The 55,137-nt window shown below is 63.1% G+C and carries 56 protein-coding genes and 1 tRNA gene (2 of these 57 only partly in view); 28 read left to right on the forward strand and 29 right to left on the reverse strand.

Going from position 1 to position 55,137, the window contains the following annotated elements; translation table 11 throughout:
• Positions 1-434, reverse strand: the 5' end (the start) of a protein-coding gene (locus NKH80_RS13770) for a sugar-binding protein (protein WP_352991983.1). The gene continues 529 nt to the left of window position 1, outside the view; 434 of the gene's 963 nt are visible here — the first part of the coding sequence; its start codon is at positions 432-434; its stop codon lies off the left edge, out of view.
• A gap of 541 nt (positions 435-975) precedes the next feature.
• Here NKH80_RS13770 and NKH80_RS13775 point away from each other — a divergent pair.
• The gene (locus NKH80_RS13775; RefSeq protein ID WP_502900950.1) at positions 976-2,004 is read left to right on the forward strand and encodes a LacI family DNA-binding transcriptional regulator; all 1,029 of its coding nucleotides are present in this window, start codon (positions 976-978) and stop codon (positions 2,002-2,004) included.
• Positions 2,005-2,066: 62 nt separating this feature from the next.
• Positions 2,067-3,209 (forward strand): alpha-hydroxy acid oxidase, encoded by a 1,143-nt coding sequence (locus tag NKH80_RS13780; RefSeq protein ID WP_352991987.1) that lies wholly within the window; start codon positions 2,067-2,069, stop codon positions 3,207-3,209.
• 564 nt (positions 3,210-3,773) lie between these two features.
• Here the strand turns inward: NKH80_RS13780 and NKH80_RS13785 are convergent.
• Positions 3,774-3,850, reverse strand: a tRNA-Arg gene (locus tag NKH80_RS13785).
• 324 nt (positions 3,851-4,174) lie between these two features.
• Positions 4,175-5,662, reverse strand: a complete 1,488-nt coding sequence (locus tag NKH80_RS13790; protein ID WP_352700990.1) for an ATP-binding protein — start codon at positions 5,660-5,662, stop codon at positions 4,175-4,177.
• A gap of 334 nt (positions 5,663-5,996) precedes the next feature.
• On the opposite strand from NKH80_RS13790, the gene rpmH reads away from it, so the two are divergent.
• From rpmH to yihA, 5 genes are all read left to right on the forward strand, one after another.
• Positions 5,997-6,131 carry a 50S ribosomal protein L34 gene (gene rpmH, locus NKH80_RS13795; RefSeq protein ID WP_008833937.1) on the forward strand — a complete coding sequence of 45 codons (135 nt, stop codon included), beginning with the start codon at positions 5,997-5,999 and terminating at the stop codon, positions 6,129-6,131.
• A gap of 23 nt (positions 6,132-6,154) precedes the next feature.
• Positions 6,155-6,508: a ribonuclease P protein component gene (gene rnpA, locus NKH80_RS13800; protein WP_352452998.1), complete on the forward strand. Its 354-nt coding sequence runs from the start codon at positions 6,155-6,157 to the stop codon at positions 6,506-6,508.
• A gap of 13 nt (positions 6,509-6,521) precedes the next feature.
• On the forward strand, positions 6,522-8,345 hold the full coding sequence (yidC, locus tag NKH80_RS13805) for a membrane protein insertase YidC (RefSeq protein ID WP_352991990.1): 1,824 nt from the start codon (positions 6,522-6,524) through the stop codon (positions 8,343-8,345).
• A 144-nt stretch (positions 8,346-8,489) separates the two neighbouring features.
• Positions 8,490-9,128 (forward strand): CatB-related O-acetyltransferase, encoded by a 639-nt coding sequence (locus NKH80_RS13810; protein WP_254815894.1) that lies wholly within the window; start codon positions 8,490-8,492, stop codon positions 9,126-9,128.
• A complete protein-coding gene (gene yihA / locus NKH80_RS13815; protein ID WP_352472343.1) occupies positions 9,125-9,784 on the forward strand; it encodes a ribosome biogenesis GTP-binding protein YihA/YsxC in 660 nt (219 codons plus the stop codon). Before NKH80_RS13810 ends, yihA begins: the two co-directional genes overlap by 4 nt.
• Before the next feature lie 21 nt (positions 9,785-9,805).
• On the opposite strand, the gene NKH80_RS13820 is transcribed toward yihA, so the two are convergent.
• Positions 9,806-10,555: a TetR/AcrR family transcriptional regulator gene (locus NKH80_RS13820; protein ID WP_352991992.1), complete on the reverse strand. Its 750-nt coding sequence runs from the start codon at positions 10,553-10,555 to the stop codon at positions 9,806-9,808.
• A 143-nt stretch (positions 10,556-10,698) separates the two neighbouring features.
• On the opposite strand from NKH80_RS13820, the gene NKH80_RS13825 reads away from it, so the two are divergent.
• A complete protein-coding gene (locus tag NKH80_RS13825) occupies positions 10,699-11,877 on the forward strand; it encodes an HlyD family secretion protein (RefSeq protein ID WP_254815892.1) in 1,179 nt (392 codons plus the stop codon).
• 22 nt (positions 11,878-11,899) lie between these two features.
• Complete coding sequence (locus NKH80_RS13830) at positions 11,900-13,492, forward strand: DHA2 family efflux MFS transporter permease subunit (protein WP_502900948.1); 1,593 nt, start codon at positions 11,900-11,902, stop codon at positions 13,490-13,492.
• A gap of 213 nt (positions 13,493-13,705) precedes the next feature.
• Here the strand turns inward: NKH80_RS13830 and msrB are convergent, their stop codons facing one another.
• The 4 genes from msrB to NKH80_RS13850 form a co-directional block, all read right to left on the reverse strand.
• A complete protein-coding gene (msrB, locus tag NKH80_RS13835; protein WP_352477048.1) occupies positions 13,706-14,206 on the reverse strand; it encodes a peptide-methionine (R)-S-oxide reductase MsrB in 501 nt (166 codons plus the stop codon).
• 172 nt (positions 14,207-14,378) lie between these two features.
• The gene (locus NKH80_RS13840) at positions 14,379-14,936 is read right to left on the reverse strand and encodes a fasciclin domain-containing protein (RefSeq protein WP_352800835.1); all 558 of its coding nucleotides are present in this window, start codon (positions 14,934-14,936) and stop codon (positions 14,379-14,381) included.
• A 205-nt stretch (positions 14,937-15,141) separates the two neighbouring features.
• Positions 15,142-15,846 (reverse strand): anti-sigma factor, encoded by a 705-nt coding sequence (locus NKH80_RS13845; RefSeq protein WP_352992068.1) that lies wholly within the window; start codon positions 15,844-15,846, stop codon positions 15,142-15,144.
• Positions 15,843-16,382, reverse strand: coding sequence for a sigma-70 family RNA polymerase sigma factor (locus NKH80_RS13850; RefSeq protein WP_352991995.1), 540 nt, complete (start codon positions 16,380-16,382; stop codon positions 15,843-15,845). Before NKH80_RS13850 ends, NKH80_RS13845 begins: the two co-directional genes overlap by 4 nt.
• Positions 16,383-16,508: 126 nt before the next feature.
• Between NKH80_RS13850 and NKH80_RS13855 the strand changes: the two genes are divergently transcribed.
• Together NKH80_RS13855 and argB are read left to right on the forward strand one after the other, a co-directional pair.
• Positions 16,509-18,005 (forward strand): amidase, encoded by a 1,497-nt coding sequence (locus NKH80_RS13855; protein ID WP_352991997.1) that lies wholly within the window; start codon positions 16,509-16,511, stop codon positions 18,003-18,005.
• Positions 18,006-18,101: 96 nt separating this feature from the next.
• Positions 18,102-18,995, forward strand: a complete 894-nt coding sequence (argB, locus tag NKH80_RS13860; protein ID WP_352472350.1) for an acetylglutamate kinase — start codon at positions 18,102-18,104, stop codon at positions 18,993-18,995.
• A gap of 19 nt (positions 18,996-19,014) precedes the next feature.
• On the opposite strand, the gene bchE is transcribed toward argB, so the two are convergent.
• Positions 19,015-20,553 (reverse strand): magnesium-protoporphyrin IX monomethyl ester anaerobic oxidative cyclase, encoded by a 1,539-nt coding sequence (gene bchE / locus NKH80_RS13865; RefSeq protein ID WP_352992000.1) that lies wholly within the window; start codon positions 20,551-20,553, stop codon positions 19,015-19,017.
• A 102-nt stretch (positions 20,554-20,655) separates the two neighbouring features.
• Complete coding sequence (locus NKH80_RS13870) at positions 20,656-21,132, reverse strand: Lrp/AsnC family transcriptional regulator (protein ID WP_352615012.1); 477 nt, start codon at positions 21,130-21,132, stop codon at positions 20,656-20,658.
• A gap of 140 nt (positions 21,133-21,272) precedes the next feature.
• Between NKH80_RS13870 and phhA the strand changes: the two genes are divergently transcribed.
• Positions 21,273-22,106, forward strand: a complete 834-nt coding sequence (gene phhA, locus NKH80_RS13875; protein ID WP_352992003.1) for a phenylalanine 4-monooxygenase — start codon at positions 21,273-21,275, stop codon at positions 22,104-22,106.
• On the opposite strand, the gene NKH80_RS13880 is transcribed toward phhA, so the two are convergent.
• Positions 22,101-22,601: a MarR family winged helix-turn-helix transcriptional regulator gene (locus NKH80_RS13880; protein WP_352992005.1), complete on the reverse strand. Its 501-nt coding sequence runs from the start codon at positions 22,599-22,601 to the stop codon at positions 22,101-22,103. The genes phhA and NKH80_RS13880 overlap by 6 nt on opposite strands.
• Positions 22,602-22,694: 93 nt before the next feature.
• On the opposite strand from NKH80_RS13880, the gene NKH80_RS13885 reads away from it, so the two are divergent.
• Entirely contained in the window at positions 22,695-22,862 is a 168-nt protein-coding gene (locus NKH80_RS13885; protein WP_352472352.1) for a hypothetical protein, read from the forward strand.
• Between the two features lie 49 nt (positions 22,863-22,911).
• Here the strand turns inward: NKH80_RS13885 and NKH80_RS13890 are convergent, their stop codons facing one another.
• Positions 22,912-23,673, reverse strand: coding sequence for a GGDEF domain-containing protein (locus NKH80_RS13890; protein WP_352992007.1), 762 nt, complete (start codon positions 23,671-23,673; stop codon positions 22,912-22,914).
• A gap of 161 nt (positions 23,674-23,834) precedes the next feature.
• Between NKH80_RS13890 and NKH80_RS13895 the strand changes: the two genes are divergently transcribed.
• Positions 23,835-24,542 (forward strand): pyrimidine 5'-nucleotidase, encoded by a 708-nt coding sequence (locus NKH80_RS13895; RefSeq protein ID WP_352477037.1) that lies wholly within the window; start codon positions 23,835-23,837, stop codon positions 24,540-24,542.
• Between the two features lie 33 nt (positions 24,543-24,575).
• Here NKH80_RS13895 and NKH80_RS13900 read toward each other — a convergent pair whose 3' ends face one another.
• Positions 24,576-25,415 carry an LOG family protein gene (locus NKH80_RS13900; RefSeq protein WP_352506025.1) on the reverse strand — a complete coding sequence of 280 codons (840 nt, stop codon included), beginning with the start codon at positions 25,413-25,415 and terminating at the stop codon, positions 24,576-24,578.
• A gap of 146 nt (positions 25,416-25,561) precedes the next feature.
• On the opposite strand from NKH80_RS13900, the gene dapD reads away from it, so the two are divergent.
• The 4 genes from dapD (at position 25,562) to NKH80_RS13920 (ending at position 29,070) form a co-directional block, all read left to right on the forward strand.
• Complete coding sequence (gene dapD / locus NKH80_RS13905; RefSeq protein ID WP_352506026.1) at positions 25,562-26,416, forward strand: 2,3,4,5-tetrahydropyridine-2,6-dicarboxylate N-succinyltransferase; 855 nt, start codon at positions 25,562-25,564, stop codon at positions 26,414-26,416.
• Between the two features lie 30 nt (positions 26,417-26,446).
• Entirely contained in the window at positions 26,447-26,824 is a 378-nt protein-coding gene (locus NKH80_RS13910) for a DUF805 domain-containing protein (RefSeq protein ID WP_352455974.1), read from the forward strand.
• Between the two features lie 21 nt (positions 26,825-26,845).
• On the forward strand, positions 26,846-27,634 hold the full coding sequence (locus NKH80_RS13915) for a hypothetical protein (protein ID WP_352992009.1): 789 nt from the start codon (positions 26,846-26,848) through the stop codon (positions 27,632-27,634).
• A gap of 335 nt (positions 27,635-27,969) precedes the next feature.
• Complete coding sequence (locus NKH80_RS13920; protein WP_352539949.1) at positions 27,970-29,070, forward strand: diguanylate cyclase domain-containing protein; 1,101 nt, start codon at positions 27,970-27,972, stop codon at positions 29,068-29,070.
• Here the strand turns inward: NKH80_RS13920 and NKH80_RS13925 are convergent.
• Positions 29,060-30,091 (reverse strand): 2-dehydropantoate 2-reductase, encoded by a 1,032-nt coding sequence (locus NKH80_RS13925; RefSeq protein WP_352992011.1) that lies wholly within the window; start codon positions 30,089-30,091, stop codon positions 29,060-29,062. The two genes, NKH80_RS13920 and NKH80_RS13925, sit on opposite strands and share 11 nt — an antisense overlap.
• A gap of 128 nt (positions 30,092-30,219) precedes the next feature.
• On the opposite strand from NKH80_RS13925, the gene dapE reads away from it, so the two are divergent.
• Positions 30,220-31,419, forward strand: coding sequence for a succinyl-diaminopimelate desuccinylase (gene dapE, locus NKH80_RS13930; RefSeq protein ID WP_352686422.1), 1,200 nt, complete (start codon positions 30,220-30,222; stop codon positions 31,417-31,419).
• 2 nt (positions 31,420-31,421) lie between these two features.
• Positions 31,422-32,030 (forward strand): transporter, encoded by a 609-nt coding sequence (locus NKH80_RS13935; protein WP_254815875.1) that lies wholly within the window; start codon positions 31,422-31,424, stop codon positions 32,028-32,030.
• Here NKH80_RS13935 and truA read toward each other — a convergent pair.
• From truA to def, 4 genes are read right to left on the reverse strand one after another with little or no spacing between them, the layout of a single operon-like run.
• Entirely contained in the window at positions 32,012-32,767 is a 756-nt protein-coding gene (gene truA, locus NKH80_RS13940; protein ID WP_352477029.1) for a tRNA pseudouridine(38-40) synthase TruA, read from the reverse strand. The two genes, NKH80_RS13935 and truA, sit on opposite strands and share 19 nt — an antisense overlap.
• An 18-nt stretch (positions 32,768-32,785) precedes the next feature.
• On the reverse strand, positions 32,786-33,295 hold the full coding sequence (locus tag NKH80_RS13945) for a GNAT family N-acetyltransferase (RefSeq protein WP_254815873.1): 510 nt from the start codon (positions 33,293-33,295) through the stop codon (positions 32,786-32,788).
• Complete coding sequence (gene fmt / locus NKH80_RS13950; RefSeq protein ID WP_352506063.1) at positions 33,292-34,221, reverse strand: methionyl-tRNA formyltransferase; 930 nt, start codon at positions 34,219-34,221, stop codon at positions 33,292-33,294. Before fmt ends, NKH80_RS13945 begins: the two co-directional genes overlap by 4 nt.
• A gap of 16 nt (positions 34,222-34,237) precedes the next feature.
• Positions 34,238-34,768: a peptide deformylase gene (def, locus tag NKH80_RS13955; RefSeq protein ID WP_352477028.1), complete on the reverse strand. Its 531-nt coding sequence runs from the start codon at positions 34,766-34,768 to the stop codon at positions 34,238-34,240.
• A 103-nt stretch (positions 34,769-34,871) separates the two neighbouring features.
• Here def and NKH80_RS13960 point away from each other — a divergent pair, with 103 nt between their 5' ends.
• The gene (locus NKH80_RS13960; protein ID WP_352992013.1) at positions 34,872-36,134 is read left to right on the forward strand and encodes a DNA recombination protein RmuC; all 1,263 of its coding nucleotides are present in this window, start codon (positions 34,872-34,874) and stop codon (positions 36,132-36,134) included.
• 39 nt (positions 36,135-36,173) lie between these two features.
• Here NKH80_RS13960 and NKH80_RS13965 read toward each other — a convergent pair whose 3' ends face one another.
• From NKH80_RS13965 to NKH80_RS13975, 3 genes are all read right to left on the reverse strand, one after another.
• Complete coding sequence (locus NKH80_RS13965) at positions 36,174-36,578, reverse strand: GFA family protein (protein ID WP_352506031.1); 405 nt, start codon at positions 36,576-36,578, stop codon at positions 36,174-36,176.
• A gap of 79 nt (positions 36,579-36,657) precedes the next feature.
• Entirely contained in the window at positions 36,658-37,623 is a 966-nt protein-coding gene (locus tag NKH80_RS13970; RefSeq protein WP_352477025.1) for a cation diffusion facilitator family transporter, read from the reverse strand.
• A 122-nt stretch (positions 37,624-37,745) separates the two neighbouring features.
• The gene (locus tag NKH80_RS13975) at positions 37,746-38,555 is read right to left on the reverse strand and encodes a transglutaminase-like domain-containing protein (protein WP_254815869.1); all 810 of its coding nucleotides are present in this window, start codon (positions 38,553-38,555) and stop codon (positions 37,746-37,748) included.
• A gap of 215 nt (positions 38,556-38,770) precedes the next feature.
• On the opposite strand from NKH80_RS13975, the gene NKH80_RS13980 reads away from it, so the two are divergent.
• Positions 38,771-38,896: a hypothetical protein gene (locus tag NKH80_RS13980; protein WP_013528464.1), complete on the forward strand. Its 126-nt coding sequence runs from the start codon at positions 38,771-38,773 to the stop codon at positions 38,894-38,896.
• Positions 38,897-39,075: 179 nt separating this feature from the next.
• Here NKH80_RS13980 and NKH80_RS13985 read toward each other — a convergent pair whose 3' ends face one another.
• Entirely contained in the window at positions 39,076-39,504 is a 429-nt protein-coding gene (locus tag NKH80_RS13985) for a DUF6481 family protein (protein WP_023718183.1), read from the reverse strand.
• A gap of 229 nt (positions 39,505-39,733) precedes the next feature.
• Between NKH80_RS13985 and NKH80_RS13990 the strand changes: the two genes are divergently transcribed.
• From NKH80_RS13990 to NKH80_RS14000, 3 genes are all read left to right on the forward strand, one after another.
• Positions 39,734-40,795: an LLM class flavin-dependent oxidoreductase gene (locus NKH80_RS13990; RefSeq protein ID WP_352992016.1), complete on the forward strand. Its 1,062-nt coding sequence runs from the start codon at positions 39,734-39,736 to the stop codon at positions 40,793-40,795.
• A gap of 133 nt (positions 40,796-40,928) precedes the next feature.
• Positions 40,929-42,089, forward strand: a complete 1,161-nt coding sequence (locus NKH80_RS13995; protein WP_352477022.1) for an AI-2E family transporter — start codon at positions 40,929-40,931, stop codon at positions 42,087-42,089.
• Between the two features lie 150 nt (positions 42,090-42,239).
• Entirely contained in the window at positions 42,240-43,241 is a 1,002-nt protein-coding gene (locus NKH80_RS14000; RefSeq protein ID WP_352506034.1) for an LLM class flavin-dependent oxidoreductase, read from the forward strand.
• Positions 43,242-43,396: 155 nt separating this feature from the next.
• On the opposite strand, the gene NKH80_RS14005 is transcribed toward NKH80_RS14000, so the two are convergent.
• The gene (locus NKH80_RS14005) at positions 43,397-44,020 is read right to left on the reverse strand and encodes a L,D-transpeptidase (RefSeq protein WP_352506035.1); all 624 of its coding nucleotides are present in this window, start codon (positions 44,018-44,020) and stop codon (positions 43,397-43,399) included.
• Between the two features lie 249 nt (positions 44,021-44,269).
• Positions 44,270-45,289: a LacI family DNA-binding transcriptional regulator gene (locus tag NKH80_RS14010; RefSeq protein ID WP_352751758.1), complete on the reverse strand. Its 1,020-nt coding sequence runs from the start codon at positions 45,287-45,289 to the stop codon at positions 44,270-44,272.
• 217 nt (positions 45,290-45,506) lie between these two features.
• Between NKH80_RS14010 and NKH80_RS14015 the strand changes: the two genes are divergently transcribed.
• The 3 genes from NKH80_RS14015 to NKH80_RS14025 are packed head-to-tail and all read left to right on the forward strand — an operon-like array spanning position 45,507 to position 49,362.
• Positions 45,507-47,090, forward strand: a complete 1,584-nt coding sequence (locus tag NKH80_RS14015; protein ID WP_352992019.1) for a sugar ABC transporter ATP-binding protein — start codon at positions 45,507-45,509, stop codon at positions 47,088-47,090.
• Positions 47,087-48,400 (forward strand): ABC transporter permease, encoded by a 1,314-nt coding sequence (locus NKH80_RS14020; protein ID WP_352992021.1) that lies wholly within the window; start codon positions 47,087-47,089, stop codon positions 48,398-48,400. The genes NKH80_RS14015 and NKH80_RS14020 overlap by 4 nt, the downstream gene beginning before the upstream one ends.
• The gene (locus tag NKH80_RS14025) at positions 48,397-49,362 is read left to right on the forward strand and encodes a substrate-binding domain-containing protein (protein WP_352992023.1); all 966 of its coding nucleotides are present in this window, start codon (positions 48,397-48,399) and stop codon (positions 49,360-49,362) included. The genes NKH80_RS14020 and NKH80_RS14025 overlap by 4 nt, the downstream gene beginning before the upstream one ends.
• A gap of 68 nt (positions 49,363-49,430) precedes the next feature.
• Here NKH80_RS14025 and NKH80_RS14030 read toward each other — a convergent pair whose 3' ends face one another.
• The 5 genes in view from NKH80_RS14030 to NKH80_RS14050 are tightly spaced (each overlapping or abutting the next) and all read right to left on the reverse strand, a layout consistent with a single transcriptional unit that may run on beyond the window.
• Positions 49,431-49,892, reverse strand: coding sequence for a MarR family winged helix-turn-helix transcriptional regulator (locus NKH80_RS14030; protein ID WP_352992070.1), 462 nt, complete (start codon positions 49,890-49,892; stop codon positions 49,431-49,433).
• Entirely contained in the window at positions 49,889-50,473 is a 585-nt protein-coding gene (locus NKH80_RS14035; RefSeq protein ID WP_023676966.1) for an amino acid synthesis family protein, read from the reverse strand. The genes NKH80_RS14030 and NKH80_RS14035 overlap by 4 nt, the downstream gene beginning before the upstream one ends.
• Positions 50,466-51,341, reverse strand: coding sequence for a UPF0280 family protein (locus NKH80_RS14040; RefSeq protein WP_352992025.1), 876 nt, complete (start codon positions 51,339-51,341; stop codon positions 50,466-50,468). The genes NKH80_RS14035 and NKH80_RS14040 overlap by 8 nt, the downstream gene beginning before the upstream one ends.
• Positions 51,338-52,882 (reverse strand): 6-hydroxynicotinate reductase, encoded by a 1,545-nt coding sequence (locus NKH80_RS14045; protein WP_352992027.1) that lies wholly within the window; start codon positions 52,880-52,882, stop codon positions 51,338-51,340. Before NKH80_RS14045 ends, NKH80_RS14040 begins: the two co-directional genes overlap by 4 nt.
• Positions 52,879-55,137: the 3' portion of a molybdopterin-dependent oxidoreductase gene (locus NKH80_RS14050; RefSeq protein ID WP_352992029.1), read on the reverse strand. The gene runs 495 nt beyond the window's last position; only the last 2,259 of its 2,754 coding nucleotides appear in the window; its start codon lies beyond the right edge, outside the window; the stop codon is at positions 52,879-52,881. The genes NKH80_RS14045 and NKH80_RS14050 overlap by 4 nt, the downstream gene beginning before the upstream one ends.

Here is a 55,137-nt window from a genome sequence, read left to right on the forward strand (position 1 = left end):
GCGATCTCTGCCGCCTGCTTGCCGGCATCGACATTGGACGAGCCGATATAGGCGACACGCTTGGTCTGCGGCGCGTCGCTGTCGGTGGTGAACAACGCCGTTTCCGAGGCGATCTTGTTCAGCCCGTCGGTCGACGTCTTGGGATCGACGGCCGAGACCATGATCGCCTTCACGCCGGCCGTCACCAGATCGTCCATCAGGCGCTGCTGGATGGCGACCGAGGACTGCTCCGGATATTTGAGTTCCAGTTTGTAGCTGGGCAGTTCGCCTTGAGCCTTCTTGACGCCGGCTTCCGCCGCCTTCCAGAAATCGGAAGCGCCGTTGACGACGAAGGCCAGTGTCGGCTTGTCGTCGGCCCGCGCAATTGCGCTGGCGGACAGGCCGAGCAGCAGGGCCGCGGCGGCGACGGACGCATTTCGTATCACAGATTTCATATTCAACCTCCCATTTGACTCAGTAATTTTCGCTGATGATGAACGTGCCGGCACGGCTTGGACGCCCTCCTCCTCAAGGGTTTCCGGCAGCGAAGAACGACGCCATTCCAGCCGCGATCGTCGACTTTAGAGACTCATTCGCCGTTCGTAAATAGTCCGATTTGTCTGACATTTCCCGGAGCAGCAGGCAAGCTTCGGCCGACGGGAACCGTCCGATACCAGGCTGGCTTGCGTTCCGAACATGCGCGGTCCGACATCGTCCGGGCATGATGGATTGACGTTATAGGGATGCCGGATATTAGTAAAGAGTATTAGTTTGGTCGAGATTCTCGCAACAAAGGAGAGAGGCCTCCCCAGTCGCAACCGTTTTGACCCGGGGACTACATCGCCTAAGAGGTCGATTATATCTATTAGTAGCGCTTCGCCCTATAAATGCGAGATTCGAGGGACCAATGACATGAACGAACCACTGCGTGATCCCGTCCTTGAGGGTACCAGGCGGCGCAAGCCGTCCGGGAAAAACCCCAAGGGCCGCGTCACCATGACCGACATCGCCAGGGTCGCCGGCTGTTCGCAGGCGACGGTTTCGTTCGTGCTCAACAACACGCCAGGCATCAGGCTGTCGCAGCAAACCCGAGAGCGGGTGATCGAGACCGCGCGAACGCTGGGCTATTCGCCGCCGGTGTTTTCTGCCTTGCGAGCCCCGGTTGCCGCATTCGACGGGCTGGATGGCGTGATCGGCTTCGCCGTCGACCAGTTGGCGACCAGCCCGGAGGCGGTCGTCGCCATTGAAGGGGCGCGGCAAGCCTCGTGGAACGCCGGCAATGTAGTGTTGGTGGCGCAGACCATGGGCGACGAGGTGATGGAGCCCCGGGCCATCGCGGCACTGACCAAGCGGGGCATTTCGGCGCTGATCTACATGACCATCTTCACCCGCGAGATCGTCGCGCCGGACTATCTCTACGGCCTCGACATTCCGGTCATCCTGCTCAACTGCTACACCGCCGACTATGCCTTCCCCGCCGTGGTGCCGAGCGAGATCGCCGGCGGCCAGAGCTCGACCCGGCACCTGATCAGCTATGGCCATCGCCGTATCGCCACCATCACCGGCGAGCCCTGGATGCAGGCGGCACAGCACCGGCTGAAAGGTTACCGCCGGGCGCTGGCGACGGCCGACATCCCGTTCGACCCGGCGCTGGTCGTCGAAGGCGATTGGTCAGCGAGCGCCGGCTATGCCGCGACCGTCAAGCTCTTGGCGCTGAAGGACCGGCCGACCGCCATCTTCTGCCAGAACGACCGGACCGCGATCGGCTGCTACGAGGCGCTGAAGGAGGCCGGCCTGCACATCCCCGGAGATATTTCGGTGGTCGGCTATGACGACGAGGAGATCGCGCGGCATCTGTTCCCGCCGCTGACGACGTCGATCCTGCCGCATATGGCGATGGGACAATGGGCGATCGAGCAGTTGGAAGTCCCCGCTGCTCCCGGTCGCGGCCGGAGCCGCTATCCCGTAACCAAGCTCGAATGCCCGCTGGTGGAGCGGGAGTCGGCTGGCGCTGTGGCGGGCTGAGCGCCGGCGATCGACAATGGCACAGGCTTGACATCAGGCCCGGCATATACCCGATTGATTTCATGCGATTGCAAAACTGCTACAATTTTCAGGACTTCCGCCGGCTGGCAAAACAGCGCCTGCCAGGCCCGATCTTCAACTATATCGATAGCGGCGCGGACGACGAGACGACGCTGCGGCGCAACACGGCGGCTTTCGAGGACTGCGATCTCGTCCCCAACGTCCTTGCCGGCGTTGGACAGGTCGACATGTCGGTCACCGTCATGGGCCAGAAGCTGGCGATGCCGGTCTATTGTTCGCCGACGGCTCTCCAGCGGCTGTTTCACCATAGCGGCGAGCGCGCCGTCGCCGCGGCGGCGGAGAAGTTCGGCACGATGTTCGGCGTCTCGTCGCTCGGCACGGTCAGCCTGGAGGAAGTGCGCCAGCACAGGACGCCACAGGTCTATCAGTTCTATTTCCACAGGGATCGCGGCCTGAACCGCGCCATGATGGAGCGCGCCAAGGCGTCCGGCGTCGAGGTGATGATGCTGACGGTCGACAGCGTCACCGGCGGCAACCGCGAGCGTGACCTGCGGACCGGCTTTTCCATCCCCTTTCGGCTTACGCTCGGCGGCATGATGCAGTTCGCGATCAAGCCGAGATGGGCTATCGACTATATGACCCACGAAAAGTTCAGCCTGGCGCAGTTGGACGGCCATATCGATCTCGGTGGCGGAGCGCTTTCCATCAGCCGCTATTTCACGGAGATCCTCGACCCGTCGCTGGATTGGAAGGACGTCGAAGACATGGTCCGCTTCTGGAACGGCCAGTTCTGCCTGAAGGGGATCATGAGCGTCGCCGATGCCAGAAAGGCCGTCGAAATCGGCTGCACCGGCATCGTTCTGTCAAATCATGGCGGCAGGCAGTTGGACGGCTCGCGCAGCCCCTTCGACCAGCTGTCCGAGATCGTCGACGCGGTGGGCGACAAGATAGACGTGATCATCGACAGCGGCGTCCAGCGCGGCACACATGTGCTGAAAGCCCTGTCGGTGGGCGCCAAGGCCGTCGGCGTCGGGCGGTATTATCTGTTCCCGTTGGCAGCCGCCGGACAGGCCGGTGTCGAACGGGCGCTCGGCTTGATGCGAACCGAGATCGAACGCGGCATGCGGCTGATGGGATGCAGGTCGGTGGCAGAGCTTTCCAGGGAAAATGTGCGGTTTAGGTGAGGGAGCCGGGAAGCACGGCATTTCGAAGTGCAGACCTATACCGATCTGGCGCCCGTTTCGAAGACGGCTCGCCGGAAACAGCACCCGTATGTCCGCCCTCAAGCTGCCGCTGCGTGTAACGCGCTGTTAACGCCGTTCGGGAGTGACAGGATGTTGGCCGCAGTTCGAAGGTATAGTCTGCGTCTCGCTGTCAGGTGCGGAGGCGAAAATGAATTTGCTTCGGATTGCGCTCTTGTGCACGGCCATGATCGACCTTGGAATGCCGGCCGTTCGCGCGGAGGATCGGCCTGTGCCGCCGAACAATAATGCCGCAACAGCGCAGCCGCCCGTTCATTGTGAAGGCCAAAATTGTCTCCCGCCGGCGCAAGATCCCGTGCAGGAATGCACCGGCCAAGATTGCACGCCAGTTCCGCCGACTGAACCAGGTCCGGAGATTAAGCAGGCCGACTGACCAACTTCAGCCGACACCGCTCTTTTGGCAGGGATGGCGTTCAGCCCCTCGCGACCTTACGGCCACCGGCGGTAGATTCTGTTACCTATGTTCCCGGGTCGGCATGAGTTTAATGGCGCGCCCGAAGAGATTCGAACTCCTGACCCCCAGATTCGTAGTCTGGTGCTCTATCCAGCTGAGCTACGGGCGCGCAACAGGCCATGCTTGGCATAGCCCCGCGATCCGATCCTGGCGACCGGCCGCGATGTGAGCTGTTCCCTAGCGACTGAATTTGCGAAAAGCAAGCCGATCCTGGCCAAAAGTTTTGCAGTCATGCTTTGCCGTCATGCGCCGGCCGGCGAAGGCAAGACCGCTTCACGCGGCGGCCGAGCCGACAAGTCGTAGTCTTGGATCGGTCATTTGCCAATCGGAACGGTCCGTAACGAAACGAGCCGTTGCACGGCGGCCGAGCCGATGGCTCGTAGTCTCGGACCAACGCTTCGCGAATTGAAACGATCCGTAACGATACGGTTCGTTACGCCGGGCGGCGCAGCCCGTTGCGGGCCTGGTCGAGCCGGACCGGCTGGTCGGGAATGGTGACCGCGAATGTGGTGCGGCCGCCGATCGATTCGACCAGCTCCACCGTGCCGCCATGGGCGCGGATCAATTCATGGGCGATCGCCAGGCCAAGGCCGGTGCCGCCGCTGCGGGCCGAGCCGCGAAATGCCGCGAACAGGTTTTCCCGCGCCTTTGGCGGCAGGCCGGGGCCGGTGTCGGTGACGACGATGCGGCTGACGCTGCCGATGCGCTCGGCCGATATGGTCAGGCGGCGCACCACGGCGCTCTCGGTGTCCGCCGCCATCGCCTGCACGGCGTTGCGGCTAAGATTGGTGAGCACGCGGAACAGCTGGTCGGAATCGGCATCGACCTCGAGCACCGGGTCGACGGCGTTGACGAATTCGATGCCGCATTCGATGTCGAGCAGACCCTGGACGTCTTCGACCAGCTGGCGCAGCCGCAGCCTGCGGCGCGACGGCGGCGGCTCCTGGGTGCGGCCATAGGCCAGCACGCCCTCCGAATAGGACACCGCACGGTCGAGCGCGCGCAGCAGTTTTGGCGCGAAGGCCTGCACGGTCGGGTCCTTGACCTGGCGCAGGCGGTCCGACATCAGCTGCGCCGAGGCGAGAATGTTGCGCATGTCGTGGTTGATCTTCGACACGGCCAGGCCGAGATCGGCCAGGTGCTTCTGCTCGGTCAGCATCTTCTGCAGCCGCTCCTGCATCTGCGACAGTTCGCGTTCGGCGACGCCGATCTCGTCGGCCCGTGCGGCGGGGTGAATGATGCGGCCGGGATCGTCGGGCGCCTCGGAAAAGGACAGCATCGAGCGTGTCATCGTCCTGATCGGGCCGATCATGATCAGGTCTATCGCGGCATAGACCAGCATGGCGGTGAACAGCGAGATCAGCAGCGAGACGAAGGCGACGTTGCGCGAATAGATCAGCATGGCATTGCGCAGGCGGTGGTCGGGCATGATCAGCTCGAATTCCTTGTCGCTGTCGCCGACCGGCCCGAAAACGCGCAGCATGCGGTTGCCGCCGAAGAACAGCGTGTCCAGCGCGCCGGTCATGCCCTTGATCATGCCGACATTGGCGATATCGATATGCTCGTCGACCTGCGGCGGCATTTCGGCCACGACCAGAAGCCGCGAGACGCCGCCGTCGCGCACGGCGATCGCCTTGGCGCCGATCGCCATCAGTACGTCGTTCTGGGCGGCACGCGACAGCGAGGCAGGTTCGCCCTGCACCAGGACGATGGAAACCGCGGCGGCGGTGCTCAGCCTCTCCTTCAGCCAGCTCAGCCTGTAGCTGGCGATCCAGGGCACGAAGATGAGGATTTCGGCCAAGAGCACGAAGACGATGGTAAGCAGCAACAGCTTCGTCGACAGGCCGCGCGCCAGCGGCACCCTGCGGGTGGCGGCCTTCGCCCGGGCGATGCTTTCGTCGGTTGCTGGGACTTCACTCATGCTCGTCGTCACGGCTGCCTGTCATCACGGCTGCTTGTCTTAAGGACTGCTCGTCTTCACGATCGCTTGATCGGGCAAGATTAGGCGATTGCGGCTTTTTTGCCAAATTCATCCTTGGTCGAAGCCGGAAAGAGGCCGCAAGGACTTCCCTGCCAGTCCGACAACGCCGGCCCGACAGGCTGGATTGACTTCCAAAACCCTTCTTTCTATAAGCCCGCTCACGCTCGGGCCATTCGTCCCGGCGCGGTTTCGATCGCGCCAAAACCGGCCCGGCAAAGCTCCTGTTACAAAGTGACAGAATCAAGAAGGGCCGCACCCCGCGGTATTTAAACAAATGAAGCGTACTTACCAGCCGTCCAAACTCGTTCGCAAACGCAGGCACGGCTTCCGTGCCCGCATGGCCACCAAGGGTGGCCGCGGCGTCGTCGCAGCCCGCCGCAACCGCGGCCGCAAGCGTCTCAGCGCCTGAGCACCGAGCGAGAGACAAAATCGTTGCCCGCAACCGGCAAGCCAACGGGTGCCCATCCCAAGCGGCTTCTGAAGCGCGCGGAATTCCTGGCCGTCCGCCGTGGCGAAAAGCGCCGCGGGCGGCTTTTCCTCGTCGAAGTCCTGGGCCGCGGCGACGGCGAGGCGCCGCGTGTCGGCTATACCGTCACCAGGAAGGTCGGCAACGCCGTCGTTCGCAACCGCATCCGGCGGCGGCTGAGAGAGGCCGTGCGCACGCATGCCGCGGATGACATGGCGCCGGGCAATGATTATGTCATCGTCGGGCGCGAAGACGTGCTTACGACTCCGTTCGGCCAGTTGAAGGCCGAACTCTCCCGCAGATTGCGTGGAACACGATAGGCCAAGGGCTTCGATGGAAAACAACCGCAACTTCTTCATCACCATCGCACTGTCGGTGCTGATCCTGGCGCTTTGGCAATATTTCTATGTGATGCCGCGCAGCGAGATGCAGCGCGAAGCCGCCCGCATCGAAGAACAGCGCGTGGCGGAGCAGAAGAAGGCAGCCCAAGGCACCAGTCCGGGCGCCAGCGAAACACCGGTGCAGCCGGGCGCCATTCCGAGCGCGCCCGGCGGCGACGCGGTGACGCCGGCCGGCCGCGAGCAGGCGATTGCTTCGACCAAGCGCGTCAAGATCGACACGCCGAGCCTCGAAGGCTCGATCAACCTCACCGGCGCGCGCCTCGACGATCTCCGGCTCAAGCATTACAGGGAGACGGTCGACAAGACCTCGCCCGAGATCGCGTTGCTCAACCCGGCGTCCCTGCCAAACGGCTATTTCGCCGAGATCGGCTTTTCCGGCACGCCGGATGTGGGCAGGCTGCCCGGCCCCGACACGGTCTGGCAGACCGACGGCAATGCGACGCTGACACCAGCGACGCCGGTCACGCTGACCTTCACCAACGACAAGGGCCTTGTTTTCAAGCGCACCTTCTCGGTCGACAGCCAATATATGTTCACCGTGTCCGACACGGTCCAGAACGGCGGCTCGGCACCCGCGACGTTGTCGAACTATGGCCGCGTCACCCGCTTCGACAAGCCGGCTATCGCCAGCACCTATGTGCTGCACGAGGGCCTGATCGGCGTTACCGGAAGCGAGGGCCTGCAGGAATACAAATACTCCAGCGTCGAATCGGACAAGGAGTACAAACCAGGCAAGTCGAGCGACGGCTGGCTCGGCATCACGGATAAATACTGGGCGGTGACCCTGGTGCCGCCGAGCGGCCGCGAATTTCAGGCCAAATTCTCTTATTTCGAGTTCAAAAGCGGACCCCACCCGCATAGCTACCAGTCCGATTTCCTGTCCGATCCCGTCACAATCGCTCCCGGGCAATCGACGACCGTGGAGTCGGAGATATTCGCCGGCGCTAAGGAAGTTTCGACGATCAACGCCTATGAAAAGGACCGTCATATTCGCCAGTTCGACCTGCTGATCGACTGGGGCTGGTTCTATTTCATCACCAAGCCGATGTTCTGGCTGATCGACACGCTTTACAAATTCTTCGGCAATTTCGGTCTGGCGATCCTCGCCACCACCGTCATCGTCAAGGCGCTGTTCTTCCCGCTCGCCAACAAGTCCTATGCGTCGATGGCGAACATGAAGAAGGTGCAGCCCAAGATGCTCGAGATCCGCGAGAAATACGCGGACGACAAGATGAAGCAGCAGCAGGCGATGATGGAGCTGTACAAGACCGAGAAGATCAATCCGCTCGCCGGCTGCTGGCCGGTGGCGTTGCAGATCCCGGTCTTCTTCTCGCTCTACAAGGTGCTCTACATCACCATCGAGATGCGGCACGCGCCGTTCTTCGGCTGGATCCAGGATCTGGCGGCGCCGGACCCGACATCGATCTTCAACCTGTTCGGGCTGATCCCGATCACCTTGCCGCACATGTTGATGATCGGCGTCTGGCCACTGATCATGGGCGTGACGATGTTCCTGCAGATGCGCATGAACCCGACGCCGCCGGACCCGACGCAGGCAGCGATCTTCACCTGGATGCCCGTGATCTTCACCTTCATGATGGCGGGTTTTCCGGCCGGTCTCGTTATCTACTGGGCCTGGAACAACACGCTATCGATCCTGCAGCAGGGCGTGATCATGAAGCGGCAGGGCGCCAAGATCGAATTGTGGGACAATCTGGTCGCGCTGTTCCGCAAGAAACCGTCGCCGGCGGAATAGCCGGCGCTCCGATGATGCGAAACCAGAAAGCCCCGGTTCGTCCGGGGCTTTTTGTACAGGCTGGCGGTCTGGATTAAGCGATTGGTACGGCCGGGCGGATCGCGCTATTTTGACCTGGCTGGCAGTTGCCCGACGGAGCTCGATATGACCGGACCCAATCCATCGATCAAGCATCCGATCCCGTTGCACACGCGCGTCGGCTTTCTGAAACCGCTGGTGACGGCGCCGAACATCGAGATCGGCGATTTCACCTACTATGACGATCCTGACGGGCCCGACAAATTCGCCGAAAAATGCGTGCTGCATCATTATCCGTTCATCGGCGACAGGCTGATCATCGGCAAGTTCTGCGCCATTGCCGAAGGCGCGCGCTTCATCATGAACGGCGCCAATCACGCCATGTCCGGCTTTTCGACCTATCCGTTCAACATCTTCGGTCACGGCTGGGAGGAAGGCTTCGACCCGGCGACATGGTCGAAGGAGGTGCGTGGCGACACAATCGTCGGCCACGACGTCTGGATCGGCATGGAAGCGGTGATGCTGCCGGGCGTGAAGATCGGCGACGGCGCCATTGTCGCGGCAAAGTCGGTGGTGACGCACGATGTGCCGGCCTATGCGATCGTCGCCGGCAATCCGGCCAAGGTGGTGAAGATGCGCTTCGACGACAGGACCATCCGGCGGCTGCTGGCGCTGGCGTGGTGGCACTGGCCGGTGGAAAAGATCAGCCGCAATCTCGATGCCATTCGTGGCAGCAACATTTTTCTTCTGGAGGCAGCGGTTTGAACGCGTTGAACAAGACCACGATCGGCATCGAATTGTTCACGCGAGCCTGGATATTCATCCGCGGCGTGCCGGCGATGAAATTCCTGCCGCCGGAGGGTCCGCCCGAGATCGCCTTTGCCGGCCGCTCCAACGTCGGCAAATCGTCGCTGATCAACGCGCTGGTCAACCAGAAGGGGCTGGCGCGCACCTCCAACACACCGGGCCGCACGCAAGAACTCAACTATTTCGTGCCGGGCGGATTTTCGGGAGAAGGCGCCGACCTGCCGCCGATGGCCCTGGTCGACATGCCGGGCTATGGCTACGCCACGGCGCCGAAGGAAAAGGTCGACGAGTGGACGAAGCTCGTGTTCGACTATCTGAAGGGCCGGGTGACGCTGAAGCGCGTCTACGTGCTGATCGATGCCCGCCATGGCATCAAGGCCAAGGACGACGAGGTGCTGTCGCTGCTCGACAAGGCGGCGGTGTCGTATCAGATCGTGCTGACCAAGACCGACAAGATCAAGGCGGCGGGGGTACCGCGACTGGTCGAGGAAACGCTCCAGAAGATCAAGAAACGCCCGGCGGCATTTCCCTTCGTGCTCGCCACGTCGTCGGAAAAGAGCGAAGGCCTCGAGGAACTGCGTGCGGCGATCGTGCTCGCCGCCAACGGCGGTTAGGCCACTGAGTCCGATACCCGGTCAGGCGGGGCTGGAGGCCCGTTCCTGCTCCGCAAGCTGTTCGGTGCCGTAGGCCTTCAGGAACACGTCGACGCCCGACCTGACGATATGTTCGATCTCGGCCACACTTGGCGCCTTGGTGCGATAGGCGAATATGCACTGGCGGAAAAGACCGGCCAGGCACAGCTCGGTGAACTGATAGGCGGCAAGCTCGACGTCGTCGATCTTCAGCAGACCGCGTTCGATAGCCATGTTGAGGAAAACGACAACCCTGTCATGGCCGCGCTTCGGCCCGCGTTCGTAAAATCGCGCACCAAGCTCCGGAATCCGTTCCGACGCACCGATCACCGTCCGTTGCGCCAGGATGACCCTCGCCGAAGTGATCTTCATGGATAGCACGATGCCGAACTTCACCAGCGTCTGGCGAAGGTCGCCGATCTGGTCGAGCACCTCATACATGTTCTTGAAGATCGTGCCGCGTTCTTCCTCGATCAGCGCTTCGAACAGCTCTTCCTTGTTGGCGAAGTAGACATAGATCGTGCCCTTGGACACGCCGGCCTCGCGCGTAATGTCGTTCATCGACGCGGCTTCGAAGCCCTTCTCGATGAAGACACGGCGCGCACCCTCGATTATCTGGCTGCGCTTGACCGGGTCTTGCCCCGCGGCCGGGCGGCCGCGCGGCAGACTGTCCAGCAGATCGCACTGCTCCTTGCCAGCGCTGGACAATGGGCCTGAATCAGACAAAGGAGCGGCCTTGGGGGCTTCGGCCATAATGTCACACCTCGTAAAATAATTCGAACCATCCGGTTCGATTGCTCTTGATATGGGCCTGTTTAAGCGCTAAGTCAACGTCGAGATCGAACCGAACGGTTCAGTCTGACAACATTCAGCGCCAGTTAATTTAGAGAGATATCATGTCCTCGAACGCGCCTACCAGTGCCGAAGTCCGCCCTTTCCCCAGCGCCAAGGTCCAGCCTGCGATCGAAGCGCCGGAAGCCCCTCTCAAGCCCGCCGACATCACCCCGCTGGCTCCCGCCAAAAAGAAGCGCCCGATGCGCTCGATGTTGTTGCCCATCATCGGCCTGGCCCTGCTGGGCGCCGGCGCATGGTATGGCTACGATTACTGGACCGACGGGCGCTTCATGATCTCGACCGACGACGCCTATGTCCAGGCCGACACGGCGTTCATCTCGCCAAAAATCTCAGGCTATGTCGATCAGGTCAAAGTGACTGAGAACCAGCAGGTGAAGGCCGGCGACCCGCTGCTGATCGTCGATGACGGTGACTACAAGATAGCCGTTGCCCAGGCCGAGGCGCAGATCGCCACGTTGAGCAAGACGCTCGACCGCATCGATGCCCAGACCGAAGCGGCCCGCGCCTCGCTCAAGCAGGCGCAGGCGCAGAAGACCGCCGACCAGGCCGCGGCAGACAATGCGAAGCGGGTTCAGGTCCGCGCCGCCCAGTTGCTCAAGACCCGCGTCGGTACTCAGGCCCAGTTGGACGATGCCCAGACGGCGGTCGAGCAAGCCAATGCCGCACTAGCCGGCGCCGACGCGCAGATCGCGGCGGCTCAGGCCAATATCGGCGTGCTCGAGGCGCAGCGGGCGGAATCGGCCAGTACGCTGGCCTCGCTGCAGCTTGCCCACGACAAGGCGGTGCGGGATCTGTCCTTCACCGTACTGCGCGCACCCTATGACGGCGTGGTCGGCAACCGCTCGGTCGAGCAGGGCGACCTGATCAGCCCCGGACAGAAGCTCGCCGTCATCGTGCCAATGGACAAGCTCTACATCGTCGCCAATTTCAAGGAGACGCAACTTGCCCGGCTGGTGCCTGGTGAAAAGGTCAGGGTGTCGGTCGACGCGATCGATGGCCAGGACTTCGAGGGTACCGTGTCGTCGCTGGCGCCGGCTTCGGGAGCAGTGTTCTCGCTGCTGCCGCCGGAGAACGCCACAGGCAATTTCACCAAGGTGGTGCAGCGCGTTCCGGTTCGCATCGACGTGCCCGCGGATGTGCTGAAGACGGGCAAACTGCGCGCCGGCCTGAGCGTCGTCGTCGCCGTCGACAGCCGCACGGCGCCTTCGGCATCAAAGTAAAGCGGAACCGGGAGCAAGGGTCATGGCGACCGCAACCATTACCGCCGGATCGGTGTCGGCCATTCCGGCCCAGACAGATCACATGCCGATCCGCCGCGTCATCGCCTTCCTGGCGATGGTGTTCGGCATGTTCATGGCGATCCTGGACATCCAGATCGTCTCAGCCTCGCTGGCCGAGATCCAGGCGGGCTTGAGCGCCAGCTCGGACGAGATCCCGTGGGTGCAGACGGCCTATCTGATTGCCGAGGTCGTGATGATCCCGCTGTCCGGCTTCCTCAGCCGGATGCTGTCGACGCGCGTGCTGTTCACAATCTCGGCGGCGGGCTTCACCGCGGCCAGCGCGCTCGCGGCAACCGCAACCAATATCGACCAGATGATTGTTTACCGCGCCGTGCAGGGCTTCATCGGCGGCGGCATGATCCCGAGCGTCTTTGCAGCCGCCTTCACCATCTTCCCGCCGTCCCGCCGCGCCGTCGTCTCGCCGATGATCGGCCTGGTGGCGACGCTGGCGCCGACCATCGGCCCGACCGTCGGCGGCTATATCAGCCATGCCATGTCCTGGCACTGGCTGTTCCTGGTCAACGTCGTGCCCGGCATTCTGGTGACGACGGCCGCCTGGTCGCTGATCGACTTCGACAAACCCAATCTCAAGCTGTTCAGCAAGTTCGACTGGTGGGGGCTTGCCGGCATGGCCGCCTTCCTGGGCTGTATGGAATATGTGCTGGAGGAAGGTCCCAACAACGACTGGCTGCAGGATCAGGCGGTGTTCGTCTGCGCCGTCATCATGACCCTCGGCGCGGTGCTGTTCTTCTGGCGCGTGTTCACCGCCGAGGAGCCGATTGTCGATCTGAGGGCTTTCAGCAATATCAATTTTGCGTTCGGCTCGCTGTTCTCCTTCGTGGTCGGCATCGGCCTCTACGGTCTGACCTATCTTTATCCCGTGTTCCTGGGGCGCATCCGCGGCTACGATTCGATGATGATCGGCGAGGCGCTGTTCGTCAGCGGCCTGGCCATGTTCTTCACCGCGCCGATCTCCGGCATCCTGTCGAACAAGATGGACCCGCGCATCATGATGATGATCGGCTTCTTCGGTTTCGCCACGGGAACCTGGTGGATGACGCATCTCACCGCCGACTGGGATTTCTATGAACTGCTGATCCCGCAGATCCTGCGGGGCTGCTCGATGATGCTGTGCATGGTGCCGATCAACAACATTGCGCTCGGAACCTTGCCGCCGGAGCGGCTGAAGAATGCGTCTGGCCTGTTCAACCTGACCCGCAATCTCGGCGGCGCCGTCGGCCTGGCCGTCATCAACACCGTGCTGATCGACCGCAATGCCTTCCACTACGCCAGGCTCTCCGAGCACGTGCAATGGGGAAGTGCCGCTGCGCAGCAGAAGCTGCAGAACATGACGCTCAACTTCGAGCAGACCGCCGGGCTCGACGCCTCCAAGGCGGCCATCTCCAAACTGTCAGGCATGGTCCAGCAGCAGGCGTCGCTGCTGTCGTTCATGGACGTATTCTTCATGCTGACGGTTTTGTTCGCGACGCTCGGGCTCTTCACCCTGGTGATCCGCAAGCCAGCCGCTCAGGGCGGCGGTGGCGGAGGCCATTGAGGCGCGCTGGATCCCCCGCCTGGCGCCCTCGCGCATGACCCCGAAAAGCGATTTTCGGGGTCATGCGCAAAATCAACCATTACGAAGTCTTGGAGCGGCGGACACTCCACCGCTCCAACTTTTTGTTTGAGCATCGGATTTTCCCAAAACCGCTTCGCACTTTTGGGTCCGATGCTCTAGCGCGCTCCGACAAAGTAAGGGTCGCAGCCGTCCTCACGCCGTCGCCGGCTTAAAGGTCAAGGCGACGCCATTGATGCAGTGTCGCAACCCGGTCGGCGGCGGACCGTCGTCGAAGACGTGGCCGAGATGGCCGCCGCAGCGGCGACAATGGACCTCGGTGCGGGTCATGCCCAACGACCTGTCCACGGTCTTGCCGATGGAATTCGGGATTTCCTGCCAGAAGCTCGGCCAGCCTGTGCCGGAATCGAACTTGGTCTCAGACGAATAGACCGGCAGGCCGCAGCCGGCGCAAGCGAAGATGCCTTTGCGGTGCTCGTTGAGCAGCGGACTGGTGCCCGGATATTCGGTGCCCTCCTTGCGCAGCACATTGAAGGCCGCGTCGGACAGGATGGCGCGCCACTCGGCCTCGGTCTTGGTAACCTCGAATGTCTCGGCCGCGCGTGCATCCTGGGCTCCGCCCATGCGCAGCGCGGTGGCGCCTGCGACAACGCCAATGGCTGCCGCACCACTCAAAAGAAGCTCGCGACGGTTCATGGCCATTCCTCCTGTTACTGCTTGTGCCAAATTCGACCGCCACACGGAAATCAAAAGCCGGTGACGATCGCTGTCCTCAAAGCGGGACTCCGCGCCTATCCATCTTGCGTGAACGGCGCGGAGTGTGCGCAGGGAGGCCCCTGGCGATATCTTCGCCGGCAGCGTGCGTTTGTTACATCTTCGGCAGGAGAACCTTGTCGACGACGTGGATGACGCCGTTGGACTGTTCGACATCGGCGATCGTCACATTGGCGACGTTGCCGTTCTCGTCGGTCACGGTGACCTTGCCGCCGTCGGTCTTGAGCGACAGTTCGCAACCACCGACCGTCTTGACCTTGTGCGTGCCGCCGTCGTGCTTGACCATCTTGGCGACGTCGGCGGCCATCGCTTTGGCGCCGATGACATGGCAGGTCAGGATCTTGACCAGCTTGTCCTTGTTTTCAGGCTTGAGCAGCGTCTCCACCGTGCCGGCTGGAAGTGCCGCAAAGGCCTCGTTGGTCGGCGCGAACACGGTGAAGGGGCCGGCGCTTTGCAGCGTATCGACCAGGCCGCCCGCCTTGACGGCAGCGACCAGCGTCGTGTGGTCCTTCGAGTTGACCGCATTTTCGACGATGTTTTTCTGGGCATACATGGCGGCGCCGCCGACCATCGGGTTTTGGGCATAGGCAATGGTGGCGAGCGCAGAAATGGCGACCGTGCCGGCAAGCAAAAGGGTGGCGAATTTACGCATGATTTCAATCTCCTCGGGTTATCATTCCCTCATTCGGGAACGCAAAGGAGATACGCGATAGAAAAATCCTGAGTTTCGTCCTCTCCGCAAAAAATTGTGCCACTGAAATTTTCCCGGCGCGGATCGACAACCACCAACAAGCTTTGCAGGCGTTTAAATCGCGGAAGATAGATTTTCAGGTCTGCTTCCGGGAGATGAGAAGCGGTTAGATGCTCTTCAGATCGCCCGCTGCGACCACCGGTCCAGTCGGCTGGCCGGTCGGTGAACCGCCGGCAGGCTCGACGCTGACCGCAAGCACTGCGCCTTGCGCCAACTTCTCCTGGACGGCGGGCGGGATGGCCAAATGCGCGGTCGCGCCGGCCGGGATAACGCCCATCGACACCGGCGCCTTCTTGCCTTCGATCATCCACAATTCGAAGTCCTTGCCGGCGGCTCGCTCGCCGGAAACGTGGGAAAGACCGACCTCGTGACGGGCGGCATCGTAGACAACGAGATATTTGACGTCGCTGCCTTCGGCCGCCAGCGAGGCGACAAGCCGCGTCTGCGGCGGTTCGGTGGGCGGGCGGAAGTAAGGCACGGCGATGTAGATCGCCAGCGCTGCAATGGCGACGGCGGCAAGACCGCGCCAGAAGCCAAGGCTCGACCAGAGGCCGGCGCGCGGCTCTGCAGTGAACAGCCGGCGGTCCAATGCTTCCTTGACCCTGATCGGAGGCTCTGTCTCCGGATAGGCGGCGGCCATCGGCGAAAGATGCGCCTCCCAGCTATCGACAAGGCGCGCGAAGGCGGCGTCCGCATCAATGCGGCGCGACGCGATCTCGCGTTCATCGGCGGCCAGCACGCCAAGAACGTATTCGGCGGCGAACAGGTCGTCGCCCCCACGTTCCGGTCCATTGTCGTCAGCCAGCGTCATCTTTCCAGGCATTCTCTCAGTTTCAACAGGCTGCGACGCAGCCAGGTCCGCATCGTGTTCAGCGGTACGCCATAGCGCTCCGCCAGCTCGGCATAGCTTTTGCCATCCAGATAGGCGCCCCGGACGGCCGCCGCCCGGTTACTCTCCAACTCCTCGAGACAATGGTAGATGCGTCCGGACTCACTGCCCGCCACGGCCATGGCCTCCGGCCCCGGCGCCGGATCGGCCACGTCGAGCGCGGCATCGATATAGGCGGCAGGCTCTCGCCGCGCCCTGATCCGATCGATCGCATGATTGCGCGCAATGGCCACCAGCCAGGAGATCGGGCTCAGATCCGAAACGGCGAAACGGTCCGCCTTCGTCCATATCTTGACGAAGACCTCTTGAAGCGCTTCTTCAGCATCTCCCCGATCCTTCAATACACGAAGGCAGACGCCGAAAAGTTTCGCGCTGGTCTGCCGGTAGAGCAGATCGAACGCAGCCCGGTCCTTCATCGAAGTCCGGACAATCAGGTTGCTGATGTCCTGCGGCGTCATCCGCCGCCAAATTAGGCGATTGCAATGCATTTGCAACGACTGAAATGGTCTTGCGCACCGGCAGCGCCAGCGTCGATTGCCAATGAAATCGCCGCCCGCTAGCTTGCAATGAGCGGGAGGGCGACCATGTCGATCGAGCGGGTTCTGTGGGAGCATGACGCAACCGGCCAGGCCGCACTCGTGCACAAGGGAGAGATCACACCGCAAGATCTCGTCGATGCGGCGATCGCCCGGGCCGAGGCCACCCTGCCGGAGATCAACGCCATCGCCGAACCGCTTTTTGAGGCGGCGCGGGCGCGAGCGAAAACCGTCGACCACAAGCTGCCGCTTGCCGGAGTGCCCTTTGCGCTGAAGGACCTCGGCATCGCCATGAAAGGCGTGCCGACGCATGGCGGCAGCCGCATCCCAGCTTTCACCCCCGATTTCAGTTCGGTGATGACGGAACGCTATCTGGCCGCCGGCCTGATCCCGATCGCCACCAGCACCGCACCCGAACACGGGCTGAGGCTGGTGACCGAGTCGGTGGCTTACGGCGTCACCCGCAATCCATGGAACACCGCGCATACGACCGGCGGTTCCTCGGGCGGTGCGGCTGCGCTGGTCGCGGCCGGCGTCGTGCCGGTGGCGCATGCCTCGGATGGCGGCGGCTCGATCAGGGTGCCTGCCGCTTGCACCGGGCTGGTCGGGCTGAAAACCTCGCGCGGCCGCGTACCCTTGACGCCGCTCGTCACCGAAAGCTGGTACGGCTTCGTCGTCGACCATGCGTTGGCCCGCTCGGTGCGCGATACGGCCCTGCTGCTCGACCTGACCCACGGGCCCGACCCGCTGTCGCCCTACGCGGCACCCTCGCCGAACGGCAGTTTCGCTGCGGCCGCCGGGCGCGATCCGGGCAAGCTCAAGCTCGCCTTCTATCGAAAATCGCCGCTCGGCTTGCCGATATCCGAAGAGACGTTGAAAGCTCTGGATGCGGCGATTGCGCTGGCGCGCGAAGGCGGGCACGGCGTCGAGGAGATCGACCTGCCCTATATCGATCGTGATTTCATCGCCGATTTCGCCAGAACCGTCGCCGCGGCGGTGGCCGGCACGATGCGTGGCGAGGCCTTGCGCGTCGGCCGCTCCATCTCAGGCGACATCGAACGCGCCACGCGCGTGATGAGCCGGTTCGGTGAAATCCTCTCGGCCGGCGAAATCTATGCCGGCCTGCAGCGGCTGCACGCAACCTCGCGCCGGCTTATCACCGAAACCGCGCACTATGATGCAGTGCTGATGCCTGTCATCGCGCACCCGCCGCTCGCCTGCGGCACCATGGACCCGAAAGGCGCCGACGAATTCATCGAGAATGTCCTGGACAGACTGCGCCTCGCCGGCCTGCTGAAGTTCAAGCCGCTATTCGGCCAGCTGATGGACAAGAGCCTGTGGTTCACCCACTGGCCGGCGATCCAGAACGTCAGCGGGCAACCGTCGATCACGCTTCCGGTTTACGTCACCGATGCCGGCCTGCCGCTCGGCGTCCAGGCCGCCGGCCGCCCCGGCGACGAGGAAACGCTTTTGTCGTTCGCCGCGCAGATGGAAAGGATCTCGGGCTGGCTGGGCCGACGGGCGCCGCTGCAGCGGCCGGCATAGGCGGTGATTTGATCGATCGTGACAGCAAAGCCGTTTGCCCCGTCGTCTAATTCCCGCTAAGACGCCGCCGTTCATGCCAAGCTGGGAACCACGCCGATGACGGATGTCGCCGCCACCGCCGAAATGCAGGCCGCGCTGCTTTCAAGGGCGCTGCCCTACATGCAGCGCTACGAGAACAAGACGGTCGTGGTGAAATATGGCGGCCACGCGATGGGCGACATCGCGCTCGGCAAGGCTTTCGCCCGCGACATCGCACTTTTGAAACAATCCGGCGTCAACCCGATCGTCGTGCATGGCGGCGGGCCGCAGATCGGCGCCATGCTCGCCAAGATGGGCATCGAATCCAAATTCGAGGGCGGCTTGCGCGTCACCGACCAGAAAACCGTCGAGATTGTCGAGATGGTGCTGGCCGGGTCGATCAACAAGGAGATCGTCGCGCTGATCAATGCCGAGGGCGAGTGGGCGATCGGCCTGTGCGGCAAGGACGGCAACATGGTGTTTGCCGAAAAGGCACGAAAGACCATGATCGATCCGGATTCCAACATCGAACGGGTGCTCGACCTGGGCTTCGTTGGTGAGCCTGTCGAGGTCGACCGCACATTGCTCGACCTCCTGGCGCGGTCCGAAATGATCCCGGTGCTGGCGCCGGTGGCGCCCGGCCGCGACGGCCATACCTACAACATCAACGCCGACACTTTTGCCGGCGCCATCGCCGGCGCCTGCCAGGCGACGCGCCTGCTGTTCCTTACCGACGTGCCCGGCGTGCTCGACAAGGACAAGAAGCTGATCGACGAGCTGACCGTGGCCGAGGCCAAGGCCCTGATCAAGGATGGCACGGTCTCGGGCGGCATGATCCCCAAAGTCGAGACCTGCATCGAGGCAATCGAGCGCGGCGTCGCAGGCGTCGTCATCCTCAACGGCAAGACGCCGCATGCGGTGCTGCTCGAGCTGTTCACCGAACACGGCGCCGGCACGCTGATCGTGCCGTGAGGCCGGGTGTCTGAGGGGCTCAAGCGTTTGGCGAAATAGCGGTCACGGACTTACGCGGCAGGCGTTCGACAACCATCGATTCCTCTTCCTCGTCTTGCGGCGCGCCCCAGAATTCGGCGAGCGTCGGGCCATTTTTGAGGCGGCGGTCGCGGACCAGAAAGCCCCAGACTTCGCGAAACCAGACGCGGCGGCCCATTCTGGTGTACCAGCGCATCGAATGCCTTTGCTCCGAATCCTTGTGGAACAGGATGCGCGCCAAGGCCTTGGGCCGCGACTGCACCGCCAGTTCGATCAGCTTGACGGCGAAGAACAGCATCCACGGCTTGAGGCGGGTCATCCGCAGGACCTGATGCTTGTAGTCCCACAGGCGGGCGTCCAGCTGGATCACCTTGCGGTCCCTGGCAATCCTGAAGAACGGCGTCCAGCGATGCGGCGTCACATAGAGCGCCTGGATCTGGTCGGGGTCATAAGCGATCAGCTGGCGGAAGCCGCGCCAGAGGTCGCGCAAGCCTTCGTCCTCGAAACCGGCCACCCAGGTCGCCATCGACAAGATGCCGTTGAGGCGCAGCAGCCGTATCGCCTCGCGGTCGGATGAGGTGCTGCCGCCCTTGCGGATCAATGCAAGCGTCTGCTCGTCGGTGTTTTCCATGCCAAGCAGCCAGCGGATGACGCCGGCCTGGCGATAAAGATGCAGACTCTCGGCGTCGCGGACGATGTCGTCGGCGCGGGTGGAGCCGACGATCAGCACCGGCACATTCTCGGCGATCATCGCATCGAGAAAGGCGCGCCAGGCTTTTTTGGACGACGTCGGGTTCTCGTCGGCAAGGTTGATCAGTTCGACGCCATGCTCGCGGTATAGCCAGGCAATCTCCCGCGCGAACTTCACGGGGTCGCGGTGCCGCCAGCGCGTCCAGAAGCCGCGCTGGCCGCAATAGTTGCACAGATGCGGACAGCCTCGCGAGAACTGCATGACCACCGCGCGCTTGCCTCCCCAATAGCTGTAGCGACTGAAATCGATCAGTTCCCAGCCGATGCGGTAGTCGTCTAGGTTGGCGATCGTTCTTGCCGGCTTGGTGGCAAAGGGCTGGCGCAAATCGTCAGGAAAGGCGATGCCCGCCACATCCGACAGCGGCTTGCGTTTCTCCAGCGCTTCGGCAAGCGCCACTATGGTCGCCTCGCCCTCGCCACGAACGATGACATCGAAGGCATCCGTTTCGGCCAGTATGTCGCGCCAGTGATAGGTCGGAAACACGCCGCCATAAATCAGGATTGCCGCCGGATCGATGTGCTTGACCATGCCGGCGATCAGCAGGGCTGTCGGATGCGCAGACGTCGAGCCGGAATGGCCGATCAGAATGCAGTGGGGATGGTCGCTCAAGGCGTCCCGGACCAGCGTGGCAAGCGCCATCGGCCCGAATTCGGCGTCCACAAGCCGCACTTGATGTCCCGCGTCGATCAGCGGACCGCCCAGTGCCAGCAAACCGAGCGGCGGCAGATGGTCGTCCGGGACGCGGCTGCCGATAGCTGTATGTGGCGGATTGATCAGGACGATTTTCATGGCGGACCTTATGCAATGGCGGTCCGCATGTCGTAGTCGGCGATCTAGCTCTGGAGATTGGCTCGATTCAGCAGTTCGTGTGCAGCTTTTCCGCAGAAATGCCTATCGTCTGAGATGTGCAAGCGGGACATGACCTGGCCCCTTGATGTTCTGCAGCACAAGCTGCGTGTGTACGTCGCGCACGCCTTCGAGCCGCATCAGCCGGTGCATGACGAAGGCATTGAGTTCGTCGACCGACGGCACCATGACATGCAGCAGGAAATCGTAGTCTCCAGTCATCGTCCAGCACGACGACACCTCGTCCATGCGCTGCACGGCGGCGATAAAGTTTTCGGGCGAGCCGTCGCTGTGGGTTACGAGGCGCACCTGGATGAACACCTCGACCATCAGACCGACGGCGCGGCGGCTGAGCACCGCAGCGAAGCCCTTTATGATGCCCGCCTGCTGAAGGGCCTCGAAGCGCCGCGCGCAAGGTGTCGTCGACAGGCCGATCTCATGCGCCAATTCGGAGACCGGCTTGCGACCGTCGCGCTGCAGGATGTCGAGCATCTTGATCTCGAATTCGTCAAACTGAGGCATTTTCACTCTCCCAAAGCTCGATCGTGGAGCCTTTTACCTCCAACCCTGCGTTTGAGCCACCATCAAAGCTGATTTGCCTCGCGCCATCCGGCTAGAATTTCCGGCAATCCGCTGATCATGATTTCCAGGGAGAGCAAGCCATGACAATGAACGTTGCCGACTATGCCCGCGAATGCGCGGCGCGAGGTCTTCGCGGCGATTATTCGGTCTGCCGTGCCGATTTCACCGTGGCGCAGGGCTACAATTATAACGACGAAGAACAGGCGGTGTGGCGCACACTGTGCGACCGCCAGACGAAGCTGACCAGGAAGCTCGCCCATCATTCCTATCTCGATGGCGTTGCGGCGCTCGGCCTTCTCGACAAGATCCCGGATTTCGGTGCGGTCAGCGAGAAGCTGCGCAAGTTCACCGGCTGGGAGATCGTCGCCGTGCCGGGGCTCATCCCCGCCCAGCCGTTCTTCGACCACCTCGCCAAACGCCGCTTCCCGGTCACCAACTGGCTGCGAACCCAAAAGGAGCTCGACTACATCGTCGAGCCCGACATGTTCCACGATTTCTTCGGTCACGTGCCGATCCTGACGCAGCCGGTCTTTGCCGACTTCATGCAGATGTATGGCAAAAAGGCCGATAGCGTGATTGCGCTCGGCGGCGACGAGATGATCACCAGGCTTTACTGGTACACCGTCGAATACGGGCTGATACGCGAGCCGGGCCAGCCGCTGAAGGCTTTCGGCGCCGGGCTGATGTCATCCTTCACGGAGCTTCAGTTCGCGGTCGAAGGCGGCGAGGCGCACCATGTCCCGTTCGACCTGGGGACCGTGATGCGCACCGGCTACGAGATCGACAAGTTCCAGCGTGCCTATTTCGTGCTGCCGTCGTTCGACGCCCTGCGTGATGCTTTCGAGACCGCCGATCTTGCGGCGATCGTGGCGCGCCGCAAAGGCGAGCCAGCGCTCGACCCGGCGAGCCTATAGGCTGTCGGCTGTTTCCAAAGCCTCGGCCTTCAGCCGGGCCAGCTGGTCGCGCTGAAGGTCGAGCGACGCCGTGAAGAAGCGCAGGATCGTGGCGAGTTCAGTGTCGCTGAATGTGGCGATCACCTTTTCCCCCTCCTGCGCGATCGCGCCATAATAGCGCGTCGATAGTTCTCGCGTGAGTTCCGTCGCCTCTATGACCACCTTGCGCCTGTCCTCGAGGCTGCGCGTTCGTGTCAGCAGGCCGCGTGCCTCCAGCCGGTCGATCAGCGCGGTGACCGCGGCCGGCGTCAACCCTGTTGCGGCCGCGACCTCGCCAGCCGATCGCGGGCCGCCATAGAGCAGCGCCAGGCAATGGCGTTCCGCCATACTCAGCCCAAGCTTATCGCCCACTGCCTCGTCATAAGCCTGCGTCGCGTCCTGCCAGCCCATAATGGCAAGGCTGACGGCGGTCTTCATGTCGGCCCGATTCATGCTTGACGAATTTATTTCGATCATCTAACTATCAATTTGCCTAACATTATGGCCATTATAGTAATATGCTGCATCAGGCGCAAGGCAAGGCCTGTCGCAGCCTGCAAGGAGTGAAACATGAATCAGACCCCAACGCGCGGCCCATTCACACCGGCCGAGGAGTTCAGATATGCCAAGCTGGCGATGGAGTGGTATGGCTGGGGCTCTCCCATTGGCCTTGGCATCGCTCTGGTGGCGCTGGCGGCGGCCGCCCTGCTGTTCCGCATCGCCATCGTGGGATTTTGACAGTCTGGCAGCGGCGCGGTTGAATGCAGCAGAAGGCTTAGGGCCGAGCTCAGGCGGCTTCGGAAATATCGCGGTCGATGATCGACAGATTCCGGCCGCGATGCTTGGCCTCGTAGAGCCGCTGGTCGGCGGCGCGCATTAGCTCCGACACTGCGGCGTCTCTGCCGCAGGTGATGCCGCCAATACTGACTGTCAGCGGAACCGTTCGTTCGTCGACGGGCCGGAAACGGATACGCTCGACTTCACGGCGGATGCGCTCGGCGATGCGCCTGGCCTCGTGTTCGGTGGCACCAATCAGAAGGGCGCAGAATTCCTCGCCGCCGATGCGGCCAAGCACGTCGCCGCTGCGCACGCCACGCTCTATCGCGTTTGCAATCAGGAGCAGCGCATCGTCGCCGATCAGATGGCCGTAGCTGTCGTTGATGGTCTTGAAATGGTCGGCATCGACGATCAGCAATGCCCCGCGATCGGATTTGCGCCGGGAGCCGTCGAGAGCGGCAAAGAAACTTTCGCGGTTGAGCATGCCGGTCATGTCGTCGCGGCTCGCCTTTTCCGCCAAGCGCCTGTGCGCGGCGGCGAGTTGGGCATGGGCGCGGGCGAGCTCGCGATGCGCGGTCTGCAACCTTTCGCCCTGCCAGAACGTATAGGCGCCGACGCTCCAGGCCAGCGCGAGCGGGCACAGGGTGGATGTCAGCCAGATGGTGCGATTGATCGGAAACCCCATTGCCGGCACGACGATCAGCGTCAGCAAAAGCGAGACCGCGACGGAGGCGAAAGCGATGGCGGCAGACTTTAGAAATATGCGATTCATCGCTTGCTCCCACTGGTCCGTCTTGGTTCCAGCAAAGCGCTGAATGTCACCTTTCGGCGATGCTTAAGATTTTAATCATGGCGCCATTTTTACCACCCAGGGCGCGCATAGGTTGTGGATAAACCTCCTGTTAGAAAGATCGTTTCGTGCCATAAGGACGTATGACGACACTTCCCGACCCCGCCCGCTTTGCCCATGTCACCGACTGGGTGTTCGATCTCGACAACACGCTTTATCCGCATCATTCGAATCTGTTCTCGCAGATCGATGTGAAGATGACCGCCTACGTCGGAGAATTGCTGACGCTGCCGCGCGAGGAAGCACGCAAGCTGCAAAAGGAGCTCTACCGCGAATATGGCACGACGCTGAACGGATTGATGACGCGCCACGGCATCGACCCCGACGATTTTCTCGAGAAAGTGCACGATATCGATTATTCCTGGCTGGTGCCCGATCCCGTCCTCGGCACCGCCATTCGCCAGCTTCCCGGCCGTAAATTCATCTTCACCAACGGGGATCGCCGGCATGCCGAACGCACCGCGCGGCAACTGGGCATTCTCGAGCATTTCGACGACATTTTCGATATCGTCGCAGCCGGACTGAACCCCAAGCCGGCGCGGCAATCCTATGAGAGATTTGCCGAACTCCACGCTGTTACCGGGCAAAATGCGGTGATGTTCGAAGATCTCGCCCGCAACCTGTCGGTACCGAAATCGCTGGGCATGACCACGGTGCTGGTGGTGCCGCGCAATTTCGAGCCGACCTTCTCGGAAATTTGGGAACGCGACCCGGCCAACGAGGATGATGTGGACTTCGTCACCGACGATCTCGCCGGCTTTCTCACGGCGATCGTCGAAGTCCCTGCTTGAGGCAGCCTGCGCGCTTCAAGTCCTGCTTGCTTGTCAAAGTTTATAGAAGCGGCTGACGATCCCCCAGGCCTCGTCGGCGGTCTCGACAAAATCGATGATATCCTGGTCGCCGGGAGTGATCGTGCCTTGCTCGGCGAGGAAATCGAGGTCGATTGCCCTTGCCCAGAAAGCCTTGCCGAACAGAATGACCGGCACGCGTTCCATGCGGCCGGTCTGGATCAGGGTCAGCGTTTCGAAGAACTCGTCCATCGTGCCGAAGCCGCCGGGAAATACCGCAACGGCCTTGGCACGCATGACAAAATGCATCTTGCGGACCGCGAAATAGTGGAAGTTGAAGCAGAGTTCCGGCGTCACGTAGGCGTTTGGCGCCTGCTCGTGCGGCAGCACGATGTTGAGACCGATCGACGGCGCGCCAACATCGTCGGCGCCACGATTGCCGGCCTCCATGACGCCCGGCCCGCCGCCGGTCACCACGACGAATTCGCGATAGTACGAGGTGGCCGACTGCTGTGAGCAGAGGCGGGCGAATTTGCGCGCCTCCTCGTAATATTTGCTGTTTTGCTCGAGGTTTTTCTTCTGCGTCTCGTTCTTGGCCGCCCAGGCTTCGCCGCCGGGCTCGGGGATGCGGGCGCCGCCGAACAGGATGACGGTCGATTGGATGCCGCGCTCGGCCAGGATCATCTCCGGTTTCAGCAGTTCGAGCTGCAGCCTGACCGCGCGCAACTCGCGCCGCGTCATGAAATCGGGGTCGTTCCAAGCCAGCCGATATGTCTCCGCGCGCGTTTGCGGCGTGTCCGGCACGCTTCTCGACCGCTCCAGATCCTCGTCCGAATGCGGCAGCGGCGTCCATCCCGCCTTTTCCATGGGAGTCATATTTGCTTTACCCGTCCAATTCATTCACTTGCGCCGTCCCGTGACGCTGCCGCGATTGACCCTCCCCAAGCCTTCACATAGGGTCCGCGCGACTTTCAAACAGGTTAAGGCGCCGGCCCTTAACAGCTTGGTAATGGAGCGAATTCATGTCGAAGCACGATCTCGCGAGCCTCGAGGAGATCATCGAGAACGCCTTCGAGGAACGCGACACGATTTCGACCGCAACCCGCGGCGAGACGCGCGAGGCCATCCAATCGGCGCTCGACCTGCTCGACCGGGGCGTCGCCCGCGTCGCCGAGCGGCAGGCCGACGGCAAATGGCACGTCAACCAGTGGCTGAAAAAAGCGGTGCTGCTGTCCTTCCGGCTCAACCCGATGGAGATCATCAAGGGTGGTCCCGGTCAGGCGGTATGGTGGGACAAGGTGCCCTCAAAATTCGACGGCTGGAGCGCCGTCGATTTTGAGAAGGCGGGCTTCCGCGCCGTGCCGTCGTCGATCGTGCGCCGCTCCGCCTATGTCGCGCCCGGCGCCGTGCTGATGCCGTCCTTCGTCAATGTCGGCGCCTATGTCGACAGCGGCACCATGGTCGACACCTGGGCTTCGGTCGGCTCCTGCGCCCAGATCGGCAAGAATGTGCATCTGTCGGGCGGTGTCGGCATCGGCGGTGTGCTGGAGCCGATGCAGGCGGGTCCCACCATCATCGAGGACAACTGTTTCATCGGCGCCCGTTCCGAAGTGGTCGAAGGCTGCATCGTGCGCGAGGGCTCGGTGCTCGGCATGGGCGTCTTCATCGGCCAGTCGACCAAGATCGTCGACCGCGCCACCGGCGAGATCTTCTACGGCGAGGTGCCGCCTAATTCCGTCGTCGTCGCCGGCTCGCTGCCCGGCAAGCCTTTTCCAAACAACGAGCCCGGCCCCAGCCTCTACTGCGCCGTCATCGTCAAGCGGGTCGACGCCAGAACCCGTTCCAAGACATCGATCAACGAATTGCTGCGCGATTGATCTTTCTCAACGAATACGGACGGAATTCGCTTGCCTGATAGATCAGACCTCATCTGGCTTTTCTTCAAAGCTTCGGGCCGCGTCAGCCGCGCGGCCTATTTTCTTGGAGGATTGCTGGTGGCCATCATACAGGCCTTCCCGCTCTACCGTTTCACGCTGGTGCCGGAAGGCACCACCGAGAGCAACATGTGGTCGTTTATTTTCTTCATCGCCTTCATTGCCTCGCTTTGGTCGAACGTGGTGCTGGCGGTCAAGCGGTTGCACGACCTCGACAAGCCGGGCGTTGCGGCGCTGGTGCTTTTCGTGCCGGTTGTCTCGATCATCGCTTTCCTCGTGCTTTGCCTGTTTCCAGGGCAACCCGGCCCCAACCGCTACGGCAAGCGCACCAATGCCCCGGCTGAACCCTGAGCGCCGATCGGACATTTCGTCATGCGCTACCGCTCGCTTGATCCGAAACTGATCCTCGAAACCGCCGAACGGCTGGAAGGGCGCGTCGCCGAGCGCTTTCCCGATGCAGGCTTGCGTGGCGTCGCCGCCGAGCTGGTGTCGCTGTCGCGCGATCTGGCAAAGGCAGCCAAGGCGCTGGAGGCGCCGATCTGGTGGCTGCGCGGCCTCATCATCGCCGCCTTCGTCGCCGGAGCGCTGATGTTCCTGTTCGTCGGCACAATCCTGCCGCTTGGCCGCATCTCGGGAAACCACGATGCCTTCCAGTCGGTGCAAGGAATCGAAGCCTCCCTCAACGTGATCATCCTCGCGGTGCTGGGCTTCCTGGCCCTGATTCGCTCCGAGGAGCGGATCAAGCGCAAGCGGGTGTTTCGCCAGCTCCACGGGTTGCGGTCGCTGATCCATGTCATCGACATGCACCAGCTGACCAAGGATCCGGCAACGCTTTCAGCCAGTTTCAAGCCGACTGCGCATTCGCCAGCCCGCATCACCAACGCCGCCGACCTTGCCCGCTATCTCGACTACTGCTCCGAAATGCTGTCGATCACCGGCAAGATCGCCGCGCTGTTCGCGCAATCGGTGAATGACGCCGTGGTCATCGACGGCGTCAATGACATCGAGAACCTGGCTTCGAACCTCTCGCGAAAGATCTGGCAGAAGATCACGCTGATCGAAACCCCTCATGGGCAGCCGGCACGTGCGGCGAAGACCGATCCCGAGCCGGGCCCGCCGCGCCGGCCTGCAGTCCGCAGACGACCGGGGCCGGCAAGCTAAAACCGGCAACCCGGCGGCAGATCCGCTAGAGCGGTTCATCGTTTCGCAGAAACGCCGAACCGCTCTATCTTTTTTGTTTTGACGCAATTCCGGACGGAAAACCGCTTCACACTTTTCCTGGAATTGCTCCAGAGCGGCGGAGCGGGGAGTTCCGAAAGCCCGGTTTGCGCCGGATGCTCTAAGCGAATGTTAATCACCCTGGCCCAGCATGCCGGCGAAGACTGTGTCGACCGGCACGGAGCGCTCGACTGGCAAGCGACCTATCCCTGATCACCAAGGAGCCGCGCAAAACGTGGAGCGCCGCCGCTCGCCTCTTTGCCTGGTTCTCTTCGCCGATGAAATTGGAACCGGAAGCTGTCCGCGCCCGGCTTCTCGACACCACCTTCGACCGCAAATTCGCAGTCCTGTTCGGCACCATCAGCGTTCTGTTGGTTGCAGTCAGCGCCGCTCTTGCCACCGGGGATTGGTGGCCCTACGCCTGGATTGCCGCCGACCTGATGCTTTTCACCGTCCGCGTTCTGCTGATGCGGGAATGCGAGCAGGCCCGCAGGCGCGGCTCGAAAGGGCCGCTGGCGGGCCTGATGGCAGCCAGCGGCGTCTGGTCGGTCGTTTTCGGCCTCGGCTGCTATGGCTGTGTTGCCAGCGGGAATATGGCGCTTTCCGTACTTGCCGCCTTGAATGTCGCAGGCGTCGTCGGCGTGGTGTCGTCACGCAATGCGGCGACCCCGCGCTTCGCCATATTCGTCATGTTGGCCGTAAGCCTGCCTTACGTGGTCGGTGCATTGTTTTCTGCGGCGCCCGGAATGCCGATCGTCGGAATTCAAACGCCGTTCTATGTGGTCGGCGTCATCATCGTGCTGCTTCAGAACCACGCAATCAATGCCCGCATGATCCGCGCCGAACTGGACAATCGCGACCTGGCCATCAAGGACGCGCTGACCGGCCTGCCAAACCGCATCTTCCTGCAGGAGAAATTGCGCGACATGTGCCGCGACCTTGCGGCGCCGGCCGCTAATGGCGGCAAGCCGTTTGCAGTGCTCAGCATGGATCTCGACGGTTTCAAACACGTCAACGACCGTTTTGGCCACGCCGTCGGCGACGTGCTGCTGCGCAAGGTGGCCGAACGATTGAAGCGGGGCTTCCGTCCGGGGGACGTGGTCTTCCGCATTGGTGGCGATGAATTTGTCATCCTTTTGCCCGCAACCTCGGAGATCGAGGCCACCTACCTGGCAAAGCGGGCCATCGAAAAGGTCTCGGTGCCTTTCGACCTCGGGGTCGGTTCCGCCATCCATGTCGGCTTGAGCGTCGGCAGCGCCTTCGCACCCGCCGACGGCGGCGATCCGGAAATCCTGCTCACCTGTTCCGACCATGCGCTGTACGAAGCCAAGCGCACCGGCAAGGGCCGTTACTGGGCGCCTGTGCGGGCTACGATCTGACGGACGCGACAACGGCTTCCGGCGACAGGCAGGGCCATCCGCCTCTTTCCTGCTCGACCGCGCGCACCAATGCCGTCACGCGCTTCAGCAACGGCGCCGGCGTGCCGGCCTTTTCGGCCAAACGCAAGGCCGCGCCTTGCAGTTCGCCGATCTCCGAGGGCCGGCGGCGCTGAAGGTCATCCCACATCGACGAACGCGCGGCCGGATCGATGGCAAGCATCCGACGCGCCAAGAACTTGAACAGCCAGTCGGGCAGGCGAAGCACTTTCGGCAGCAGCGCGGGACGCAGGCCGGCGATGCGAGCGGGTTCGATGCCTGTCGCCATCATTGCCGCCAATGCTTCGTCGATCTGGCCGGCCAGGATCAGCCGCCAGCGGCGATCGGCAAGCTCTGCCGCCAGCGGCAGGCCGGAAAGCGCCACCAGCGCGTTGTTGAGGTTGAGCAGCAGCTTGCCCCATAGCACCGCTTCGATGTCACCATGTGTGGCGACGGCAAAGCCCTCGACGTCGAGCAGTTCGTCAAGGCCTGTCGCGCCCTGTTCGATCATCACCTTGCCGCCGCTGGCGCGGTGCAGGCGAAGCGGCAATTCGCCCTCCGGTGATTGGGCCACGTTGAACGGCACCATGCCCGCGAGCACCCGCCGGGCGGTGAGATGGGCTCGCAACTTATCGGCATTGTCGACGCCGTTCTGCAGACTGAGTACCACCGCATCCGGTCGGGCATGGGCCGCAATAAGCCCGGCCATGTCTTGCGTCGCGCCGCTCTTGACCGTTAGCAGGATGACATCGGCACCGGGGAATGCCGCGGCCGGATCGGCGGTGACCGACAATACCTCCGGCTTGACGGATCGGTCGCGGCCATCACGGTCGGTGATGCGCAATCCACCTTTTTGCAGCGCCTTCTCGATGCGAGGCCGCGCCGGCAGAACCATTTGTCGCCCGGCAAGTATCGGGCAGCCGCCGGCGTAGCAGCCGATACTGCCGGCACCGGCGATTACGATTGTCTTGCCATGCGTGATCATGCGATGGCCCTGCCCTGGTCGAGAGGCCTTGCCGCAATTATACGACATGAAAACCATAATGTCGGCGGCATGTCTGGCCCTTATGTCTGGCCGTGACAGTCCCTGCGCTTTCGACTATCGCTTTGCCCATGACGCTGCCTACCGATCCGACCAGAAATCTGGCTGCTCTCATCCGCTGCGCTTCCGTGACGCCCGCCGAAGGCGGTGCGCTGAGCGCGCTGGAAGAAATGTTGAAGCCGCTCGGCTTTGCCGTCGAGCGCCCGGTGTTTTCCGAATCCGGCACACCTGACATAGAGAATCTTTACGCGCGGCGTTCCGGCAACGGCCCGCATCTGATGTTTGCCGGCCATACCGATGTCGTGCCGGTGGGCGATGAAACAGCCTGGACGCACCCGCCCTTTGCAGCCGACATCGCCAATGGCGAGATGTTCGGCCGCGGCGCCGTCGACATGAAGGGCGGCATTGCTTGTTTCGTCGCGGCGGTAGCGCGACACATCGCGCAGAAGGGCGGCCCGAAGGGGTCGGTCTCGCTGCTGATAACCGGCGATGAGGAAGGTCCGGCGATCAACGGCACGACGAAACTGCTCGAATGGGCGGCCGCCAAAGGCGAGAAATGGCATGCTGCGATCGTCGGCGAGCCGACCAATCCCGACGCGCTCGGCGATATGATCAAGATCGGCCGGCGCGGCTCGCTATCGGGCACGGTCGTCGTCAACGGCCGCCAGGGACACGCCGCCTATCCGCAGCTGGCCGACAACCCGGTGCGCGGCCTGGTCACGCTGGTCGACGCCTTGCTTCACCCCGCCTTCGATAACGGAACAAGGGATTTCCAGCCGACCAATCTTGAGGTGACCTCCATCGATGTCGGCAATCCTGCCACCAACGTCATCCCGGCGAAGGCGGCGGCTACCTTCAATATTCGCTTCAACGACACATGGACCGCCGAGACGATCCAGGCCGAGATCCACAACCGCCTCGACCGGGCGGCGAAACGCAAGAAATACCGCGCCGGCAAGGCGACGCCCGTCGACTACGAGATCGCTTGGCGCGACGGACCGAGCCACGTTTTTCTGACACGCGACGACAGGTTGATCGAGACGCTTGGCGGCTCGATCAAGGCGGTGACCGGCAGGAAGCCTGCGCTCTCCACCTCCGGCGGCACCTCCGATGCCCGCTTCATCAAGGATTATTGTCCGGTGGTCGAATTCGGCCTTGTCGGCAAGACCATGCACATGGTCGACGAACGCGTGGCGATTGCCGACCTCGAGACGCTGACGCAGATTTATCTGCGCTTCGTTGAAGACTGGTTTGCGCAGGACATATCCTAGTGATGCTTTCAGCGGATGAAACCTACGCTTCGCTTGCCGGTGCCTGGCGGCTGATGCTCGGCAAGGCCGACGGATTTCGCCTGCTCGACCTTTCGGCGGACGGATTCTGGAACTCCTTTTTTGCCATCGTCGTCGCGGCGCCGGCACTGATCGTCGGCTGGGTCGGTATTGCCAACGAGATCGGCGACCCCAACGCATTCGTCGGCCGTTTCAGCATGTTGATCCGCCTGGCCACCGTCGATATCGGCGCCTGGGTGCTGCCGCTCATAGGCCTCGCGCTGGTGGCGCCGCGGGTCGGCGTCGGCGGCCGTTTCGTCCATTATGTCGTGGCCAGCAACTGGGCCTCGGCGATCATCGCCTGGATGATGCTGCCATCGGCGTTGATCCGGCTTTTCCTGACGTCGGCCAACGAAGTCTCCGGACTCGTGTCGCTGCTGTTGTTCGCGCTGTCGATGGTCTTGACCTGGCGGATGACCAACGTTGCGATCGGCAGGGGTGCGGCCGTCGGCAGCGCCGTTTTTGCCGGCATGTTCGTGGCCTCGCTGATCGTCCTGTTCGGACTGCAGGCGCTGCTCGGGATCAGCGTTCCGGATCAGCCAGGCGTCGGATAGTCGACGCCGACGAGAAACAGCCCGTCGGGCGGCGCCACCTGACCGCAGGCCGCACGGTCGCGCGCCTCAAGCGCCGCCTTGAGGTCGGCAACAGTCCAGCCGCCTTCGCCGACGCGTTTGAGCGAGCCGACCATAGAGCGCACCTGGTTGTGCAGGAATGAGCGCGCCGAAGCGCGGACCTCAATGAAATCGCCCGCCCGGCTGACATCCAGCCGGTCGAGTGTGCGGACCGGGCTGGAGGCTTGGCACTGGGTCGAGCGGAAGGTGGTGAAATCATGCCGGCCAAGCAGCACCTTTGCCGCTTCGTGCATGGCCCCGGCATCGAGCTGCTTCGGTACCCACCAGATCTTGCCCTTGTCGAGCGCCGCCGGCGCGCGGCGATTGACGATGCGGTAGAGGTAATGGCGGCCGATCGCCGAGAAACGCGCATCGAAACCATCCGGCACGGAGGCGGCCTTCAGGATGGCGATGCGCACCTTGGCCGCCTGCAGATGCGCGTTGACGGCGTCGCGCACCTTGTCGCCGGGCCATGCCTTGATCAGATCGACATGCGCCACCTGAGCGGTCGCATGGACGCCGGCATCGGTGCGGCCGGCGGCGCGCAGCGAAACCTGCTCGCCACAGAACTTCTCGATCGCCTGCTCGATCGCCTGCTGCACCGAAGGCTGGTTGGCCTGGCGCTGCCAGCCGGCGAAGAGACTGCCGTCATATTCGATGTCGAGGCGAAAACGCGGCATTCCCGGATCGAAGCGAAATCAGGCGGCGAGGGCTGAGCCGAAGGCCGAGGCGTAGACCAGCCTGCCGGTCTCCGGCGCCTCGCCCCAGGCAAGCGCCTGCAAAGCCTCGCTTTGGTACTCGCTCTCGAACTTCGCTGCACGGGCGCGGCTGTAACCGAAACGTCCATAGTAAGCGGGATCGCCGAGCACCACGGCGAGCGTCTCGCCAGCAGCCTTCAGGCGGATATGCGCCTCGCGGACCAGCGCACCGCCGATGCCGGTGCCGTGGAACGACGGCTCGACCGCCAAAGGAGCCAAAGCCACCGCCGGGAAGCTCTTGCCGCCATTCTGCACGAAAAGCCGTGAAAACAGGATATGCCCGACCACTTGCCCGTCTTCGTCCGCCACCAGTTCGACGACGGCATCACCGCCGGTGACCAGCGCGTCGACCAGTCCGGCCTCCGTCTGCTGGCCGAATGCGTGTTCTTCGACTAGGCGGATCGCCTCGCGGTCCCGCGGCGTCGCCGCGCGTATGGACATCATGCTCATGACAATTTCATTCCTTTTTCGAGCTTGGCCCCGCGCAGAAACTCCTGCGCGGCTATGGGCCTTGCGCCCGCACGTTGAACTTCGACCAGCCTGATCGCGCCTGACCCGCAGGCGACCGTCAGCCGGTCATCGAGAATTCCTCCCGGTTCGCCGGCGCCTTGCGAGAGCGTCGAGCGAAGCAGTTTCAGCCGTTCTACACGGCCGCCGATTTCGGCCTCGCACCATGCACCGGGAAAGGGCGACAGGCCGCGAATCTGGTTGTGCACGTCGCCAGCAGGTCGCAGCCAGGCTATGCGAGTCTCCGATTTATCGATTTTCTTGGCGTAGGTCACCCCCACCTCCGCCTGTGTGGTAAATGTCAGCGTATTCCGCTCCAGCCGCTCGAGCGCTTGCACCATCAGCGCAGCACTGAGGACCATCAGCCGGTCGTGCAGATCGCCGGCCGTCATGTCGGGTCCAATGGGACATTTTTCAACCATTGCCACCGGCCCGGTGTCGAGGCCTTCGTCCATCCGCATCACCATCATGCCCGTTTCGGTATCGCCGGCCATGATGGCGCGCTGGATAGGGGCAGCGCCGCGCCAGCGCGGCAACAACGATGCGTGGCCATTGAGACAACCGAGCCGCGGCGCCTCGAGAATGGGTTTGGGCAGAAGCAGCCCGTAGGCGACGACCACGGCGACGTCGGCGCGCAAGGCGCGGAACGCCTCCTGCTCCGCCTCGCTCTTCAGCGACACCGGCGTCCGCACCTCGACGCCCAGCCGCTCCGCCTCGCGCTGCGCCGGCGACCGCGTCAGTTCGAGCCCGCGCCGGCCGCCGGCGCGCGGCGGCTGCGTATAGACGGCGGTCAACCCGTGCCCGGCCCCGGCAATCGCCCGCAGCGTCGGCACGGAGAATTCGGGCGTACCCATGAAGATGACACGCAGGGGCATTCGTCGACCCCTATCCCACCATCTTGCCCGGCGCCTTGTCCCTGGCGAGCTTTTTGAACTTCTTGACCACCATGTCGCGCTTCAGTTTTGAGATGTGGTCGATGAACAGCACGCCGTTGAGATGGTCGATCTCGTGCTGCAGGCAGGTCGCCATCAGCCCCTCGGCCTCGATCTCCTGCAGCTTGCCGTCGCGATCGAGATACTTCACCCGCACCGCGGCGGGGCGCTCGACTTCGGCATAGTAATCGGGGATCGACAGGCAGCCTTCCTCATAGACCGAACGCTGGTCGGAGCTTTCAAGGATTTCGGGATTGATGAAGACGTGCGGCGCCGGCGTCTCGTCCTCCTTGGCGAGGTCGATCACCAGCATGCGCAAGGGTTCGCCGACCTGGATCGCTGCGAGGCCGATGCCGGGCGCGTCATACATAGTGTCCAGCATGTCGCCGGCCAGTTTGCGCAAATCGCCATCGACACGCTCGACCGGTTTTGAAACCTGGCGCAGGACGGGATCGGGGAGGATGATAAGCGGCTTGATCGACATGGCGTCTCACCTAAGACCTCGCAGGAAAAGCGTCAACCGGGACGGCTTCGGGTCGTTCACGTTTTGATCTGTGCCGGCAGACCGAATCATCTATGCTGTCGGCATGAACGATCTGGCCACCATCCTGTCCGAACCTGTCGCCCGCCTCGGCGCCACCACGCTCACGCTCGGCCAAGCCCTGGGTTTCGGCGCAATGCTGTTCCTTGGACTGTTCGTGGCGCTCGTCGTTGCGCTCTGGCGATCGGCCAAGGCGCGTGCAGTGGCGGCCGCCGAAGCCGCCGACCACGCCCGTGACGCCGAGGTGCGGATGGCCGGCATCTTGGCAAGCCAGGCGGAAATGCAAGGCCGCATGGGCGCCATCGCCGAAGTGTTCGGGGCGCGCCAGGCGGAACTGACCCAGTCGATCGGCCAGCGCCTCGATGCCATGACCGGCCGCCTGGGCCAGACCATGACCGAGCAGACGAGATCGACGCATGAGAGCCTCGCCAAGCTGCAGGAACGGCTGGCGGTTATCGATATCGCGCAAGGCAATATCCAGTCGCTGGCCGGCCAGGTCGTGCAATTGCAGGCGATCCTTTCCAACAAGCAGACGCGCGGCGCCTTCGGCCAGTCGCGCATGGAGGCCATCGTCGCCGACGGATTGCCGCACGGCGCCTATGAATTCCAGGCGACCTTGTCGAATGGCAGCCGGCCCGACTGCCTGGTGAAGATGCCGAACGGCGCGCCGTCACTTGCCATCGACGCAAAGTTTCCGCTCGAGGCGTGGAATGCCATCCGTGCCGCCGAAGGCGCCGACCTGCAGAAGTCGGCAGCACAGGCTTTCCGCCGCGACATCGAGGTGCATGTCCGCGATATTTCCGAAAAATACCTGATCCAGGGCGAGACGCAGGACACCGCCTTCATGTTCGTGCCCTCGGAATCGGTGTTCGCCGAAATCCATGAGAATTTCGAGGCCGTTGTCCAAAAGGCGCATCGATCGCGGATCGTCATCGTCTCGCCATCGCTTTTGATGCTGTCGATTCAGGTCATCCAGGCAATCCTCAAGGATGCCCGCATGCGCGAGCAGGCGCACCTGATCCAGGGCGAGGTCATCCGGCTAATGGAAGACGTCTCCCGGCTCGACGAGCGGGTGCGCAAATTGCAGACGCATTTCGGTCAATCGGCCAAGGATATCGACGACATCCTGGTCTCGACATCGAAGGTGACCCGGCGCGGACAAAAGATCGAGGCGCTGGAGTTTGGCGTGCAGCCGGCGGAGGATACCGCTGGTTCGAATGGCAGCGGAGCAAAAGCGGAAAGCAGCCCGCGCGTCGCTGATTCGAAAACCGGGCAGTTGAGGCTAAGGGTCGTCGAATGCGACGATTGAGAGCTACGCCGGAACCGGAGGCTTCACCCGGATCTGGCGCTACTGCTCCTCGATGATGGTCGTGCCTTCGAATTCCGGCAGCCAATGCAGCGCCGAGCGGTGCCAGATCTGCTTTTTCGGCACCAGTTGCTCGCGTTGCCGTGCCGTGCCGACCCTGATGCCGTAAACCTTCGGTCCCTCGCCCGCCGACGTGGCGTAGAGATGCGAGCCACACTCACCGCAAAACGCCTGGGCGCGCTTGGCGCCGCTCGAACCGGTCTTGATGTAGATTTTCGGCTTGCCCTTGGTGATCCTGTAATTGTCCTGGGACGCCGGCACGGTGACGCGAAAGGCCGTTCCGGTTAGCTTCTGACAATCGATGCAGTGACAAATGGTGGTCTTTTCCGGATCGACCTCGGCCTCGTAAGTGATGGCGCCGCAATGACACCCGCCGTCGATTTTCATCTTCGTTCCTCCCGAGCTTTTGCCTGCGATCATAACCGGGACTGTCCGATGGCGCATCGATTTCCTCAAGCCATTTTCCTTAGGCCGGTTCTTGTCCGGATGCCCCCGCCAAGGCCTTGCTCCGGCGTTCCCAGGTGCCGGTGGTCTGAGGCTTGACGAACAGCCGCGTCACCTCCGGCATCTCCGCTTTCAGCCGCGTCTCGAGGCGTTCGACGCAGGTCTCTATCTCGGGCGCCGACAAGTGGTCCTCGAACTCGATGCTCAGAGCGGCGACGATCTCCTGCGGACCCATATGCAGCGTCAGCGCGCCATTCGCCCGCTGCACCGCCGGGTCCTGCTGGACGATGTCCAATACTTTCATTTGCACCTCGGGCGAAGCCGGCTCGCCGAGCAGCAGGCTTTTGCTTTCGCGCGCCAGGAAGATCGCGGTTGCGCCCAGGATCAGCGCGATGCCGATCGACGCGGCGCCGTCGAGCTTCGGCATGTCCAGCAGTTCCGCCGCCGATATCCCGGCGAAGGCGACAACGAGGCCGAGAAGTGCCGCGCTGTCCTCGAAGAGTACGGTGTAGACACTAGGATCCTTGCTGAGCTGCACCGCCTCGAGCCAGCCGTGGCTGCCTTTTTGGTGGCGGAACTCCTTCAGCGCCACCAGCCAAGAGGTGCCTTCGAAGAGGAAGGAAAGGCCAAGGACAGCGTAGTTCACCTTGGCGTTGGCAATCGGCTCCGGCGTCATGATGTGCGTCACGCCTTCGTAGAACGATATGCCGGCGCCCAGTGCAAAGACGAGGAGCGCAACGATGAAGCTCCAGAAGTACAGCTCGCGGCCATGGCCGAGCGGATGCGTGCGGTCGGCCGGGCGCGCGGCACGGTGCATGCCGTAAAGCAGCAGGCTGCCATTGCCGGTATCGACGAGCGAGTGGACGCCTTCCGAGAGCATTGCCGAGCTGCCCGTGAACAAGGCAGCGGCGAATTTGGTCAGTGCGATCGCAAGATTTCCGGCGAGCGCCGCATAGATCACTTTTTTCGACCCGCCATGCGCCGCCATGGTGTGCTGCCTTGGTTGATGCACCGAGATTGGCGGAGCGTCCGCCCACGCTCCACAGCTCTCACAACGCCTGAAGCGCCGAGTTGTTCACAAAGTCAGTTATCCAAAAGGGCGGGGCGGGGCTATTCGACGACCTCGTCCGTCCAGACCTTGAAGCCAGCCAGCGCGCCCGGCCCGAAAATGTGGGTCAGCGGCACATCAGCGGCATCGCGTCCGGAGGCGATCAGGATACGGCCGATGCGCGGCGCGTTGTTGCGCGGGTCGAACGCGTGCCAGCGGCCGCCGAGATAGACCTCCATCCAGGCGGCGAAATCCATGTCCGACCACGGCTTTGGCAGGCCGATGTCACTGATATAGCCGGTGCAGTAGCGGGTTGGAATGTTCAGGGCGCGGCAGAAGGCAACAGCGAGGTGAGCAAAGTCGCGGCACACACCACTCTGCTCGCGATAGGCTTCGGCGGCGGTGCGTGTCGGCCGTGCATTGAAGTAGTTGAAGACGATGTGGTTATGGACGAAGTCGCAGACCGCCTGGACGCGCGGAATGCCGAGCGGGGTGCTGCCGAACAGCCGCCACGCTTCATTCGACAGCACGTCGCTCTCGCAATAACGGCTGGGCAGCAGGAACAGCAGCGTCTCCGACGGCAGATCGCGCACCTCGTGCTGCCACGCCGTCAGCTCGCGCGTCTCGAAGGAGCCGGGGTCGCGGATGACCGCGTCGGTGCCGAAGGCAAAGCGCCCGGCCGGCGCAACGAGACGGTTGCACCAATTGCCGAAACTGTCGCGGTAGCTCTCGATCGGCACCGGCGGGTTCGACGTCAGGAAGTCCGGCCGCTCAAGATCGGATGCGCGCGAATAATGGACATTTAGCATCGCGATCAGCGGTGTTTCCTGCGGGAAGTCGAAGCTCATCTGGCAACCGATGTGGATCCGCATTGTCGTCCTGACCGGCCTGCCTGATCATCAGCCGGCGAAACGCGAGGGCTGATGCTGCAGTGCGAAGAAGACCATGGCACGGACCGCTGCGGTTTACGAGGGAATTAGAAACCGGTTAACAGCCATCGGTCAGGGCGACTGCCCGGCAGCGGCCTCTTGCAGTCGAGCGTTTTCTCTTGTTTCACTTCGCCAGACGTCAACTGGAGGAACGAATCATGGCTAAGGGTGCGATGAAGGCAGGCAAGGAAGCCCGCAAGCCGAAGAAGGACGCGAAGAAACCAGCTCCGGCGCCGGCCCTGAAGGCACCGCCGGTGAAGGCGATGAAGCTGAAGGACAAGTAGGGCCGCAGCTACCGTTTCGGCTTATTTCGACCGGCCGCAAACGCGGCCGGTATGATTGTTCACTAAGCTCACGCGCATCCCCTATGGATGCGGCGAAGATAGATTTCGCGCATTTAAGAAATCGGCCGAAAGCCATCGAAACGGAGCGTTCCGATGGCTTGAATCAGTGCCGGAAGGCGTTATCGCGCGGAGAAGCCGGGCGGCGTCCTGCCGGTGCGCTGCTTGCGCGCGGCATAGCGGGCGTCACGCTTGGCCTTGCGTTCGGCCTCGTCGGCAAGAAAACGGGCGATGCGCTCGTTCTCTTCAGCTTCCCGGATCTTCGCTTCGGCCTGTGCGGCCTCTTCGGCGGCGATGCGTGCCGCTTCGGCGGCTGCCTCGCGCTCGGCCTTTTCGGCCGCTTCGCGCGCCAGCTTTTCCTGCTTCAGCCTGGCCTTTTCGGCCTCACGTATCGCGCGGGCCTCGAGGATCGCCTTGCGCTCGGCCTGTCGTGCCAGCACCGCTGGATCATCTGCCGCCGGCTTTGCCTTGAAGCGCTCCAGAAGCGCCTTCTTTGCCTCGTTCGCGGCATTGCGCCGCTCGAAAACGTCTTTTTCCCTATAGATAGCCAATTCCACTTCCCTGAAGTCAATTTGCGAGGCTTACATACGCGTGAAAACCGAGAGTTCAAGCGCCAAAACGGTATGCCAGCCATGAAATTCTGATCTGTTGCAGCCGGGAGACGCCATTTCGATTGAATTCGGCTGAGAGGCACCCGCACTGTTCACCATCCAGGCATCTGGCGGGGCGGCGGACTGATCGCTACCTGTAGCGCCAGGACAAACCCTGGGATGACACACTATGGAACTCGGTCTCTACACTTTCGCCGACGTCAGCCCGGAACCGGGTCCCGGTGCGATCGGTGCGCACGAGCGGCTGCGCAACTTGATCGAGGAGATCGAGCTCGCCGACCAGGTCGGGCTGGACGTCTTTGGTCTCGGCGAGCACCACCGTCCCGACTACGCTGCCTCCGCTCCGGTTGTGGCACTGGCGGCGGCCGCCGAACGAACCAGGCGCATAAGGCTGACCAGCGCTGTCACCGTGCTGTCGTCCGACGATCCGGTGCGCGTCTTCCAGCAGTTTGCCACCCTCGACCTTCTGTCCGGCGGCCGGGCGGAGATCATGGCCGGGCGCGGCTCGTTCATCGAGTCCTTTCCGCTGTTCGGCTACAATCTCGAAGATTATGACGAGCTCTTCGCCGAGAAGCTCGACCTGCTGCTCGCCATCCGCGATAATGTCAAGGTGACCTGGTCGGGCAGTCTGCGCGCTCCGATCAATGATCGCGGCGTCGATCCCCGGCCCTTGCAGGACAAATTGCCGATCTGGATCGCCGTCGGTGGAACGCCGCAATCCGTCGCCCGCGCGGGCGTGCTCGGGTTGCCGCTGGCACTGGCGATCATCGGTGGCGAGCCGGCGCGGTTCGCACCGCTGTTCGACATCTACAGGGATGCAGCCAGACGCGCCGGCAACGATCCGGCAAGCCTTGCCACCAGTCTCAACGTGCACGGCTTCATCGCCGACAGCACGGACCAGGCAGCCGACGATTTTTACGGGCCGCAGGCCGAGGTGATGAACCGTATCGGCCGCGAGCGCGGCTGGGGGCCGACATCGCGGGCGCATTTCGACCAATCGCGCGGCCCAAACGGCGCGCTGTTCGTCGGCAATCCAGAACAGGTGGCCGAGAAGATCATTGCCCAGCACAGGATATTCGGCAACGACCGCTTCCTGCTGCAAATGGCGATCGGCACCATGCCGCACGCCAAGGTGATGAAGGCCATCGAACTCTACGGCACCAAGGTGGCGCCGATCGTGCGCCGGGAAACTGCGAGGGCCGTTCCCGCCGTGGCGGCACCGGTTGCCTGATTCCCAGTCACCTGATTCATTGGCAAGGCCGCGCGGCGGCCTTGCCGGTGACGCCGGCTAACGGAACCTTGAAGCGACAGAGGCGTTTTCGCCAACGGTCTGCACCAATCGCGGTGTGCCGCCGAGGGTCAGAATGAAAGCCGAACCCGCCGCTTCGGGCGCAAGCGCTGCCGAAAGCCCGGATCCGCGCGTCGAGGCACGGGCGGATGCGCATCTGATGCGTTCGCTGCTCGTCGGCATCTTCATCCTTATGGCGATCTACGCGCTTTACTTCGCCCGCGCCTTCTTCATGCCGGTCATTCTGGCTTTCCTGCTGGCGCTGACGCTGACGCCGATCGTTCGCTTCCTGCGCAAGCATGGCATGCCCGATGTCATTTCGGCGACACTGCTGGTGCTGCTTTCGTTCTGCCTCGTCGCCGTCGCGGGATATCTGCTCAGCGGCCCGGTCATCGACCTCATCAACAACACCTCCACGATCGGCCAGCAGCTTACCGAACGTCTGGCACAATTGCGCCGTCCGTTCGAACGGATCGTGGAGATTTCGCGCCAGATCGAGGGCCTGACACAGACTTCCCAGGAGCCGGGCGTTCAGAGGGTGGCGATGGCGCCATCCGGTATTCTCTCGCAGGCGGCCGGCAATGTGCTGTCGGCTGGCGTCAGCGTTACCATCGTCTTCGTCCTGTCGCTGTTCCTGCTCGCCTCGGGCACGATGTTCTATGAAAAGATCGTCCAGTCCTTCCCCAGTCTCAGCGAAAAGAAGCGGGCGCTGCGCGTCGTCTACGACGTCGAACGTGAAATCTCGCATTATCTGCTTACCGTCACGGTGATCAATACATGTCTCGGCATTGTCATCGGGCTCGGCCTTTGGGCGCTCGGCGTGCCCAACGCGCAGGTCTGGGGCGCGGCAGCGGCTCTGCTCAATTTCCTGCCTTATATCGGGGCGCTGACCACCATCACGCTGGTCACGATCATCGCGCTGATCAGCTTCGACACGATTTCCTATGCGCTGCTGGCGCCGGCCTTCGTCCTTATGTGCGATGTCGTCGAAGGCCAGTTCGTGACGCCGACGGTCGTCGGCCGCCGTCTTGAGATCAACGCAGTGGCGATCCTCATCGCCATCGCCTTCTGGTCCTGGCTGTGGGGTTTCGTCGGCGCCTTGCTGGCGGTGCCGCTGCTGGTCGTGATCAAGGTGTTCTGCGATCATTTCGACGGCCTCAGTCATGTCGGCAATTTCCTCGCGGCGCAGCATACGGCGGTGATCGAGGACGAAGAAATTCACGAGGCGAAAAAGTAGCGGCTTAAGGGTCAAAAACGTCCCCCGATTGGATCACGACCTTGCATCGGTGGCACGTCCGTTGTGCCTGCAGTGCTCAATCAACATTTTGAATTTGCCGCCTCGGCAACGGCTTCCTACATCCGTTCGGCCCACAGGAAACCCGCGCCGATGACCGCTCTTTCCGTTCTCGACCTGTCGCCGATCGTCGAAGGCAGCAACGCTTCGCAGTCACTCGCCAATTCGCTCGATCTCGCCCGGCATGCCGAGCGGCTGGGTTACCGGCGCTATTGGCTGGCAGAGCACCACAACATGCCGGGCATCGCCAGCGCCGCCACCTCGGTGGTCATTGCCCATGTGGCCGGCGGCACCAAGACCATACGCGTCGGCGCCGGCGGCGTCATGCTGCCCAATCATTCGCCGCTGGTCATCGCCGAGCAATTCGGCACGCTCAACGCTCTGCATCCTGGTCGCATCGATCTCGGCCTCGGGCGGGCGCCCGGCACCGACGTGGCCACGGCACGGGCGCTGCGCCGCAACCTCGATGCTGGCGCCGACAATTTCCCGCAGGACGTCGTCGAGCTGATGGGTTACTTCCAACCGGCCGAAGACGGCCAACGCATCCGCGCGGTGCCCGGCGAAGGCGAAAAGGTGCCGATCTGGATTCTCGGCTCCAGCCTCTACGGCGCGCAGCTTGCCGCCATGCTCGGCCTGCCCTACGCCTTCGCTTCGCATTTTGCGCCGGCCGAGCTCGACCATGCGCTGGAGATCTACCGCTCGCGTTTCCAGCCTTCGGAGCAGCTCGACAAGCCTTACGTGATGCTCGGCCTCAACGTCTTCGCCGCTCCTTCCGATGCCGAGGCGCGGCTGCTGTTCACCTCGCTGCAGCAGGCCTTCGTCAATCTGCGCACCGGCCGGCCCGGCCGATTGCCGCCGCCGGTCGAAGGATATGAGCGCGACCTCGATCCAATGGCCAAGACCATGCTCGGCCAAGCGCTTTCCTGCGCCGTCGTCGGCTCTCCCGAAACGGTCAGGCAAGGCATCGAGGCCTTCGTGCGCCGCACCGGCGCCGACGAGCTGATGGTCACAGCGCAGATTTTCGACCATGCGGCGCGGGTGCGCTCGTTCGAGATCCTGGCCGACGCTCACAAATCGCTGTCGGAAGCTGCCTGAGAGTTGGTTCGCCACTTGCCACTGTTGCGGGCAAGGCCGGCCTTGGGCAGGGAACCTCGCGAACAGGTGTGCGAAGACACAGCGAACATTTCGCGCGCTTTACGCGGAGGTTTTCGATCCTCATGCTCGTCCGTTTGCGGGAAACGCGGCGTCCACTAAATGACGATCACCTTGGTGCCGATTGTGGCGCGGTCATAGAGATCGATGATGTCCTGGTTCATGAGGCGAATGCAGCCAGCCGACACAGCTTTGCCGATGGACCACCATTCAGGGCTACCGTGCAGGCGATATCCAGTGTCACCTTTCTCGTTGAAAAGATAGAGCGCCCGCGCCCCGAGCGGGTTCATGAGTCCGCCCTCCATATGGGCCGGTATGATGCGGCCTCGCTTCTGCTCGCGCACGATCATCGCAGACGGCGCGCTCCAATCCGGCCATTCGCGCTTCCTCGCAACGTGAGCAGTGCCATGCCACTCGAAGCCCGCCTTGCCAACGCCGATTCCGTAGCGCAGCGCCTGACCGTCTCCCAACACGTAGTAGAGGAACTTCGCTCCTGTATCGACAATGATGGTGCCCGGCGCCTCTTCAGTCGCATAAGGTACTGTCTGCCGATGGAACTTTGGGTCAACCTTGTAGATCGGAACCGGCGGAACGCGAAAACCGGCGTCGGTGAGGCCGCCATAGGCCGAGGGGAAAGTCTTTAATGCGCCGCTGGTAGTGCAGCCGAAGAATACGGCCATCCCAGCAAGAACCAGCCCGATTAGGATCGATTTCACGCGCATGACTCAAGCCGGCGCCCGTGTGAACGATCAGCCGCATCTCGTCATATTCCAGACATGCTTCGATTGCCAAGATTTTCCTGACTGTCGGCTGGCTGACCGTTGGCCACTTGGCTCGATCGGCGCCGCGTCCTTCCATTGCTCGGTTTTCGAACGACGAACGCCCGTAGTGGCTGCGAAGGCCCGGGTCGGCAGGACAGGGGGACCGCTGGTCCGTCCGGCATTGCAAAGTTTCTGAACGGAGCCCAAGCGCTACGCGCTGACGCTCTGCGCAGTCGCACCTAGCGGACGGCATGAATTGCGGATCATCAGGCGACCCTTGAGCGTCAGCTTGCGCGGCGGCGCATCCCTGTTTCCGGCGAGCCGGTCGAGCAGCAGATTGGCCGCCTGCTCGCCAATCGCCTGCACCGGCTGTGCGACCGTGGTCAATTGCGGCCGGAACACATCCGACCACGGAAAGTCGTCGAAGCAGGCGACCGAAATATCCTCCGGACAGGACAGGCCGATATCGCGAATGGCCTTCATCGTGCCGATCACCATCGGGTTGTTGGCCGAAAAGATGGCGCTCGGCCGGTCGTGCAGCGAAAGCAGCTGCATGGTGGCGTTGTAGCCGTCGACTTCATGGAAGTTGCCGAAGCGGACGAGCTCGGGCTCGGCCGGCAGGCCGGCGGCCTGGAGGGCCTCGCGGTATCCCGCCATGCGGTCATGCATCGGCGAGATATCGAACGAGCCGGAGATGTAGCCGATGCGCCGATGGCCGAGATCGATCAGGTAGGTGATGGCGTCGAACACCGCGCGCTGGTTGTCGAGAACGACGGCATCGGTGTCGACACCCTGGCAAACACGGTCGAGCAGCACGACCGGCACATTGGCGTCGTCGACAATCGGTTTGAGGATCGCGCCGTCGCCGACACGCGCGACGATCAGTCCGTCGACCATGCGGTCGAGCAGCAATCTGATCTGGTCGTCCTGCGTGTTCAGGTGCTCGTCGGTGCAGCACAGCATGACGGCGTAACCGGCCCTGTCGAAAGCCTGCTGGATGACCGAAACCACGTCGGTGAAGAACGGGTTTGTGATGTGGGGGACGGTGAGCCCGATGGTGCGTGTGGTGCCTATCTTCAGGCTGCGGGCAATGGCGTTGCGCTTGTAGCCGATGTCGCGGATCGCCTGTTCGATGCGCTGGCTGAGCTCGGGGCTGACGGTCGCGGTGCCGTTGATCAGCGCCGACACCGTGGCCACGGAAACACGCGCGGCCTCGGCCACGTGAAGCATGGTCGGAGCAGTGAATTTGCGCTGCTTTTTTCGTCCTGACGCTGTCATTTTCGAAACGTTTCACCACTCCACGGCAGCAATACGTACGGAATCTTACGATTTTGCGCAAGAATTGAAATGGAACAATCTCAGACTCCAGATATTGCCTTGACATGATCGAAACGTTTAGATTAGCGTTTGAGGTGTTCGGTGGCGACGGAGGGAGGCCGTCCTTGTCATGCAGCACGGCAATTCCATCCCTGCGCAAGGCGTTGTGGCGGACGGCTCGGCTATCGTGTTGAGCGCCGAGCACATCTCCAAGTCCTTCGGTGGCATCGCCGCGCTTGTCGATGTCGATTTCGAACTGCGGCGCGGCGAGGTCCATGCGCTGATGGGCGAGAACGGCGCCGGCAAGTCGACGCTGATGAAGATCCTGTCCGGCGTCTATACGGACTATAACGGAACGGTCAGTATCGATGGCGATGCGGTGCGCTTTGCCGGCGTCCGCGAAGCCGAGCGCGCCGGCATCGCCATCATCCACCAGGAGCTGAATCTCGTTCCCGAACTCAGCGTCGCCGACAATATCTTTCTCGGCCGCGAGAAGCTGATCGCCGGGCTGATCGTCGACCGCAAGGCGAGCAGCCGCGCTGCCGGCGCGCTGCTGCAAAGGCTCGGCATCGAGCTCGATCCGGATGCGCGCGTCGGTGCCTTGCGCGTCGGCGAACAACAACTGGTCGAGATCGCCAAGGCGCTGTCGATGTCGGCGCGCATTCTGATCATGGACGAGCCGACCTCGGCGCTTTCGCCAGCCGAATGCCAGCGGCTGTTCCGCATCATCCGCCAGCTCGCCGACAGCGGCGTGGCGATCGTCTACATTTCGCACCGCATCGACGAAGTCATGCATCTGGCCAGCCGGGTCACCGTGTTCCGCGATGGACGCCACGTCCTGACGCGGGCGATGGACAAGCTCGACGAAGACGCCATAATTTCGGCGATGGTCGGGCGAAACCTGCTGGCTTCCTCCCAGGAGCACCGCATCCCCGGTGTCAACACCGTCCTTTCCGTAAGCGAGCTGTCGCTGTCGAAGCCGAATCGCCATGGCTGGCGCACCGTGCTCGACGGCGTCAGTTTCGATCTTGCCGCAGGTGAAATCCTGGGTATCGGCGGGCTGCTGGGCTCGGGCCGGACCGAAATCCTGGAAACCATCTTCGGGTCCAGCGGCGGACGTGCCGGCGGTGAGATCAGGCTCGATGGCGAGGTGGTAGAAATCCGTTCGCCGCGCGATGCGCGCCGGCTCGGCATCGCCCTTGTCACGGAAGACCGCAAGACGCAAGGCCTGCATCTCGAGGCCTCGATCACCGACAATGTCGCGCTGCCGTTGGTCGGTGCGCTGGCGCGGTTCGGCCTGCGCTCGCTGGCCGGTGAGCAAGGGCTGGCACGGGACGCCGTCAAGGCGCTCGGCATTCGCTGCGAGACCGTCGAGCAGCCGGCCGGCACGCTGTCCGGCGGCAACCAGCAGAAGGTCGTCATCGGCAAATGGCTGGCGACGAGGCCGCGGGTGCTGCTGCTCGACGAGCCGACGCGCGGCATCGATGTCGGCGCCAAGCGGGAAATCTACGATCTCATCATCAAGCTGGCGCGAGACGGGCTGGCGATCGCCGTCATCAGCTCGGAATTGCCGGAGCTGCTGCATCTTTCCGACCGTATCCTGGTCATGGCCGACGGCCGCCAGACGGGAATCCTGTCCCGCGCGCGAGCCAGCGAGGAGGCCATCATGCGGCTTGCGGCGCCGCGACGGACGATTACGAGGCCTGCCGCATGAGCATTTTGCATATCCTGTCCCGGACGAAGCTCTATTGGGGCCTGATCGCCATCTTCCTGATCGGCGTGCTCGGCTCGCCGATCAGCTCCAAGGGCAACAACATCTTCCTGTCCTACGGCAACCTGCTCGATGTGCTGCGCCAGGTGTCGACCACCGGCCTGATCGCCACCGGCATGACGGCCGTGATCATTACCGGCGGTATCGACCTTTCCGTCGGCTCGCTGATGGCGATCTGTACGGTGGTCTGTGCCATGCTGCTGACGGTTCCCGGCGTGACGCCGGCGGTGGTGCTTGGGGTGCCGACAGTTGCCGTGGCAGCCCTTTGCCTCGGCATTCTCGTCACTCGTTTCATCCTGCTGAACATCGAAAAATCCCGTGCCGGCGCGCAGGCGACGCACGACATCAGGCTGGACAGCGTTCGCGGGCTGGTGACGCCCGGCATTGTCGGGGTGATCCTGTGCAGTCTGGTGCTGTGGTTCCTGTTGCCGCAGGTAGGCTCAAAATTCGGCGTGCTCGGCGTGCTGCTGGTGGCGCCTTGCGTCGGCCTGCTGTTCGGCGCGCTCAACGGCTTCATCATCGTCACGGGGCGGCTGCAGCCCTTCATCGTGACGCTGGCGATGATGGTTACTGCGCTCGGCATCGCCCGGCTGACAGCCGGCCAGAACAATGCGGTGCTGCCGGTCTATACCGGCTCGAACGCCACGGCCGATTTTGAAATGCTGCGCTCGCTGGTATTCGGCGTGATCCCGATGCCGGGCCTGTTCTTCCTCGGCGCCATCCTGATCTACGGCGCCGTGCTGCGCTTCACCCCGTTCGGCCGCTATGTCTATGCAATCGGCGGCAATGAGGAGGCGGCGCGGCTGTCGGGCATCGCCGCAGGCCGCGTGAAGATTGCCACCTATGCCGTGTCAGGGCTGCTGGCCGGCATCGCGGCGGTGCTCTATGTCGCGCAGTACCGGCAAGGCAAGCCGGACGCCGGCGCCGGGCTGGAGCTCGACGCGATTGCCGCCGTGGTCATCGGCGGCACCAGCCTGATGGGCGGACGCGGCAGCCTCACCGGGACGTTCTGCGGCGTGCTGATCTTCGGGCTGCTCTCCAACATCCTGCAGCTGCACAACATCAATTCGAACCTTCAGCTGGTGCTGAAGGGGATGATCATCATCGGTACCGTGCTCGTACAGGAGCGCAATGCCGGTGATCTTCTCTTCTATCTGCGGCTGCCCGGTGGGCAAGCGCACAAGGAAACGGCCGCGGCAAAGCGGCCGTCGCAAGAGACCGCGTCTCTGAATATTGGAGGAAACAAGAAATGAAACGACGTGAATTGTTGAAGCTCGCCGGGCTGACAGCGGCACTCCTGACCACGACCGCCATGCTTGCCAGCGGCGCCCATGCGCAGGACAAGAAGTGGAAGATCGGCTTCTCGCAGGTGACGACCATCGAACCCTGGCGGGCTCAGTTCAACAAGGACATCCTGGCCGAAGCGGCCAAGCATCCGGAAGTCGAACTGATCATCACCGACGGCGAGGACAAGACCGAGAAGCAGGTGGCCGACGTCGAGAACCTGATCCGTCAGGAGGTCGATGCGCTCTTGGTATCGCCGAAAGAATCCGCCGGCCTGACCGGTGTCGTGCAGCAGGCGATCGATGCCAAGATTCCGGTCTTCGTGCTCGACCGCAACGTCGAAACCAATGACTACACGCAGTTCGTCGGTGGCGACAACAAGCTGATCGGCCGGGCTGCCGGTGAATATGCCGTCGAGTTGCTTGGCGGCAAGGGCAAGGCCGCCGGCAACGTCGTCGAGATCTGGGGCGGCATGGGCACCCAGCCGGCACACGATCGCCATGACGGCTTCCATGAATTCACCGACAAGGAGCCGGGCATAAAATACCTGCTCGACCAGCAGTCGGGCGACTGGAAGCAGGACCAGGCCTACAACATCATGGCGACCGCGTTGCGCAACAACGAGAAGATCGATCTTGTCTACGGCCATAATGATCCGATGGCCTATGGTGCCTATCTTGCCGCCAAGGACGTCGGACGTGAGAAGGACATCAAGTTCATCGGCATCGACGGCCTGCCCAATGAAGGCGTGCAGCTGGTCGCCAATGGCGAGCTGACGGCGACGTTCACTTATGTGACGCCGGGCGCCGAAGGGCTGCGGCAGGCGATCAAGTTCCTGAACGGGGAGAAGGTGGAAAAGACCATCACCCTGCCGACGCAGAAGATCACCAAGGAAAATGCTGCGCAAATCCTGAAGGACAACGGCCTCTGAGACGAGGCTTTCCTGCCGGGCGTTCAGCGCCCGGCAGGAACAACAATCAAACGCCGGCAGGCAGCAGATTAAGCCAGCTTGGCCAGCAGCTTCATGAAAATGGCCGCCTCCTTGGCGGAAAGCGGCGCCAGCGTTTCCTGCGTGATCTCGCGGGCAAGCGGAATCAGCCGCTCGATCGCGTCGCGCCCCTCGGCCGTCAGATTGACCAGCAGGCGCCGTTTGTCGACTTCGTGTTTGCTAAGTTCGACAAAGCCACGCGCTTTCAGCCGGTCGATGACGCCCTTCACGGTCGCCGCATCCATGGCGATCAGGCTGCCAAGCTGGTTCTGCGAGGTCTCGCCGACATCGCGCAATTTGGCCAAAGCGGCAAATTGCGGCGGCGTCAGATCGGCGATGTGTGCGGCGAAGATCGAGACATGGCGCTGATGCGCCTTGCGCAGGATGAAGCCGACCTGCTCCTGCAAGCGATAGTCGTTTTCGTCAGGCTCCTCGGCCTCGACCAGCTTGAGCAGATTGTCTTCGACGCTCACCGCAGCCCGTCCCATGCCTTAATGTCCTTGGCCGCCAGCCCGCCCATGCGGTCGTGCACGCGCGGGCCGCAGGTCATGGCGAGGCAAAACAGGATCTCGTCGGGACGGGGGCCATCGCTGATGCCGATTTCCATGGCATCGAAATGGCTGCGCACATAGGCGGCGTTGATGTGGCCGAGCGGCACATCGAGCCGCGCGCCGAAGCCGCCGACCTTCTTTGCCGAGGGCACGATCGCCTTGGCGTCGCCGAGCCGTTCGCGCATGGCATAGCCGCCCGGCACATGCCACAGCGCGCCATGCTCCAGCTCGCCCGCCATGCCGACGATGGCGCCCTTGCCGTAACCGTCGATCTGTTTCACGTCGCCGCCCAATGCGGCAATAAGCCTGTCGGAGAGCAGCAGCCCGAGCGGCTTCAAATCCTCCATGGCGCTCTGCAGTTCCTCGACGTAACGGCCGGCGAACGGGTTCTTGACCACGGCCATGGCCGCCGCGCGGCGCCGCGGCACCTTCGCCACCGGCCCGCCCTCGTGAAAAATCTCTTCGGTCAGCACGGCGATCTTGCGGATCGGAAACTCAGGCATGAGCAATTTCCCTCTCTAAAGCTTTATCGGCGAGCGCCATCGGACCTGCGATGCGCGCCTGACCGCCAAGGAAAAGCGCCGCGGCGGCAATCAGGCCGCGCCGCCGAAACTCCTCGGCAACGGCAAATCCACCTTCCAGTGCAATAGCGATTTCAGCGGCGGAAAGCGGCCCCACGCCCTGCGTCACCAAACGGTCGCCGAGATCGCTGTCAGGCGCGAGATCGCGCGCCCGTACGCGCCTAACGGCTGGATGACCGGGCAGGTCGACGGCGTTGGCGATCAAGGTCGCGGCGGCATCGGCTTCAGCACCCGTCCGCGCCAGCACCGTGACCGCGTCGGCGATGCCGAGCGAAAAGGAGCGGCCGCGCCAGCCGCTGGTCGCGACGCCGCGGATCCCGTTTTCGGCGCGGATCGTGAGGCGATCTGCCAACCCATGACCTGTCCCGGCAATGGCAAGCGTCATCGACTGCCCGTGGCCGAGATAGATCGCGCTGTCGCCGCCATTGTTGACATAGGCGCGCTCGAGCCGGCGGCCGGCAAGCAGCGCGCCAAGCACTTCGTCGGCTACCGAGCCGGCGACGGCCGCCATCGGCGTGATGAATTGTTTCGCTAGCGGAACGACCGCCGCTTCCATGCGGCGCGCCGTCGGGCCAGCGAAAGCACGTGGCCGCGAGGCGGCCGGGCGCCGCAGTTCGGGCAACTCTTCGACCAGTTCGGGCAGGATTGTCTGGAAGCGCGCCACTGCCTGGCGATATGCGGCGCTGCATTCACTCGCCTCGCCGAATGCCTCGACGATCAGGTCGATCGGCCCATGATTGAGGTGAAGCCTCCGGCCGTCCTCGAGCCAATGCGCCTGCGGGCCGTTCATCGCCCGGCCCCGTTTGCGGCCGCGCGACGCAACTGCGCCAGCGGCGGCCAGGGATTGTCACGGGGTGCGGCCGTGCCGCGGCGCGGATTGAGATATTCGCCGCCCTTGGCCAGGATATCGTCGACGCTGCGGATTTCGGCTTCGTAGCCGCCAAGTCTGACATAATCGTCGCGGCGCATGGTGAACTCGATCGGCGCCACCAGCGCCGGCGTCGGCACATAGCCGAAGGCGCCTTCCGGCACGCGGGTGACGTCGACCATCAGCGTGATGCCGCCGCCCGGCCAGACATAGACCGGCGCGCCGCCGACCGTCACATAGGTCTTGAGGCCCTGCACCGAGCGGGTCAGATTGACCGGGTTCTCGGTGACGCCGGCGCGCAGCGAGCCGCCGGCGCCGCCGACGAAAAGCACGGTGCAGAGCGCCGGCTCGCAATTGTCCTCGATCAGTTCGACCGACTTCCGCAGCCGCTCCGGGAACGGTTTCTGCACAGGCTTCAATTCGTCGTCGAGCTCGTAATAGGCGAATTGCTCACCGGTGGTCGAGACCATCAGCAGCGACATGCCGGGGCGCGCACCCTTTTTGGCGTTCCATTCACCAAGGATCGACAGCGGGTCGGAAATACTGGTGCCGCCCCAGCCGAGGCCGGGCTCCGACACCTTGAAATAACGGCCCGGCGTCGAACGGCGGCCGATGATCTTGATGCCGGTGTCCTGCCAGCCAAGCACCTTGCCGGCCTGATGCTCGGAGACCACGCCGGTAATATGGTCGTCGACGACCACCACCTCGTCGACAAGGCCACGCCACTGGGTGGCGAACATGCCGATGGTGGCCGAACCACAGCCGACACGCATGCGCTGCTCGAGCTTGCCGTCGATGACCGGCGGCTTGCCGGCTTCGACGATGACGGTGGCGCCGCCGTCGATGACGAGCTCGACCGGTTTGCGGTTGCACAGGGCGAGCATGGCGTCACAGGTGGCGCGCCCTTCAGCCTTCGAGCCGCCGGTCAAATGATGTACGCCGCCCAGCGACAGCATCTGCGAGCCGTATTCGCCGGTGGTGACATGGCCGATCGCCTCGCCTTGGGCACGGACCGTAGCCGTTTCGGGGCCGATATGACGGTCTGTGTCGATCTTCACCTTGACGCCGCAATAGGAGAAGATGCCCTCGGTGACGACGGTGACCAGATCGACGCCCTCGACCTCCTGGCTGACGATGAAGGGCGCCGGCTTGTAATCGGGATAGGTGGTGCCGGCGCCGATGGCGGTGACGAAGCGGCGGCCGGTGTTGACCAGTTCGCCGTCCCATGCCTCGCCTTCTTCGGCAAAGGGTACGATTGCGGCGCCGGTCTCGGCCGCGTGGTCGAGGATGGTCAGTGGATCCATCCGCACGATCCTGCCGCCAACATTGCCGTAGCGATCGCAGGCGCCGGTGCGGCCATCGGCGATGTAGCACATGACCGGACAGGCATCGCAGCGGATCTTCTCGGCCACCAGCTTCTCGCCGGGATCATGCGTCTCGAAGCGTTCGGCAAGCTCGCTCATCGGCGCGCCTCCTTGTCGCGGATGGCGGCGCGGATGCGGGTCGGCGTCGCCGGAATTTTGGTGACCAGCACACCGGTGGCGTGGCGGATGGCGTTGAGGATCGCCGGCGCCGTCGGGATCAGCACATGCTCGCCCAAACCCTTGGCGCCGAAGGGTCCTTCCGGATCCGGAACTTCTATCAGGATGGTCTCGATCGGTGGCACGTCGCCGATCGTCGGGATCAGATAGTCGTGCAGGTTTTCGGTGCGGCCGGGGATATATTCTTCCATCAGCGCCATGCCGATGCCCTGGGCGATGCCACCCTCAATCTGGCCCTCGGCAAGCAAGGGATTGATGGCCTTGCCGACATCGTGGGCGGCGGTGATTTTTATCAGCTTCACGGTGCCGAGCCTGAGGTCGACCTCCAGTTCGGCGATCTGCGCGCCATAGCCATAGACGGCGTAAGGCTTGCCCTGACCTTTTGCATCGAGCGGCTGTGTCGGCGGGTCGTAGCTTTCCTCGGCCCGGAAGACAAAACCTTCGACGTCTGCCTTCAGCGAGGAAAGATCGATGCGGCGCGTCGCTTCGCCTTCCCTAACGCTCAGGCTTGTGCCGTCCAGCGCAATCGCCGCCTTTTGCGAGACATTGGCAAAACGCAAGATCTCCTCGCGCAAGGCGCGGCCGGCCCTTTCGGCGGCCTTGCCGGTGACGAAAGTCTGGCGCGAGGCCGAGGTCTTGCCGGCGTCGGGGGTGATCGCCGTATCGGCGCCTTTCAGCCGCAACTTCTCCAATGGCAGACCCAACGCGTCGGCGCAGATCTGCGCGATGACGGTGTTGGAGCCTTGCCCGATATCGACCGCCCCCTGATGCAGGACGACTTCGCCCGATATCGAGATGCCGACCTTGATGGTCGACGGATTGGGCAGCGAGGTGTTGCCGCAGCCGTACCAGCAAGAAGCGATGCCGACGCCGCGTTTTTTGATGCTGCTACCGGCATTGAACGCTTCGGCATCGCGAACGGCACGTTGCCAATGTGAACGGAGGGCCTCCAGGCAGTCGGCGATGCCGACGCCCGACTCGAGCCGCTGCCCAGTAACTGTTTCGGATCCGTTCCGAAGGCAGTTCTTCAGGCGAAAGTCGAGCCGATCCATGCCGAGCTTGTCGGCCAGCTCGTCATAGAGGGTCTCCTGCATGATCGTCGCCTGCGGCACGCCAAAACCGCGAAAGGCGCCGGCAATCGGGCCATTGGTGTGGATGGCACGGCCTTCGGCGCGATAGTTCGGCGTAGCATAGGGGCCGGAGGCGTGCACCGGCACGCGGTTGGCGACCGTCGGCCCCCAGCTGGCATAGGCGCCGGTGTTGAAATCGCAGGCGAAGACCATGCCGGTGACACGGCCGTCGGCATCGGCGCCGATGCTCGCTCTCATCAGGGCCGGATGGCGCTTGGTGGTCGAGATCATCGATTCGGTGCGGCTGTAGGCGAGCGCCGCCGGTCGGCCGGTTTTCATGGCGACGAGGCCGATGAGCGGTTGCAGCGAGACGTCGAGCTTCGAGCCGAAGCCGCCGCCGGTCGCGGTCGGCACGATGCGCACCTTTTCCGGGGTAAGGCCGAGCACTTTTGCCGTGTCGTCACGGTCCATATAGGGCGCCTGCGTGCAGGCGACGACGACCAGCGTGTCGCCGTCCATGAAGGCATAGCCGGCTTCCGGTTCGATATAGGCGTGCTCGACATAGGAGGTGTCGATGGCGCCAGAAACGACGAAAGCCGCACCGGCAAGCGCGGCTTCGGGGTCGCCACGCTCGACAAAGCCGGAGGTGAGCAGGTTCGAGGGCCGGTTTTCATGGACCAGTGGCGTGCCGCCGGCCTGCGCTTCGCCAGTTTCCAGAAAATGCCGCAACTCGGTCCAACTGACAGGGAAATCGGCTAGGTCGAGATCGAGGATAGCCTCGCGTTCGCCGGCAACCAGCGCCACCGCCTCGCCGCGAAAGCGCGAAACCCCTTCGGCCAGCGCCGGCTGGTCGGCGAAGGGCGCGATGACGCCGAAACAATTCTTTCCCGGAATGTCGGCGGCGGTGAAGACGCCGGCAATGCCGGGACGGGATTTCACCCAGCTGCCGAGATCGCCGAAGCTGAAGGCGGCATGATAGTGCGGTGAGCGGACCACCAGCACCCACAGCGCGTCGGCGGGGAAGGAATCGCCGCCGAATTTTTCGCCGCCAGTGACTTTCGGCACGCCATCGAGGCGGATCGGGCAGGAGCCGACGGCGTGGCCAGA

Origin of the sequence: Mesorhizobium sp. M0904, from assembly GCF_040319475.1 — a bacterium.
Classification (GTDB): domain Bacteria; phylum Pseudomonadota; class Alphaproteobacteria; order Rhizobiales; family Rhizobiaceae; genus Mesorhizobium.

Coding starts and splice junctions, on each gene's coding strand:
- NKH80_RS14010 (WP_352751758.1), bottom strand. CDS start 45,289: ATGCTTCACGTGGCCGAGGCCGCGCGTGTTTCCGTGGCCACGGTGTCG.
- NKH80_RS13840 (WP_352800835.1), bottom strand. CDS start 14,936: ATGCGTAAATTCGCCACCCTTTTGCTTGCCGGCACGGTCGCCATTTCT.
- rpmH (WP_008833937.1), top strand. CDS start 5,997: ATGAAGCGTACTTACCAGCCGTCCAAACTCGTTCGCAAACGCAGGCAC.
- NKH80_RS13850 (WP_352991995.1), bottom strand. CDS start 16,382: ATGACGCCGCAGGACATCAGCAACCTGATTGTCCGGACTTCGATGAAG.
- NKH80_RS13925 (WP_352992011.1), bottom strand. CDS start 30,091: ATGATCACGCATGGCAAGACAATCGTAATCGCCGGTGCCGGCAGTATC.
- NKH80_RS14015 (WP_352992019.1), top strand. CDS start 45,507: ATGCAGCACGGCAATTCCATCCCTGCGCAAGGCGTTGTGGCGGACGGC.
- def (WP_352477028.1), bottom strand. CDS start 34,768: ATGTCGATCAAGCCGCTTATCATCCTCCCCGATCCCGTCCTGCGCCAG.
- NKH80_RS13870 (WP_352615012.1), bottom strand. CDS start 21,132: ATGCCTCAGTTTGACGAATTCGAGATCAAGATGCTCGACATCCTGCAG.
- NKH80_RS13845 (WP_352992068.1), bottom strand. CDS start 15,846: ATGACGCTGGCTGACGACAATGGACCGGAACGTGGGGGCGACGACCTG.
- NKH80_RS13820 (WP_352991992.1), bottom strand. CDS start 10,555: ATGGCCGAAGCCCCCAAGGCCGCTCCTTTGTCTGATTCAGGCCCATTG.
- NKH80_RS13830 (WP_502900948.1), top strand. CDS start 11,900: ATGGCGACCGCAACCATTACCGCCGGATCGGTGTCGGCCATTCCGGCC.
- NKH80_RS13935 (WP_254815875.1), top strand. CDS start 31,422: ATGCTTTCAGCGGATGAAACCTACGCTTCGCTTGCCGGTGCCTGGCGG.
- NKH80_RS14035 (WP_023676966.1), bottom strand. CDS start 50,473: ATGCCTGAGTTTCCGATCCGCAAGATCGCCGTGCTGACCGAAGAGATT.
- NKH80_RS14020 (WP_352992021.1), top strand. CDS start 47,087: ATGAGCATTTTGCATATCCTGTCCCGGACGAAGCTCTATTGGGGCCTG.
- dapD (WP_352506026.1), top strand. CDS start 25,562: ATGTCGAAGCACGATCTCGCGAGCCTCGAGGAGATCATCGAGAACGCC.
- NKH80_RS13890 (WP_352992007.1), bottom strand. CDS start 23,673: ATGAATCGCATATTTCTAAAGTCTGCCGCCATCGCTTTCGCCTCCGTC.
- NKH80_RS13900 (WP_352506025.1), bottom strand. CDS start 25,415: ATGACTCCCATGGAAAAGGCGGGATGGACGCCGCTGCCGCATTCGGAC.
- NKH80_RS14045 (WP_352992027.1), bottom strand. CDS start 52,882: ATGAGCGAGCTTGCCGAACGCTTCGAGACGCATGATCCCGGCGAGAAG.
- NKH80_RS13775 (WP_502900950.1), top strand. CDS start 976: ATGACCGACATCGCCAGGGTCGCCGGCTGTTCGCAGGCGACGGTTTCG.
- NKH80_RS14040 (WP_352992025.1), bottom strand. CDS start 51,341: ATGAACGGCCCGCAGGCGCATTGGCTCGAGGACGGCCGGAGGCTTCAC.
- bchE (WP_352992000.1), bottom strand. CDS start 20,553: ATGAAAATCGTCCTGATCAATCCGCCACATACAGCTATCGGCAGCCGC.
- NKH80_RS13945 (WP_254815873.1), bottom strand. CDS start 33,295: ATGAGCATGATGTCCATACGCGCGGCGACGCCGCGGGACCGCGAGGCG.
- NKH80_RS13790 (WP_352700990.1), bottom strand. CDS start 5,662: ATGAGTGAAGTCCCAGCAACCGACGAAAGCATCGCCCGGGCGAAGGCC.
- dapE (WP_352686422.1), top strand. CDS start 30,220: ATGACGCTGCCTACCGATCCGACCAGAAATCTGGCTGCTCTCATCCGC.
- NKH80_RS13990 (WP_352992016.1), top strand. CDS start 39,734: ATGGAACTCGGTCTCTACACTTTCGCCGACGTCAGCCCGGAACCGGGT.
- NKH80_RS13880 (WP_352992005.1), bottom strand. CDS start 22,601: ATGATCGAAATAAATTCGTCAAGCATGAATCGGGCCGACATGAAGACC.
- NKH80_RS13780 (WP_352991987.1), top strand. CDS start 2,067: ATGCGATTGCAAAACTGCTACAATTTTCAGGACTTCCGCCGGCTGGCA.
- NKH80_RS14000 (WP_352506034.1), top strand. CDS start 42,240: ATGACCGCTCTTTCCGTTCTCGACCTGTCGCCGATCGTCGAAGGCAGC.
- NKH80_RS13825 (WP_254815892.1), top strand. CDS start 10,699: ATGTCCTCGAACGCGCCTACCAGTGCCGAAGTCCGCCCTTTCCCCAGC.
- NKH80_RS13915 (WP_352992009.1), top strand. CDS start 26,846: ATGCGCTACCGCTCGCTTGATCCGAAACTGATCCTCGAAACCGCCGAA.
- NKH80_RS13920 (WP_352539949.1), top strand. CDS start 27,970: ATGAAATTGGAACCGGAAGCTGTCCGCGCCCGGCTTCTCGACACCACC.
- NKH80_RS13980 (WP_013528464.1), top strand. CDS start 38,771: ATGGCTAAGGGTGCGATGAAGGCAGGCAAGGAAGCCCGCAAGCCGAAG.
- NKH80_RS14025 (WP_352992023.1), top strand. CDS start 48,397: ATGAAACGACGTGAATTGTTGAAGCTCGCCGGGCTGACAGCGGCACTC.
- NKH80_RS13810 (WP_254815894.1), top strand. CDS start 8,490: ATGACCGGACCCAATCCATCGATCAAGCATCCGATCCCGTTGCACACG.
- NKH80_RS13975 (WP_254815869.1), bottom strand. CDS start 38,555: ATGCGGATCCACATCGGTTGCCAGATGAGCTTCGACTTCCCGCAGGAA.
- truA (WP_352477029.1), bottom strand. CDS start 32,767: ATGCCGCGTTTTCGCCTCGACATCGAATATGACGGCAGTCTCTTCGCC.
- NKH80_RS13855 (WP_352991997.1), top strand. CDS start 16,509: ATGTCGATCGAGCGGGTTCTGTGGGAGCATGACGCAACCGGCCAGGCC.
- NKH80_RS13965 (WP_352506031.1), bottom strand. CDS start 36,578: ATGAAAATCGACGGCGGGTGTCATTGCGGCGCCATCACTTACGAGGCC.
- NKH80_RS13895 (WP_352477037.1), top strand. CDS start 23,835: ATGACGACACTTCCCGACCCCGCCCGCTTTGCCCATGTCACCGACTGG.
- NKH80_RS13995 (WP_352477022.1), top strand. CDS start 40,929: ATGAAAGCCGAACCCGCCGCTTCGGGCGCAAGCGCTGCCGAAAGCCCG.
- NKH80_RS13960 (WP_352992013.1), top strand. CDS start 34,872: ATGAACGATCTGGCCACCATCCTGTCCGAACCTGTCGCCCGCCTCGGC.
- NKH80_RS13885 (WP_352472352.1), top strand. CDS start 22,695: ATGAATCAGACCCCAACGCGCGGCCCATTCACACCGGCCGAGGAGTTC.
- argB (WP_352472350.1), top strand. CDS start 18,102: ATGACGGATGTCGCCGCCACCGCCGAAATGCAGGCCGCGCTGCTTTCA.
- NKH80_RS13970 (WP_352477025.1), bottom strand. CDS start 37,623: ATGGCGGCGCATGGCGGGTCGAAAAAAGTGATCTATGCGGCGCTCGCC.
- msrB (WP_352477048.1), bottom strand. CDS start 14,206: ATGAACCGTCGCGAGCTTCTTTTGAGTGGTGCGGCAGCCATTGGCGTT.
- phhA (WP_352992003.1), top strand. CDS start 21,273: ATGACAATGAACGTTGCCGACTATGCCCGCGAATGCGCGGCGCGAGGT.
- yidC (WP_352991990.1), top strand. CDS start 6,522: ATGGAAAACAACCGCAACTTCTTCATCACCATCGCACTGTCGGTGCTG.
- NKH80_RS14005 (WP_352506035.1), bottom strand. CDS start 44,020: ATGCGCGTGAAATCGATCCTAATCGGGCTGGTTCTTGCTGGGATGGCC.